At 54.8% G+C, this 44334-nt stretch carries 58 protein-coding genes, 1 tRNA gene, 1 pseudogene and 1 riboswitch (1 of these 61 running past the window's edge); of the genes and pseudogenes, 31 read left to right on the top strand and 29 right to left on the bottom strand.

All coding sequences use genetic code 11. The features are described from left to right. Positions 1-603, bottom strand: the 5' portion of a protein-coding gene (ribB, locus tag CRO33_RS10785) for a 3,4-dihydroxy-2-butanone-4-phosphate synthase (protein WP_034828370.1). Its footprint begins 54 nt before the window's first position; the window shows 603 of its 657 coding nt (coding positions 1-603); the start codon lies at positions 601-603; its stop codon lies off the left edge, out of view. Between the two features lie 111 nt (positions 604-714). Continuing rightward, a riboswitch (FMN riboswitch) is annotated at positions 715-864 on the bottom strand. A 171-nt stretch (positions 865-1035) separates the two neighbouring features. Here ribB and ubiK point away from each other — a divergent pair. Continuing rightward, positions 1036-1341 carry a ubiquinone biosynthesis accessory factor UbiK gene (gene ubiK, locus CRO33_RS10790; RefSeq protein ID WP_034828368.1) on the top strand — a complete coding sequence of 102 codons (306 nt, stop codon included), beginning with the start codon at positions 1036-1038 and terminating at the stop codon, positions 1339-1341. Between the two features lie 236 nt (positions 1342-1577). Here ubiK and hldE read toward each other — a convergent pair whose 3' ends face one another. From hldE to CRO33_RS10805, 3 genes are all read right to left on the bottom strand, one after another. Then, complete coding sequence (hldE, locus tag CRO33_RS10795; RefSeq protein WP_097118146.1) at positions 1578-3005, bottom strand: bifunctional D-glycero-beta-D-manno-heptose-7-phosphate kinase/D-glycero-beta-D-manno-heptose 1-phosphate adenylyltransferase HldE; 1428 nt, start codon at positions 3003-3005, stop codon at positions 1578-1580. 127 nt (positions 3006-3132) lie between these two features. After that, positions 3133-5991: a bifunctional [glutamate--ammonia ligase]-adenylyl-L-tyrosine phosphorylase/[glutamate--ammonia-ligase] adenylyltransferase gene (glnE, locus tag CRO33_RS10800; protein WP_097118147.1), complete on the bottom strand. Its 2859-nt coding sequence runs from the start codon at positions 5989-5991 to the stop codon at positions 3133-3135. Positions 5992-6022: 31 nt separating this feature from the next. Then, on the bottom strand, positions 6023-7333 hold the full coding sequence (locus CRO33_RS10805) for a CYTH domain-containing protein (RefSeq protein ID WP_097118148.1): 1311 nt from the start codon (positions 7331-7333) through the stop codon (positions 6023-6025). Positions 7334-7537: 204 nt separating this feature from the next. Between CRO33_RS10805 and CRO33_RS10810 the strand changes: the two genes are divergently transcribed. Beyond that, on the top strand, positions 7538-8161 hold the full coding sequence (locus tag CRO33_RS10810) for a TIGR04211 family SH3 domain-containing protein (protein WP_097118149.1): 624 nt from the start codon (positions 7538-7540) through the stop codon (positions 8159-8161). 141 nt (positions 8162-8302) lie between these two features. Then, the gene (locus CRO33_RS10815) at positions 8303-9535 is read left to right on the top strand and encodes a multifunctional CCA addition/repair protein (protein WP_097118150.1); all 1233 of its coding nucleotides are present in this window, start codon (positions 8303-8305) and stop codon (positions 9533-9535) included. 17 nt (positions 9536-9552) lie between these two features. On the opposite strand, the gene bacA is transcribed toward CRO33_RS10815, so the two are convergent. Together bacA and folB are read right to left on the bottom strand one after the other, a co-directional pair. Further along, complete coding sequence (bacA, locus tag CRO33_RS10820; RefSeq protein ID WP_058959467.1) at positions 9553-10371, bottom strand: undecaprenyl-diphosphate phosphatase; 819 nt, start codon at positions 10369-10371, stop codon at positions 9553-9555. A 191-nt stretch (positions 10372-10562) separates the two neighbouring features. Then, positions 10563-10922, bottom strand: a complete 360-nt coding sequence (gene folB / locus CRO33_RS10825; protein WP_034828354.1) for a bifunctional dihydroneopterin aldolase/7,8-dihydroneopterin epimerase — start codon at positions 10920-10922, stop codon at positions 10563-10565. Positions 10923-11029: 107 nt separating this feature from the next. Here folB and plsY point away from each other — a divergent pair, with 107 nt between their 5' ends. Beyond that, positions 11030-11629 (top strand): glycerol-3-phosphate 1-O-acyltransferase PlsY, encoded by a 600-nt coding sequence (gene plsY, locus CRO33_RS10830; protein ID WP_034828352.1) that lies wholly within the window; start codon positions 11030-11032, stop codon positions 11627-11629. A 30-nt stretch (positions 11630-11659) separates the two neighbouring features. Here the strand turns inward: plsY and tsaD are convergent, their stop codons facing one another. Beyond that, positions 11660-12673: a tRNA (adenosine(37)-N6)-threonylcarbamoyltransferase complex transferase subunit TsaD gene (gene tsaD / locus CRO33_RS10835; RefSeq protein ID WP_097118151.1), complete on the bottom strand. Its 1014-nt coding sequence runs from the start codon at positions 12671-12673 to the stop codon at positions 11660-11662. Positions 12674-12951: 278 nt separating this feature from the next. Between tsaD and rpsU the strand changes: the two genes are divergently transcribed. From rpsU to rpoD, 3 genes are all read left to right on the top strand, one after another. Beyond that, positions 12952-13167, top strand: coding sequence for a 30S ribosomal protein S21 (rpsU, locus tag CRO33_RS10840; protein WP_001144069.1), 216 nt, complete (start codon positions 12952-12954; stop codon positions 13165-13167). 118 nt (positions 13168-13285) lie between these two features. Then, a complete protein-coding gene (dnaG, locus tag CRO33_RS10845; protein ID WP_045814813.1) occupies positions 13286-15031 on the top strand; it encodes a DNA primase in 1746 nt (581 codons plus the stop codon). Between the two features lie 363 nt (positions 15032-15394). Next, positions 15395-17239, top strand: a complete 1845-nt coding sequence (gene rpoD, locus CRO33_RS10850) for an RNA polymerase sigma factor RpoD (protein WP_034828348.1) — start codon at positions 15395-15397, stop codon at positions 17237-17239. A 48-nt stretch (positions 17240-17287) separates the two neighbouring features. Here rpoD and CRO33_RS10855 read toward each other — a convergent pair whose 3' ends face one another. From CRO33_RS10855 to CRO33_RS10865, 3 genes are all read right to left on the bottom strand, one after another. Beyond that, the gene (locus CRO33_RS10855) at positions 17288-18046 is read right to left on the bottom strand and encodes a substrate-binding domain-containing protein (RefSeq protein WP_097118152.1); all 759 of its coding nucleotides are present in this window, start codon (positions 18044-18046) and stop codon (positions 17288-17290) included. Positions 18047-18134: 88 nt separating this feature from the next. After that, complete coding sequence (gene mug, locus CRO33_RS10860; RefSeq protein WP_038644649.1) at positions 18135-18650, bottom strand: G/U mismatch-specific DNA glycosylase; 516 nt, start codon at positions 18648-18650, stop codon at positions 18135-18137. Next, positions 18647-19234 carry a TetR/AcrR family transcriptional regulator gene (locus CRO33_RS10865; protein ID WP_097118153.1) on the bottom strand — a complete coding sequence of 196 codons (588 nt, stop codon included), beginning with the start codon at positions 19232-19234 and terminating at the stop codon, positions 18647-18649. Before CRO33_RS10865 ends, mug begins: the two co-directional genes overlap by 4 nt. Positions 19235-19370: 136 nt before the next feature. On the opposite strand from CRO33_RS10865, the gene CRO33_RS10870 reads away from it, so the two are divergent. From CRO33_RS10870 to CRO33_RS10880, 3 genes are all read left to right on the top strand, one after another. Continuing rightward, on the top strand, positions 19371-20153 hold the full coding sequence (locus tag CRO33_RS10870; RefSeq protein WP_097118154.1) for an SDR family NAD(P)-dependent oxidoreductase: 783 nt from the start codon (positions 19371-19373) through the stop codon (positions 20151-20153). A gap of 203 nt (positions 20154-20356) precedes the next feature. After that, a tRNA-Ile gene (locus CRO33_RS10875) sits at positions 20357-20432 on the top strand. 330 nt (positions 20433-20762) lie between these two features. Further along, positions 20763-21236, top strand: a complete 474-nt coding sequence (locus tag CRO33_RS10880; RefSeq protein ID WP_097118155.1) for a GNAT family N-acetyltransferase — start codon at positions 20763-20765, stop codon at positions 21234-21236. Positions 21237-21377: 141 nt separating this feature from the next. On the opposite strand, the gene CRO33_RS24955 is transcribed toward CRO33_RS10880, so the two are convergent. The 4 genes from CRO33_RS24955 to CRO33_RS10900 all read right to left on the bottom strand — a co-directional run bounded on the left by CRO33_RS24955 (position 21378) and on the right by CRO33_RS10900 (position 23632). Next, positions 21378-21740 carry a transposase gene (locus tag CRO33_RS24955; RefSeq protein ID WP_097118156.1) on the bottom strand — a complete coding sequence of 121 codons (363 nt, stop codon included), beginning with the start codon at positions 21738-21740 and terminating at the stop codon, positions 21378-21380. Continuing rightward, entirely contained in the window at positions 21707-22312 is a 606-nt protein-coding gene (locus CRO33_RS10890) for an IS110 family transposase (protein ID WP_097118157.1), read from the bottom strand. Before CRO33_RS10890 ends, CRO33_RS24955 begins: the two co-directional genes overlap by 34 nt. Before the next feature lie 424 nt (positions 22313-22736). Next, entirely contained in the window at positions 22737-22970 is a 234-nt protein-coding gene (locus tag CRO33_RS10895; protein WP_097118158.1) for a hypothetical protein, read from the bottom strand. Positions 22971-22987: 17 nt separating this feature from the next. After that, positions 22988-23632: a DNA methyltransferase gene (locus tag CRO33_RS10900; RefSeq protein ID WP_097118159.1), complete on the bottom strand. Its 645-nt coding sequence runs from the start codon at positions 23630-23632 to the stop codon at positions 22988-22990. 345 nt (positions 23633-23977) lie between these two features. Here CRO33_RS10900 and CRO33_RS24790 point away from each other — a divergent pair. Further along, positions 23978-24166: pseudogene (locus tag CRO33_RS24790) on the top strand (IS110-like element ISEc32 family transposase); the annotation flags it as partial. Between the two features lie 372 nt (positions 24167-24538). Here CRO33_RS24790 and CRO33_RS10910 read toward each other — a convergent pair. Beyond that, on the bottom strand, positions 24539-24793 hold the full coding sequence (locus CRO33_RS10910) for a hypothetical protein (protein WP_255253268.1): 255 nt from the start codon (positions 24791-24793) through the stop codon (positions 24539-24541). A gap of 297 nt (positions 24794-25090) precedes the next feature. Between CRO33_RS10910 and CRO33_RS10915 the strand changes: the two genes are divergently transcribed. From CRO33_RS10915 to CRO33_RS10925, 3 genes are all read left to right on the top strand, one after another. Then, the gene (locus tag CRO33_RS10915; protein WP_255253269.1) at positions 25091-25318 is read left to right on the top strand and encodes a hypothetical protein; all 228 of its coding nucleotides are present in this window, start codon (positions 25091-25093) and stop codon (positions 25316-25318) included. Between the two features lie 713 nt (positions 25319-26031). Next, positions 26032-26340, top strand: coding sequence for a hypothetical protein (locus tag CRO33_RS10920; protein WP_097118161.1), 309 nt, complete (start codon positions 26032-26034; stop codon positions 26338-26340). Positions 26341-26571: 231 nt separating this feature from the next. Next, positions 26572-26835 (top strand): biofilm development regulator YmgB/AriR family protein, encoded by a 264-nt coding sequence (locus tag CRO33_RS10925; protein WP_097118162.1) that lies wholly within the window; start codon positions 26572-26574, stop codon positions 26833-26835. Positions 26836-26856: 21 nt separating this feature from the next. Here the strand turns inward: CRO33_RS10925 and CRO33_RS10930 are convergent, their stop codons facing one another. From CRO33_RS10930 to CRO33_RS10940, 5 genes are all read right to left on the bottom strand, one after another. After that, positions 26857-27027, bottom strand: a complete 171-nt coding sequence (locus CRO33_RS10930; RefSeq protein ID WP_231568837.1) for a hypothetical protein — start codon at positions 27025-27027, stop codon at positions 26857-26859. A 117-nt stretch (positions 27028-27144) separates the two neighbouring features. Next, complete coding sequence (locus CRO33_RS24795) at positions 27145-27276, bottom strand: hypothetical protein (protein WP_255253270.1); 132 nt, start codon at positions 27274-27276, stop codon at positions 27145-27147. Between the two features lies 1 nt (position 27277). After that, positions 27278-27400, bottom strand: a complete 123-nt coding sequence (locus tag CRO33_RS24800; protein WP_254919502.1) for a hypothetical protein — start codon at positions 27398-27400, stop codon at positions 27278-27280. Positions 27401-27502: 102 nt separating this feature from the next. Then, positions 27503-27739, bottom strand: coding sequence for a hypothetical protein (locus tag CRO33_RS10935; RefSeq protein WP_097118163.1), 237 nt, complete (start codon positions 27737-27739; stop codon positions 27503-27505). Between the two features lie 201 nt (positions 27740-27940). Next, complete coding sequence (locus tag CRO33_RS10940) at positions 27941-28201, bottom strand: hypothetical protein (RefSeq protein WP_045816976.1); 261 nt, start codon at positions 28199-28201, stop codon at positions 27941-27943. Positions 28202-28420: 219 nt separating this feature from the next. Here CRO33_RS10940 and CRO33_RS10945 point away from each other — a divergent pair, with 219 nt between their 5' ends. The 3 genes from CRO33_RS10945 (at position 28421) to CRO33_RS10950 (ending at position 30536) form a co-directional block, all read left to right on the top strand. Continuing rightward, positions 28421-28963 (top strand): MerR family transcriptional regulator, encoded by a 543-nt coding sequence (locus CRO33_RS10945; protein WP_255253271.1) that lies wholly within the window; start codon positions 28421-28423, stop codon positions 28961-28963. Continuing rightward, entirely contained in the window at positions 28945-29184 is a 240-nt protein-coding gene (locus tag CRO33_RS24805; protein WP_255253272.1) for a hypothetical protein, read from the top strand. The genes CRO33_RS10945 and CRO33_RS24805 overlap by 19 nt, the downstream gene beginning before the upstream one ends. Positions 29185-29375: 191 nt before the next feature. Continuing rightward, positions 29376-30536, top strand: coding sequence for a diguanylate phosphodiesterase (locus CRO33_RS10950; protein WP_097118164.1), 1161 nt, complete (start codon positions 29376-29378; stop codon positions 30534-30536). Between the two features lie 39 nt (positions 30537-30575). On the opposite strand, the gene CRO33_RS10955 is transcribed toward CRO33_RS10950, so the two are convergent. Continuing rightward, complete coding sequence (locus CRO33_RS10955) at positions 30576-30878, bottom strand: hypothetical protein (RefSeq protein WP_052127596.1); 303 nt, start codon at positions 30876-30878, stop codon at positions 30576-30578. Positions 30879-31105: 227 nt separating this feature from the next. Here CRO33_RS10955 and CRO33_RS10960 point away from each other — a divergent pair, with 227 nt between their 5' ends. From CRO33_RS10960 to CRO33_RS10970, 3 genes are all read left to right on the top strand, one after another. Next, positions 31106-31411 (top strand): hypothetical protein, encoded by a 306-nt coding sequence (locus tag CRO33_RS10960; RefSeq protein WP_176505757.1) that lies wholly within the window; start codon positions 31106-31108, stop codon positions 31409-31411. A 144-nt stretch (positions 31412-31555) separates the two neighbouring features. Beyond that, the gene (locus CRO33_RS10965) at positions 31556-31816 is read left to right on the top strand and encodes a hypothetical protein (RefSeq protein WP_097118165.1); all 261 of its coding nucleotides are present in this window, start codon (positions 31556-31558) and stop codon (positions 31814-31816) included. An 81-nt stretch (positions 31817-31897) separates the two neighbouring features. Further along, positions 31898-32095 (top strand): hypothetical protein, encoded by a 198-nt coding sequence (locus CRO33_RS10970; RefSeq protein WP_097118166.1) that lies wholly within the window; start codon positions 31898-31900, stop codon positions 32093-32095. A 218-nt stretch (positions 32096-32313) separates the two neighbouring features. Here the strand turns inward: CRO33_RS10970 and CRO33_RS10975 are convergent, their stop codons facing one another. The 6 genes from CRO33_RS10975 to CRO33_RS11000 form a co-directional block, all read right to left on the bottom strand. After that, complete coding sequence (locus tag CRO33_RS10975) at positions 32314-32580, bottom strand: biofilm/acid-resistance regulator YmgB/AriR (protein WP_097118167.1); 267 nt, start codon at positions 32578-32580, stop codon at positions 32314-32316. 133 nt (positions 32581-32713) lie between these two features. Beyond that, a complete protein-coding gene (locus CRO33_RS10980; RefSeq protein WP_097118168.1) occupies positions 32714-32986 on the bottom strand; it encodes a hypothetical protein in 273 nt (90 codons plus the stop codon). Positions 32987-33089: 103 nt separating this feature from the next. After that, positions 33090-33332 carry a regulatory protein YcgZ gene (ycgZ, locus tag CRO33_RS10985; protein WP_039337534.1) on the bottom strand — a complete coding sequence of 81 codons (243 nt, stop codon included), beginning with the start codon at positions 33330-33332 and terminating at the stop codon, positions 33090-33092. 279 nt (positions 33333-33611) lie between these two features. After that, entirely contained in the window at positions 33612-33866 is a 255-nt protein-coding gene (locus CRO33_RS10990) for a hypothetical protein (RefSeq protein ID WP_097118169.1), read from the bottom strand. Between the two features lie 477 nt (positions 33867-34343). After that, a complete protein-coding gene (locus tag CRO33_RS10995; protein WP_097118170.1) occupies positions 34344-34526 on the bottom strand; it encodes a general stress protein in 183 nt (60 codons plus the stop codon). A gap of 264 nt (positions 34527-34790) precedes the next feature. Next, positions 34791-35438, bottom strand: a complete 648-nt coding sequence (locus CRO33_RS11000; protein ID WP_141399013.1) for a hypothetical protein — start codon at positions 35436-35438, stop codon at positions 34791-34793. A 161-nt stretch (positions 35439-35599) separates the two neighbouring features. On the opposite strand from CRO33_RS11000, the gene CRO33_RS11005 reads away from it, so the two are divergent. Next, positions 35600-35839, top strand: a complete 240-nt coding sequence (locus CRO33_RS11005; protein ID WP_097118172.1) for a hypothetical protein — start codon at positions 35600-35602, stop codon at positions 35837-35839. On the opposite strand, the gene CRO33_RS11010 is transcribed toward CRO33_RS11005, so the two are convergent. Then, positions 35829-36143 (bottom strand): hypothetical protein, encoded by a 315-nt coding sequence (locus CRO33_RS11010; RefSeq protein ID WP_097118173.1) that lies wholly within the window; start codon positions 36141-36143, stop codon positions 35829-35831. The genes CRO33_RS11005 and CRO33_RS11010 overlap by 11 nt on opposite strands. A gap of 1264 nt (positions 36144-37407) precedes the next feature. On the opposite strand from CRO33_RS11010, the gene CRO33_RS11015 reads away from it, so the two are divergent. The 3 genes from CRO33_RS11015 to CRO33_RS11025 all read left to right on the top strand — a co-directional run bounded on the left by CRO33_RS11015 (position 37408) and on the right by CRO33_RS11025 (position 39708). After that, a complete protein-coding gene (locus CRO33_RS11015; protein ID WP_097118174.1) occupies positions 37408-37914 on the top strand; it encodes a DinB family protein in 507 nt (168 codons plus the stop codon). A gap of 453 nt (positions 37915-38367) precedes the next feature. Continuing rightward, positions 38368-38544, top strand: a complete 177-nt coding sequence (locus tag CRO33_RS11020) for a DUF3606 domain-containing protein (protein ID WP_072050593.1) — start codon at positions 38368-38370, stop codon at positions 38542-38544. A 906-nt stretch (positions 38545-39450) separates the two neighbouring features. After that, the gene (locus CRO33_RS11025) at positions 39451-39708 is read left to right on the top strand and encodes a hypothetical protein (protein WP_097118175.1); all 258 of its coding nucleotides are present in this window, start codon (positions 39451-39453) and stop codon (positions 39706-39708) included. Positions 39709-40046: 338 nt separating this feature from the next. Here CRO33_RS11025 and CRO33_RS11030 read toward each other — a convergent pair whose 3' ends face one another. Next, the gene (locus CRO33_RS11030; protein ID WP_097118176.1) at positions 40047-40307 is read right to left on the bottom strand and encodes a helix-turn-helix transcriptional regulator; all 261 of its coding nucleotides are present in this window, start codon (positions 40305-40307) and stop codon (positions 40047-40049) included. Positions 40308-41086: 779 nt separating this feature from the next. Here CRO33_RS11030 and CRO33_RS11035 point away from each other — a divergent pair. The 7 genes from CRO33_RS11035 to CRO33_RS24410 all read left to right on the top strand — a co-directional run. Then, positions 41087-41323: a DUF2171 domain-containing protein gene (locus CRO33_RS11035; RefSeq protein ID WP_045816885.1), complete on the top strand. Its 237-nt coding sequence runs from the start codon at positions 41087-41089 to the stop codon at positions 41321-41323. 248 nt (positions 41324-41571) lie between these two features. After that, entirely contained in the window at positions 41572-41829 is a 258-nt protein-coding gene (locus CRO33_RS11040; RefSeq protein ID WP_097118177.1) for a hypothetical protein, read from the top strand. Between the two features lie 294 nt (positions 41830-42123). Then, positions 42124-42375, top strand: coding sequence for a regulatory protein YcgZ (gene ycgZ / locus CRO33_RS11050; RefSeq protein ID WP_097118179.1), 252 nt, complete (start codon positions 42124-42126; stop codon positions 42373-42375). A 143-nt stretch (positions 42376-42518) separates the two neighbouring features. After that, positions 42519-42791, top strand: a complete 273-nt coding sequence (locus CRO33_RS11055) for a hypothetical protein (protein ID WP_097118180.1) — start codon at positions 42519-42521, stop codon at positions 42789-42791. A gap of 98 nt (positions 42792-42889) precedes the next feature. Next, the gene (locus CRO33_RS11060) at positions 42890-43144 is read left to right on the top strand and encodes a biofilm development regulator YmgB/AriR family protein (protein ID WP_097118181.1); all 255 of its coding nucleotides are present in this window, start codon (positions 42890-42892) and stop codon (positions 43142-43144) included. Positions 43145-43698: 554 nt separating this feature from the next. Beyond that, positions 43699-44136, top strand: a complete 438-nt coding sequence (gene umuD, locus CRO33_RS11065) for a translesion error-prone DNA polymerase V autoproteolytic subunit (RefSeq protein WP_097118182.1) — start codon at positions 43699-43701, stop codon at positions 44134-44136. 117 nt (positions 44137-44253) lie between these two features. Beyond that, positions 44254-44334: transposase (locus tag CRO33_RS24410; protein WP_141399015.1), on the top strand; the 81-nt coding region annotated here is incomplete at its 3' end.

Here is a 44334-nt window from a genome sequence, read left to right on the forward strand (position 1 = left end):
CGTTACGACCGGCATATCGTGTTGTTTGGCAAACACAATCGCTTCTGGCGCATGCGCCATGCTGCCGTCGTCATTGGTCAATTCACACAGCACACCGGCGGGTTTGAAGCCTGCTAATGTCACCAAATCGATGGTGGCTTCAGTGTGACCACCACGCGTCAGCACACCGCCTTCGCGCGCGCGCAGCGGGAAAACATGGCCTGGACGGTTGAGATCGCTCGGCTTCGCGCCATCTGCCACAGCGGCACGAATGGTGGTGACGCGGTCAGCGGCAGAAACACCGGTGGTGACACCTTCCGCTGCTTCAATGGTGACGGTAAAGCCGGTGCCATAAGAGCTGGTGTTGGTTTCTACCATCATCGGCAGATCCAACTGCTGGCGGCGTTCTTCAGTAATGCACAAGCAGACAATGCCGCTGCCGTGGCGAATGGTTAATGCCATTTGCTCTACGGTCATGGTTTCGGCGGCAAAGATCATGTCACCTTCGTTTTCACGATTTTCATCGTCGAGCACCATCACACCGCGACCGTTGCGCAGCGCATCGATGGCGCGTTCTACACGCTGTTCCGGCGTGCCAAATTCAGAAAGAAGCGTCTGATTCATGGTAAAAAACCTTATAAAAAATATATGAGTTACCAGAACCAGGGCGTGCTTAGGAGTGCGCAAATAATACACATGGCAAAAACGTGACGCGGGCCTAAGCCCGGCTGATGTCGTTACCCTCTCCCATCCGGACTCTAACCGTCGGCCCCGGAATTACACCGGATCTGCTGACCTTTCACTTTGCAGTGAAAGCGCTCGCGGGCTTTCAGCCGAAGCTGATTTACCGCCGGTGGGGAATTTCGCCCCGCCCTGAGAATAAGCGAGGTCACTATAACGCCAATCATCTGGACGGGCAATCGACAAAAGCGCAAATGCTTTTGCATTTACTGCGATGCGGAATTCAGGTTTAACCTTTTCGTTTCAGGCATTACACTTAACCTTTGTTGAGTCGGAACACGTGCTGTTATCAGCCACCGCAACCAGGAAATCATCATGATCGACACGAAAAAAATTGAACAACTGGCTCGCCAGGTCCATGAAGCCATGCCAAAAGGGATTCGCGACTTTGGCGACGATGTCGAAAAGAAAATTCGTCAGGTGCTGCAGGCGCAGTTAACCCGCATGGATTTGGTGAATCGTGAAGAGTTTGATGTGCAGACGCAGGTACTGCTGCGCACGCGTGAGAAGCTGGCGGCACTGGAACAGCGCCTGGCGAAACTGGAAAGTGAGAGCCCTGCTGCACCGGCACCTGCGGTGGTGACACCGGACCCGGCGGGTAAGATCGACACTCCGCAGTAATTCGCTGACTCGGCGGCGTATATTGCTCGAAAACACTCGCTGAGCTTACATTGCTCGCAGACAACAACAGGCGGCCATTAGGCCGCCTGTTTAGTCAGAATACGCTTGCTTCTTCGCTCGCCGTTAATGATAGCGAATCATCTGGAATCTTAGTGCTCGCGTGAGTGGCTGCGAATAATTGAAAACCCCAGTGCTCGCTTTTGATGACAGCGAATCTTCTGGGATCTCAATGCTCATCATGAGTGGCTGCGAATCGTCTTGATGATGTTAGTGGTGGAGATACCGTCTTCAAAGTTCAGCACGCGCACGTCACCGCCGTTGGCCCAAACCTCTTTACTGCCCGCGATATCTTCCGGCTTATAATCGCCGCCCTTCACCAGCAGATCCGGTAACACACCCGCGATCAAACGCTGTGGCGTATCTTCTTCAAACAGCACCACCCAATCCACTGCTTCCAGCGCACCGAGCACGATCATGCGGTTTTCCTGCGGGTTAACCGGACGGGTTTCACCTTTCAGACGTTTGGTAGAAGCATCGCTGTTCACCGCCACAATCAGGCGATCGCCCAGCTTACGAGCGTTGGCCAGATAAGAAACGTGGCCCGCATGCAGGATGTCGAACACGCCGTTAGTCATCACCACTTTTTCACCGCGCTGACGCGCCAGCGCCACAGCCGCTTTTAGTTCAGCTTCGGTCATCACACCAAATCCGCTATCCGGACGGGCGTGAATCGCATTTTCCAGCTCAACGGTGCTCACGGTGGACGTACCGAGTTTACCGACCACCACGCCGGCTGCCGCATTGGCGAGGAAACAGGCTTCTTCCAGGCTATCGCCTGCTGCCAGCACGGCGGCCAGCACGCCAATCACCGTATCGCCTGCGCCGGTGACGTCATACACTTCCTGCGCTTGCGTTGGTAAATGCACTGGCGCTTTGCCTGGTTGCAGCAGCGTCATGCCGTTCTCAGAACGGGTGACCAGCAGCGCAGAGAGATCATAATCAGCGATCAGCTGCATGCCGCGGCTGACAATCTCTTCTACGGTTTTGCATTTACCCACTACGGCTTCGAATTCAGACAGGTTAGGCGTCAGCAGAGTCGCGCCACGATAGCGCTCGAAATCGGTGCCTTTCGGATCGATCAACACCGGCACGTTGGCTTCACGCGCCAGCTGAATCATGGTTTGCACGCTGCTCAACGCGCCTTTGGCGTAATCTGACAGCACTAACGCACCCGCTTGCGCCAGCGATTGGCGCATACGATCGTGAATAGGCTGCGGATCAACCTGCTCGAAACCTTCTTCAAAATCGAGGCGAATCAGCTGCTGATTACGCGAAAGCACGCGCAGTTTGGTAATGGTCGGATGGCTTTTCACCGCGACAAAATCACAATCGACTTTGACCTTTTCCAGCGTCTCACTCAGCACACGTGCCGCATCATCTTCACCGGTCAGGCCAATCAAACGCGAGCCAGCACCCAGTGCAGCAATGTTCATTGCCACGTTGGCCGCGCCGCCTGGACGCTCTTCGATGGTATCGACTTTCACCACCGGTACCGGGGCTTCAGGCGAGATACGGCTGGTTGGGCCATACCAGTAGCGATCTAACATGACATCGCCAACAACCAGCACAGCGGCTTTGCCAAAAGCGGGCAGTGTTACTTTCATTCCAAAGACTCCAGACTACGGTCAAAATTATGCGCGGATAATAACATACCCCGATGAGACTTCGAGCCACAGGTGCGTGGGCTGCGCGCCTTCCTGTAGGCCGGGTCACTAAGGGCGAAGCGTTATTTTACGCTTCCGCGCTATCAGATTCGGTGGCAGCCAGCCAGCGTTGCCAACTGCGATGCACGGCAGCCCGCTCAGTAGCAAAAGATTCCGGTGCGACGTGCCCCGGCAGCTCCTGCAATGCGAGATGGTGCAATGCATCACGCAGCGTGACATACGCGTGAGTCAGCGCCTGCGCTTCTTCTGCATCCATGATCTCCTGACGCGCCATCAGCTCAAAAATACGCACATTGTCTGACCAGCGCGTCAACGCAGGCTGCTCTGCCGCGTAGCCTAAGACAAGATATTGCGCGATGAATTCAATATCGGTGATGCCGCCTTCATCAGTTTTGATCTCCCAGCGTCCTTTGTGTTTGTTGCTGAGGTGGGCACGCATTTTCTCGCGCATTTCACGCACTTCTTTTTGCAGTGCAGGACGCTCACGCGGCAGGCAAAGAATGCCGCGACGGATGTCATTGAAGCGATCGCAGAGCGACGTCTCGCCAAAAACAATACGCGCACGCACCAGCGCCTGATGTTCCCAGGTCCAGGCTTCATTACGCTGATAATCATCGAAGGCGGCAAAGGTACTCACCAGCATGCCCGCCGCGCCAGAAGGACGCAGCCGCGCATCGACTTCATACAAAATGCCGGAGGAGGTGCGCGTGTTGAACAGATGCATCACGCGCTGCGCCAGCCGCAGGTAGAATTGGCGGCCATCAATCACGCGCTCGCCATCGGTTTCCGCATCGTCCGGGCAGTCGTGCAGGAACACCAAATCCAGATCCGAGCTGTAACCCAGCTCCCAGCCACCCAATTTGCCATAGCCAACCACAGCAAAACCGCGCTCGCTGTCGCTGGTGAGGTGCGAAGGACGACCATAGCGCTGCACCATCATTTGCCACGCTTGCTGCACCACCGATTCGATAATGGCTTCCGCCAGCCAGGTTAAGTGATCACTCACTTTCATCACCGGCAGCGTTTCAGCGATATCGGCAGCGGCAATGCGCAGATGCTGCGCCTGCTTGAACTGTCGCAGCGCTTCCAGCTGCTGTTCTTCATCATCGGTAGGAATGCGCAGCAGATACTGGCGCAATTCATCGCGATACGCATCGGTGGCTGTCGCCTGGTACAGCGTGGCGGGATCGAGCAGTTCATCCAGCAACAGCGGATAACGTGCCAGCTGGCTGGCGACCATCGGCGAGGCGGCACACAGGCGGATCAGATGACGAAGTGCGCCGTGGTATTCCGTCAGCAGCTCCAGATAAGTGCTGCGGGTTAACACACCGAGCAGTAGCGGCGTCAGGCGACCCAGTACCACATCTGCATCTTCGCGTGGACAGACTTCACTCAACAGGCGCGGCATCAGTTGATCAAGCGCTAAACGCCCACGCGGTCCGATGGTGCGACGACTGACATCCTGGCGGAAACTGTTGAGCGATTCATACAGCGCATGACGTTGCGCTTCGTTCAGCTGTGGCACGACAGGAATGAGATCGCTCTCCTCCAGCGTGTCTTGCCACAGGCCTGCGAATTCAGCCAGCTGCGGTTGATCGTCAACGTCTGGCGCATCATCACCAATCAGTTCATCAAAGATACTGCGCACGCCTGCCATCTGCTGTTCAAGTTGCAACATCAGCGCATCCCAGTCCGCCGCGCCCATCGCCCAGGCTAAACGCTGACGATCGAGTGGGTTTTCCGGCAGCGTTTGCGTCTGCTCATCGTTGATGCTTTGCAGCAGGTTTTCCAGACGACGCAGGAACAGATAGGCCCCGCGCAAATGTTCCACCTGCGCCGAATTCAGCAAAGCCAGTTCACCGATGGCCTGCAGCGTTGGCAGCAGGGAACGGAGCTGAAGTGAGCGCTCACGTCCACCACGAATGAGCTGGAACACCTGCACGATAAATTCGGTTTCGCGAATGCCGCCCGCCCCGAGTTTGATGTTGTCTTTCAGGCCACGACGCCGTACTTCACGGGCAATCATGCCTTTCATGTTACGCAGCGACTGAATCACACTGAAATCGATGTAGCGGCGATAGACGAACGGACGCAGCATCTGCTGCAGTTCCTGGCTCCAGTGGCCCTGGTCGTCGCCCATCAGGCGCGCTTTGACCATCGCGTAACGCTCCCAGTCGCGACCCTGCTCCTGATAATAGTCTTCCAGCGCAGCAAAGCTCAGCACCAGCGGGCCACTGTCACCAAACGGGCGCAGACGCATATCCACGCGATAGACGAAACCATCCACGGTAGGCTGATCCAGCACTTTGATCAGGCGCTGACCCATGCGGGTAAAGAATTGAGCGTTATCGAGTTCACGACGGCCGCCTTGCGTCACACCGTTTTCCGGCCAGGCAAAAATCAGGTCGATATCGGAAGAGAAGTTGAGTTCGCCGCCGCCCAGCTTGCCCATACCGAGGATCAGCATGGGCTGCGCTTCACCGGCTTCATTGCACGGCGTGCCAAAATCGCGGCTGCAATCCTGCCACACCCAATCACGAGCGGCAGCGATGAGGATCTCCGCCAGCGTGCTGAGTTGCGTCAGGCTCTGTTCGGTACTGGCGTGTTGCAGCGCCTGCATCCACGCTATGCGCACCAACATATGGCGGCGGAACAGGCGCAGTTCGCGCATCAGGGAAGTTTCATTTTCCACGCCCGCCAGCGCCTGATTTAGCCAGGCACTGTAGTGTTGCCACTCATCTGGTAGAGGCGGTTGCTGCTGGAGCTGTTGCCACCACTCCGGATGCTGCTGCAGGTTATCAACGATAAAGTCACTAAAGGTCAGCGCGCCCGCCTGCTCTGCCGTAAAGGCGGAAGGCGGCATATTCAGGCGCTCGGCCACGATAGCTAACTGCGCCTGCATCAGCGCCGGTAACGGTAACAACATCTTCCCTCCCTGATTCGATTGTGCGTCCGACTTAGCGTTTCACTCCGCTATTCAGCCAGAACGGCGATGGCCGAATGGCCAGATTAACCAGTTGAATCAACCCGCGCTCCTGCTGGATGCGAATCGCATGCTGCAGCTCCTGCCAGCCTGCCAGCCAGACATTCACCTCTTCCGCTGGATAAGCCCCTGCCAGCAGATGCACCGCTAAAAGCTGGCGATTCAGGCGCGTGGATTTGTCCTGAAATTCGTTAAACAGCTGCACGTCGACAAAGGTCTCACGCAGATCGGCAGCAATACGGCTGAGCATGATATCGCTGAAGCGTTTGAACGAACCTTGCAGCTTGCTTTTGCTCTTATCATCCAGCCAGTTCTGCCATTGTGATTCCACCAGCCAGTGAGTAAGTGCTAACTGGGCATCAACAGAGACCGTAGAAAAACAGGCGGTTTCCGCATCAATTTCTGCATCTGCTAACAGCTCATCGAGACGCGTCAGCTTCTGACGCAGATCGCTGCTCGCCTTGCGCGGCACCAGCGCACCAAATAGCGAGAACGCCTGTCGCAGGGTTTCCAGCGCATCCATCACCGCTTCTTTGGCATCGGCATTTCCACGCAGCCACACTTCTTCATGGTACTGCCACTGGTTAAGACCGGCGGTCATCGCGTTGATCATGCCCTGCTCTACCGTTGCTTTAGCGCCGATTTTTTGTAGCGCTAATGCACGCAGCGGACGGGCAGGATTGCCCTGAGCCAGCTGATAACCGCGCGCGGCTTTGCTCAAGCTGCCCAGGCGCAGGCCGCCTGCGGTGATCAAGGCTTCAGCGAACTTCAGCATGTCGGCGCGCTGGCCGCTTTTCAGCTCCAGCTCCACTTCGTACAGCGGCTCGCTCAATTCACCTGCGGCAACGTCTCCGCGATCAAACGCCACTTCAATTTCGCTCTCACCAAACTGCACCAGCCAGGCTTCACGCTGGAAATGGGTGCTGAACAGCGGTTGCAGGCGCTGCTGTAATGCCGCCACATCGGTGCCTTCTGGCCAGATTTCAGCCGGCAGCTGGGCGATATCCAGCGTTGGCTCGGTGAGGTCGACGTTATATTCCGGGCGCTGATGCAGACCGCCCACGGTTTTGCCGGCGGCCTTCAGCGTCATCTCATAACGCTGATCGACACCGCGGATGCGCAGGCCCATATCCCAACGACGTAGCTGATTGTCATCGGTCTCAAAATAGATGTTGGTCAGCTCGCGTGCGGCGAAGTGCTGATGTGGCCACGCGGCAAGGGTTTCACCGAGTTTTTCGGCGGCTTGTGGTGTGGCAATGAACTTTAATTCGATTTCGATGGTCATAATTTTTTATTCAATACGCTGCTGGCACTTACGAGTTTAATCTGGCGAAGAGTAATGCACCGGAAGCCCGCTGTCTCCGCTTTCTTGTGCTTTTACGACCCTTTTCGCACCAGATTGAGACCAGGATAGTTCTCATTCAGATTTTTGAGAAGCGTCTCCAGACTGTGCCGGTAATTTTACGCCATTAAGAAAAAACGACATCGAATGAAAAAAATCACACTTGCTGCCCTTTCTTTGCTGGCATTTAGCGCCATCGCCCCCGTTCATGCTGCTGACGAAAAGCGTTATATCTCCGATGAATTATCCACTTGGGTACGCAGCGGCCCGGGCGATCAATATCGCCTGATTGGCAAGCTGAATGCCGGAGAGGAAGTCACCCTGTTGCAGGTCAACAACGATTCCCAATATGGCCAGATTCGTGATGCCGAAGGGAAAACCAACTGGATCCCACTGTCCCAGTTGAGTGCCGAACCGAGCCTGCGCACTCGCGTGCCGCAGCTGGAGCAACAGGTCAAAGATCTCACCGCTAAGCTGGCGAATATCGACAACAGCTGGAATCAGCGTACTTCTGAAATGCAGAGTAAAGTGGCGAACAGCGACGGCACCATTAACGGCCTGAAAGCGGAAAATCAAAAGCTGAAAAATGAGCTGATTGTCGCGCAGAAAAAAGTCAGCGCCGCGAACGTCCAGTTGGATGACAAACAGCGCACCATCATCATGCAGTGGTTTATGTATGGCGGCGGCGTGTTAGGTGTTGGCTTACTGCTTGGTTTGGTGCTGCCGCACATGGTGCCGCGCCGCAAGAAAAACGATCGCTGGATGAACTAAAACCGCCACGCCGATTTGTTCTTTTCTTCAAGGGGATCGTAAGATGCCCCTTTTGGCGTGCCCGATATCTAGCCAAAGCATGCAACAATAACGCAACATGCGTGCACGGCGCGCAGAATACATTGCCTCTGGAGTGGTTGAGTGAAGACGTTTCTGGTCGGTGGCGCGGTGCGTGATGCCTTACTGCGTTTGCCGGTAAAAGATAGAGATTGGGTGGTGGTCGGTGCCACACCTGAAGCGATGCTGGCACAAGGTTATCAGCAGGTGGGCCGGGATTTTCCGGTTTTTTTGCACCCACGCAGTCGTGAAGAGTATGCACTGGCGCGTACCGAACGCAAAAATGGCAAAGGCTACACCGGTTTTGTCACACAATTCGCCCCAGACGTGACGCTGGAGCAGGATTTGCAGCGCCGTGATCTCACCATCAATGCCATTGCGCAGGCCGGCGACGGCAGCTTAATCGACCCTTATCGCGGACAGCAGGATTTGGCGAAACGCACCCTGCGCCATGTCTCATCCGCTTTTAACGAAGATCCACTGCGCGTGCTGCGCGTGGCGCGTTTCGCTGCCCGTTTTGCCCACCTCAATTTCCGTGTCGCGGATGAAACGCAGGCCTTAATGCGTGAGATGGCGGAGAGCGGCGAGTTAGCTGACCTCACGGCCGAACGCGTGTGGAAAGAGACCGAGAAGGCTCTGCTGACCCGCAATCCGCAGGTCTATTTTCAGGTATTGCGTGACTGCGACGCATTGCAGGTGCTGTTCCCGGAGCTGGATAACCTGTACGGCATTCCGGCGCCGATCAAATGGCATCCCGAAATTGATACCGGCGTGCACGCGTTAATGACGCTGACGATGTCTGCCGCACTGTCAGAGGAATTGGATGTGCGCTTTGCCACGCTGTTCCACGATGTCGGTAAAGCACTGACGCCGCCGGAAAAATGGCCGAGCCATCATGGCCACGGTTTAGCCGGTGTGCCGATTGTCGAAGCGCTGTGCCAGCGGCTGCGCGTGCCCAATCAGGTGCGCGATCTGGCACTGGTGGTCACGGAATTCCACGATATCGTCCACACCATTGAACGCCAGTCAGCGGAATCACTGGTTGCCCTGTTCGATCGCATTGATGCATGGCGCAAGCCCGATCGCGTAGAGAAGATGGCACTGACCAGCGAAGCCGATGCGCGTGGTCGCACTGGAATGGAAAGCATGGCCTATCCACAAGGCGATTATCTGCGTCAGGCGTTTGCGCTGGCTCAGGCGGTACCAACGAAGGATGTGGTTGCAGCAGGTTTCAAAGGACCAGCCGTGCGGGAAGAGTTGACGCGTCGTCGGGTGATGGCAGTGCAGGATGGGTTGATCAACGTGCGGCCAGCATAACCGGCCGCACGCCGCGCTTACATGAAGATGGCGTAAACCGCCGCCGCCACGATAAAGCGATAGATAGCGAACGAAACAAACGAGATACGCTTAATCAGTTCCAGGAACACTTTGATCGCCAGCAGAGCAACGATAAAGGCGGTCACGAAGCCGACGGCGAACATTGGGAAATCCTGCATGGTCAGGAAGCCCATGCTCTTGTAGAGATCCAATCCGGTGGCACCAATCATCATCGGCACCGCAAGGATGAATGAGAACTCTGATGCAGCATAACGGCTCACGCCCATCAGCATACCGCCAGAAATGGTGGCACCCGAGCGCGAGAAGCCCGGCCACAGCGCCAGACACTGGAAGCAACCAATCATAAACGCCTGGCGGTAAGTGATATCATCGATACCTACCGCTTTAGGCTGTTTAGGTTTGAAGTACTCAGCCACCAACAGCAACACGCCGCCGACGACCAGTGCGTACATCACGTTAATCGGATTAAACAGGCTTTTGATTTGATCGTGCAGCAGCAAGCCAATCACCACCGCCGGAACCATACCTAACAAAATGTGAATCAGGGTCAGTTTCCCGGTTCCAGTGCCTTCATGCGGCTCTTTACCGAAGTGAATACCAATCAGTCCGAACAGGCGACGCCAGAACATCACCACTACCGCTAAAATTGAACCCAGCTGAATGACGACTTCAAAGGTTTCAGCTTTATCGCCCTCGAAGCCCAACAGATGGCCAACGATGATCATATGGCCCGTAGAAGAGACCGGCAGGAATTCCGTGAGGCCTTCCACAACCCCCAGGATTGCAGCAACCCAAAGCTGGTGAATATCTGCCATCAAAATTTTTCCTCTATCCGTTTTAAACAGTAAAAAGGCGGCCGCAAGGTGCTACCGCCTAAAATTATGCCTGCGCCACGCTGAAGGAAACCTTAAGAAAATCGGCAACTTCGCGTCCGTTAGCGCAACGGCCTCAAGTGAGACACACCATAATTTGGTTTGGTTTCATTGTGATGGCAATCACGGATGATTTATTTAGGAATAGTCCCGCGCTCGATACGCACGCCAACGGTCGCTGCCTGGGCCACCGCGCCAGGTTTCCCGACCTTGATGCGCACACCGGGCGTTTTGAAACGATTCATCAACAGATCGGCAATTTCTTCCGCCACGCGTTCGACCAGGGCAAAGCGCTGGCCCTGCAGATGATTGAGGATAACCTCGGTGACATCGGCGTAGCTCAGACAGTCGTTCACATCGTCACTCACCGCAGCACGACGGTTGTCCCACGCCATTTCGACATCGAGCACCAGCTTCTGCTGCATGCCCTGTTCCCAGTCGTAAACGCCAATGGTGGTGAACACGGTGAGTTGTTCTATAAATACGATATCCATGATGTCAGTCTCTGTTTTTGGCTAAGCCGGATACCACTTCCGGCGGATTATGCGTATTATCCACGCTTATCGAGAACAAAACGACCCAAAAGGAACGGTACGAGGCTATGAGTGCTATCGCGCTTGGTATGATTATTTTCGCGTATCTTTGCGGCTCGATTTCCAGTGCGATCCTGGTTTGTAAACTCGCGCGTTTACCCGATCCGCGTACCGCCGGCTCCGGCAACCCTGGTGCGACCAACGTGTTGCGCATTGGTGGTAAAGCCGCTGCGGCTGCGGTACTGATCTTCGACGTGGCAAAAGGGATGATTCCGGTGTGGATCGCCTATCTGCTGCACGTCACGCCGATGTATCTCGGCTTAACCGCGATTGCCGCCTGTCTCGGCCATATCTATCCGGTGTTTTTCCGTTTTCGTGGTGGTAAAGGCGTGGCAACCGCATTCGGTGCGATCGCGCCCATTGGCTGGGATTTGACGGGATTGATGACCGGCACCTGGCTGCTGACGGTGCTGCTGAGCGGCTACTCCTCGCTGGGTGCGATTGTCAGTGCGCTGATTGCCCCGTTCTACGTGTGGTGGTTCAAACCGCAGTTTACCTTCCCGGTTTCGATGCTCTCCTGTTTGATTCTGTTGCGTCATCACGACAACATCCAGCGCCTGTGGCGCGGGCAGGAAAATAAGATCTGGAAGCGGAAAAAGAAGAAATAAAAAAACCGGCGCGATGCCGGTTTTTTCGTTTTAGATGGCGGGCAATTCGGCCAGTGGCCAACGTGGCCGGACACTGACGCCCAATCCACCGCGTGTGCCGCCTTTCAGCCGCACCATGCCAGCGTAGGCAATCATCGCGCCGTTATCAGTACAGAACTCCGGGCGTGCATAAAACACCTCGCCACCGCGCTTTTGCATCATCTCGGCCATACGCTCACGCAGCGTACGGTTGGCGCTGACACCACCGGCAATCACCAGGCGTTTAAAGCCGGTCTGCTCCAGCGCGCGTTTGCATTTGATCATCAGCGTATCCACCACTGCATCCTCAAACGCACGAGCGATATCGGCACGCGCCTGCTCATCTCCGTTATGTTCACGAATGGTGTTGGCGGCGAAGGTTTTCAGACCCGAGAAGCTGAAATCCAGCCCTGGGCGATCGGTCATCGGGCGCGGGAATTTGAAGCGACCCGGCGTGCCCTGCTGCGCCATGCGTGACAGCATCGGCCCGCCCGGATAATCCAGACCGAGCAGTTTGGCGGTTTTATCGAAAGCTTCGCCAGCCGCATCGTCAATCGATTCACCCAGCAAAGTGTATTCACCAATACCCGTGACGCTGATCAACTGCGTGTGACCACCCGAAACCAGCAATGCCACAAACGGGAATTCCGGTGGATTGTCTTCCAGCATCGGCGCCAGCAGATGGCCTTCCATATGATGCACAGGCACCGCAGGCACATTCCACGCAAACGCCAGTGCACGGCCGACAGTCGCCCCGACTAATAGCGCACCAACCAAACCTGGACCGGCGGTATAGGCCACGGCATCAATGTCTTTTGCGGCTAATCCGGCTTCTTTCAGCGCAGCCTGAATCAGCGGAACGGTTTTACGCACGTGGTCACGTGAGGCCAGTTCGGGCACCACACCACCGTAATCAGCGTGCAGTTTGACCTGGCTATATAATTGATTCGCCAACAGACCGGACGCATCGTCATAAATCGCGATGCCGGTTTCATCGCAGGACGTTTCAATACCCAGAACTCGCATAGCTTTTATCACCCTCTTCTTGCGGCGCGCAGTGTAGCACAGGCGAATCACACGCTGGACGACTTTGCCAGGAAAAAGTGTTTTTCTGTCGCACAAAGAGTGCGCTATACTCCACGGCCTGAAAAAACCGGCAGCCGCGATGGCATATGTCTCTGTTGGTTCTAAATTGTTCATGGTGCTTTACAACTCGGCTACGGCTGGAGTAAAATGCTGCACCATTTTAAAAGTGCTGGCGCCGCAGTCAGCAGCAAAACCGAATTTATCGAGGTAAGAGTTACATGCCGGTAATTAAAGTACGTGAAAACGAGCCTTTCGACGTAGCACTGCGTCGCTTCAAGCGTTCTTGCGAGAAAGCAGGTGTTCTGGCGGAAGTTCGTCGTCGTGAGTTTTATGAAAAACCAACGACTGAGCGTAAGCGCGCTAAAGCGTCTGCTGTTAAGCGTCACGCCAAGAAACTGGCTCGCGAAAACGCACGCCGCACTCGTCTGTACTAATTTCTTTCGGAAGTTCGCTTCCGCCGCGTGTTAAACGCAGACAGAGTCAAGTAAGAGGCCGTGCTTTCCGAAAGGAAGCGCGGCTTGTTGCCGTTTATGAGCTGAAAAACCGGGGCTTATGGCTGGACGAATTCCACGCGTATTTATCAATGACTTACTTGCCCGCACGGATATCGTGGATCTTATCGATGCCCGCGTTAAGCTGAAAAAGCAGGGTAAGAACTATCACGCGTGCTGTCCTTTTCATAACGAGAAAACCCCCTCTTTCACCGTAAGCGGTGAGAAGCAGTTTTATTACTGCTTCGGCTGTGGCGCCAAGGGTAACGCCATCGACTTCCTGATGAATCACGATCGTCTGGATTTCGTTGAAAGCGTTGAGGAGCTGGCCACGCAACACGGCTTAGAAGTGCCGTATGAAGCGGGCAACGGCCCCAGCCCGATGGAACGTCATCAGCGTCAAAGTCTGTATCAGCTGCTGGAAGGCCTCGACGGTTTCTATCAGCAAAGTCTGCGTAACCCGCAAGCGACATCTGCACAAAATTATCTCGCCACACGCGGTCTCAGCCAGCAAGTGATCGATCACTTCGCGATTGGTTATGCGCCAGCAGGCTGGGATAACGTGCTGAAACGTTTTGGTCAGCAGAAAGAGGACCGCGAATCCTTGATGGAAGCGGGCATGCTGGTCAGTAACGATTCCGGCCGCACTTATGATCGTTTCCGCGATCGCGTGATGTTCCCGATTCGCGATAAGCGTGGGCGCGTCATTGGCTTTGGTGGACGTGTACTGGGCAATGATACGCCGAAGTACCTTAACTCGCCGGAAACACCGATTTTCCATAAAGGCCGTCAGCTATATGGCCTGTATGAAGCGCAAAAGAATCATCCGCAGCCAGCGCGTTTACTGGTTGTAGAAGGCTATATGGACGTGGTGGCGCTGGCGCAATTTGGCATTGATTATGCCGTTGCCTCGCTGGGCACCTCGACCACCGCGGAACACATTCAGCTGCTGTTCCGCTCTACCGACACGGTGATTTGCTGTTACGACGGCGACCGCGCGGGGCGCGAAGCCGCATGGCGTGCATTGGAAACCGCATTGCCTTACATGAATGACGGTCGTCAGCTACGCTTTATGTTTTTGCCAGATGGCGAGGACCCGGACACGCTGGTGCGTAAAGAAGGCAAAGAGGCGTTTGAAGCGCGGATGGAGCAGGCTTTACCGCTCTCCACGTTTTTATTCGACAGCCTGATGCCGCAGGTCGATCTGAGCACGCGTGACGGTAAAACCAAGCTGGCCACGCTTGCGCTGCCGTTGATTAGCCAGATCCCCGGTGAAACTTTACGCATTTATATGCGTCAGAATCTGGGTAATAAACTCGGCATTCTGGACGATAACCAGTTAGACAAGCTGATGCCAAAGCAGGCAGAAAGCGGCACTGCGCCAACGGCTCCCCCGTTGAAGCGCACCACCATGCGCGTGTTGATTGCGTTACTGGTGCAGAATCCGCAATTTGCCGCCATCGTTCCTACGCTGGACGGGCTTGAGCAGTCAAAAATGGCGGGTTTGCCGCTGTTTGTGGAGTTAGTCAGTCGTTGTACGGAGAATCCTGGCCTGACGACCGGACAGCTACTAGAGTTATATCGCGGGACAGAATTTAGCCAGCCCCTTGAAACGCTGGCCACCTGGAACCACATGATAGTGGATGAAGAAGCAGAAGCCGTGTTCCAGGATTCACTGGCGAGTCTTTATGACTCAGCCCTTGAACAGCGCCTTGAAGCGCTTATCGCTCGCGACCGTACCGAAGGCCTGAGCGCCGCCGAACGCCGCGAGTTCTGGGCCTTAAGCCAGGCATTAGCGAAAAAATAAGATTATTACCGGGTCAGAACTGTGAAGGCTGTGAAAGCACACATTCTGACTTGGGTGTACGGTTTTCGCTTTTTTAAGCACACCGTACGAGGGCCGTCGGCGTCGAAGCCAGTTTCGTTACCGCCAGCGCGCAGCAACCGGAGCGTACTGAAGTACGTGAGGATTGTGAGCACTGCCGGGGCGAAAATGGCGAGTAAGCCAGGCCCGCTAAGAAAGAACTCAAGCGGCTTAAGTGCCGATATATGAAGGGTCGATACCCTGGCCGCGTTGAAGGCAGCGGCAAAAGAACAACGCCTTCACTGTTATAGTTGGCTCGCTGCCGACCGACACCAATCTAATTAACAGAAGTGTGGATACCGTCTTATGGAGCAAAACCCGCAGTCACAGCTTAAGCTGCTTGTCACCCGTGGTAAGGAGCAGGGCTATCTGACCTATGCTGAGGTCAATGACCATCTGCCGGAAGATATCGTCGACTCCGATCAGATCGAAGACATCATCCAGATGATTAACGACATGGGTATTCAGGTTGTTGAAGAAGCACCTGATGCCGATGATCTGATGCTGAATGAGAACAGTACTGATACTGACGAAGATGCCGCAGAAGCTGCCGCGCAGGTACTCTCTAGCGTTGAATCTGAAATTGGCCGTACTACTGACCCTGTGCGTATGTATATGCGCGAAATGGGTACCGTTGAGCTGCTGACGCGCGAAGGCGAAATCGACATCGCTAAGCGTATCGAAGACGGTATCAACCAGGTTCAGTGCTCAGTTGCCGAATACCCGGAAGCCATCACCTATCTGCTCGATCAGTACGATCGTGTGGAAGCGGGCGAATCTCGCCTGTCTGACCTGATCACCGGCTTTGTTGACCCGAACGCGGAAGAAGATATCGCGCCAACTGCCACTCATGTGGGTTCTGAACTGTCTGAAGAAGACCGTAACGACGACGATGAAGAAGACGAAGATGGCGACGACGACAGCTCTGACGATGATAACTCCATCGATCCAGAACTGGCGCGTGAGAAGTTCAACGATCTGCGCACCCAGTACGAAACTACCCGTACCGTGATCAAAGCTAAAGGCCGCAGCCACGCTGATGCCGTTGCAGAAATCAATAACCTGTCTGAAGTGTTCAAACAGTTCCGCCTGGTACCGAAGCAATTCGACTACCTGGTGAACAGTATGCGCGTCATGATGGAGCGCGTGCGTACGCAAGAGCGCCTGATCATGAAGCTGTGTATTGAAATCTGCAAAATGCCGAAGAAGAACTTCATCACCCTGTTCACCGGCAATGAAACCAGCCCAAGCTGGTTCAAAGCGGCGCTGGCCATGAATAAACCCTGGTCAGAGAAACTGCTTGAAGTTGAAGATGATGTGACGCGTTCACTGCAGAAATTGCAGCAGATTGAAGAAGAGACCGGCCTGACCATCGAGCAGGTTAAAGACATCAACCGTCGCATGTCGATCGGCGAAGCCAAAGCGCGTCGTGCGAAGAAAGAGATGGTTGAAGCGAACTTGCGTCTGGTTATTTCTATCGCGAAGAAATACACCAACCGTGGCCTGCAGTTCCTCGATCTGATTCAGGAAGGTAACATCGGCCTGATGAAAGCGGTTGATAAGTTTGAATACCGTCGTGGTTATAAGTTCTCAACTTATGCGACCTGGTGGATTCGTCAGGCTATCACCCGTTCTATCGCCGACCAGGCACGTACCATCCGTATTCCGGTGCATATGATTGAGACCATCAACAAGCTCAACCGTATTTCGCGCCAGATGCTGCAAGAGATGGGCCGTGAGCCAACGCCGGAAGAGCTGGCTGAGCGTATGCTGATGCCAGAAGATAAGATTCGCAAAGTGCTGAAAATTGCTAAAGAGCCGATCTCTATGGAGACGCCGATTGGTGATGATGAAGATTCACATCTGGGCGATTTTATCGAAGACACCACGCTGGAGCTGCCGCTGGATTCTGCTACCTCAGAAAGCCTGCGTTCAGCCACCCACGACGTGCTGGCGGGTCTGACTGCACGTGAAGCGAAAGTCCTGCGTATGCGTTTCGGTATCGATATGAACACTGACCACACGCTGGAAGAGGTTGGCAAACAGTTTGACGTTACCCGTGAGCGTATTCGTCAGATCGAAGCCAAGGCGCTGCGTAAGCTGCGTCACCCAAGCCGCTCCGAAGTGCTGCGTAGCTTCCTTGACGATTAATCCTCGTTAAGACGAAAAACCCCGGCTTGCCGGGGTTTTTTATTGCCTTCAAAACGGCGTCAGCCCTTTTTCCTGCATCATTTTGCGCGCTTTGTCGCTCTGCAAATACTTCACAAACTGCGCCGCTGCCTGCTTCTGCTGGGTGCTACGCGTAATCACCGCGCCGTATAGCGTATCCTGCTGCACCGCTGGCGGAATCAGCCCGACAATGGTAATCCCCTTCACCGCCTGCAGCTCACTGTTCTGCTGGAAGCCTAGCTCCGCTTTCCCTTGTGCCACCGCTTCACCCACCGGTGTGGCGGGGATCACTGACACTTTGCTGGCGGTCTTCGGCCCCAACTCCAGCTTGCTCAGCATCTTGCCTTGAATATATTTGCCGCTGGCACTGTCTGAAATCGCGATGCTGGAGGCTTCCGTGAGGACCTGTTTGAATTTCGCCACCGTACTGATATCCGGCGGCGTCATGCCCTGCTTCACCGCCATCGCGATATAAGAGTGCGCCAGCACCTGATGGCTGCTGCTATCCACAAATTTGGCCTGCTCCAGCGGTTTGATGGCGTAATCGACCATCACCAGCACATCGGCATTATCCTGACGTTTCAGACGATTAGGGATCGCCTGCGGCGTATCGCCCATCGAGGGCGCCGCTTCCAGCTGCAGGGTATTGCCAGTTTGCTGCTGATAATCCTGCTTCAGGCTCTCAATCACCGGATACATGCCACCGGAGCTAAATACTTTCAGCGTCTCTGCCTGTGCCGTCTGTTGCGCCATCACCAGCAGCGCCGCTAACGCGATTGTGCGTTTCATCTTCCCTCTCTTTATTTGCCATAAAGATTTGGGTTTAGTCAGAAACCGCAAATTGAACAACTTTAGGGCCGCGTTAAGCGGAGCACGCTCACGCGTTATTCTGTAACCAATCATGAAGTTGGCGATAAGCTGCCGCCATCTCCTCTATCGTCGCGCGGTTCAATCCGCTGGGATTGGGCAGCACCCACAAACGCGTTTCGCCCAAGGTTTGCGGCTGCTCACCCCACTCCACTTTGCGCTGTCGGAACGCTTTCTGGAACGCATCTTTACCCAGCACCGCCAGCGCACGCGGCTGATAGCGTAAGATCTTCTCCTGCAAACGCGCCCCGCCATCGCGCAGCTCATCACCCGCCAACTCGTTAGCCTGAATGGTCGGACGCTCAACCAGCATGGTGATGCCACAACCGGTTTCCAGCAGCCGCTGCTCCTGTTCCGGTTTCAGCAATTCGCGGGTAAAACCGGCCTGATGGATTACCTTCCAGAAGCGATTCCCCGGATGAGCAAAGTGGAAGCCGGTGTGCGCCGATGACTTGCCCGGATTGATGCCACAAAACAGCACCTGCAAATCCGGTGCAATAATGTCCTGAATATCGTGCTCGCTCATGCACTCTCCAATCCTGCGCGCTGTTTCACCGAGCGACGGCTAACCGCCAGCATATTGCGCGCTTCCTCATCATCCGGACAGGCGCGCGCCAGCGCCACCGCACCGACCATTTCGGCCAGCATACTGGCGGCGACATCATCAGCCTGAGGATGGTGCATTTCATTGAGTGCCTGCGCCAGCCGTTGCCGCACCGCATCACGACGTTGCGAGAACAGCGTGCGTGTTTCAATCGGCAGATGGGCAATCTCACTCACCAGGGCAGGCATCGGGCAGCCTTCTCCCGGCGTGTTGCGATGATGCTCAGAAAGATAGTTGTCGATCAGTTGGGCCAATCGCTCGGCTGGATCTTCGAGTTGGGTGATGGCGGCAAAGCGCTGTGCCGAATCGGCAAACATCTCGGCAATCACCGCTTCAACCAGCGCTTCCCGCGAATCAAAGTGCGCGTAAAAGCCGCCGTGAGTTAATCCCGCGCGCTTCATCAGCGCCGCTACGCCAATGCCTTCAGTGCCGCATTCACGCATCACCACTGCTGCCTCATCCAGTATGCGCTGCCGCGTGCGCGCCTTGTGGCTCAGCTTTTCCATCTCTCACCATCCTGCTCATCGTTAATGGCAATCAGTGTAATTATTACGATCATCATATTCCAGCTTGACGAAAAATATGATGATCGTCATATTAAGTTCCATCAGATATGACAACCATCATTTACAGGAACCGACCATGACACAGCAACTGGCTTTGATTACCGGCGCATCCAGCGGCATTGGTGTAACTTACGCGAAACAGCTGGCCGCGCGCGGCAGCAATTTGATTCTGGTGGCGCGTGATGAATCGCGTCTTAACCAACTGGCGCAGTCGCTACGTGACGCGCACGGCGTGGAAGTGAGAGTGCTGGCGGCCGATCTGACGCGCACTGAAGATTTGCAACGCGTGGCGCAAACCCTTGCGGACAACGAGCGGATTACGATGCTGGTGAACAATGCCGGGATGGCAGTTGAAGGCGAGTTCGTCGCGGGTGATATCTCGCAAATACAAACCATGCTGACATTAAACATTGTGGCGCTGACGCAGTTGGCACATGCAGCCGCGCAAGCATTCCACCGTCGTGGTACGGGAACGATTGTGAATATCGCTTCAGTGTTGGCGCTGGTGAATGAAATGGCGAATGGTGCGTACAACGCCAGTAAGGCCTTTGTGCTCTCTCTGACGCGCAATATGCAGCGTGAGCTGGCGGAGAGCGGCGTGCGTATTCAGGCGGTATTGCCGGGCTTAACCCGTACCGAGATCTTCGAGCGCTCAGGGAAATCGGTTGATGACCTTCCGCCAGAAAGCGTGATGGAGGTTGAGGATTTAGTCGCAGCCGCGCTGCACGGAATGGATAGTGGCGAGCTGATCACCATTCCTTCAGTGGAAGATCTGGGACTATGGCAGAGCATGGAGAGCGCGCGCTTCGCCATCCTGCCGTATATCTCGTTGAATAAACCGGCTTCGCGCTATTTGTGAGTTTTGAGTGGTGATTGAGATGAGGTGGAAGGATGCCCTTGTCTCAAAAACCTGCTGAGGTTGTGGGCTGATTGAGCGATTTTAGGTGGTGGATAGGGATTTTTGCTTGGAGATCAAGGAGTCAGAGATTGTTCTAATTTTCACCAACCGATTGGCGAACGCTGGATCACCCCTCCGAGATACTTTATAATCCCCGCTCCGCTGGCCCCTTAGCTCAGTGGTTAGAGCAGGCGACTCATAATCGCTTGGTCGCTGGTTCAAACCCAGCAGGGGCCACCAAATTATCAACGACTTACCTCAGAAGCTACAGTTAAGCCGGTTTTCCAGGATACTCATAGGATACCGGTCATAAGTAGTTCAAAGTAGTAATCCCCTCACCCCACATTTAGCTAATCTCGTCACTCTAAGCTGTTTCAGCCCTAAAGCTACGTAGTAATCAGGTCACCTGTAGTATAAAGCTGCTCAGCAGTGCAACGTCTGCTTTGAGCGAAAAACAGACGTAATGTCTCATTGAAAAAGGGCGCAGGATTATATTTTCGAAGAAGTCCTAAATGGTGCAATTTTCCATCAAGTGTTAAGGTCAGGCTTCCCGGAAATTCATAAACAGGAATGAACGTGAACATTTCAGAGATACATGAGTGGCATAAGAATAACTACTTGGTGAGTACAGACCGGAAGAAACTGGATGTGCAGGCTATCCATCTCTATCTTACGAGGTCAACATGGGCAAAAGGGATTGATCTGGATCTCGTCAGTGCATCAGTAGAAAACAGCCTTAATTTCGGTGTTTATCACGATGAAACCCAAATTGGTTTCGCGCGATTAATAACAGATTACGCTACGTTCGCTTACCTTTGTGATGTATATATCCTTGAGGAATACCAAGGAGAAGGGCTGGGAAGGTGGGTGATGCAGTGCATACATCATCATCCAGTTTTTGAGCGGCTTCGCAGGATCATGTTGTTTACAACCACAGCACCTTGGCTCTATGAAAAATTTGGGTACGAACCTGTTAATCGGGAAAACTATGCATGGAGCATCACACGGCCTGATATTTATACCCATGTAAAAAAGACTGGCTGACATGTGGTCATATTCATCTCTGAGCTGGCGTATACACTCCTGAGTTTGCAATGTCCGCTTGGCACAAAACGGACCATTACCTCGTTCAGATTTAGTCCGGAGGCGTATCATATTTTTCACATTGGGCCATAAACTAATCCTTCAGCTATATGCCCAATCCTTTTGATCACGGAACATAGCATTCAGAATCGTAATAAATTTTCTGATACAGGCTGTTATAGCCACTTTTTTGGGTTTTCCATGTGCAACAAGCGACGTGTAGAAACTTTTAATCTGGGGGTTATATCTTACCGCTGAAAGCATTGCCATATAGAGTGTTGCGCGCAGACCGGACCTGCAGCCCCAGATAGCCCTTTTACCGCGGAGCTGCCCGCTATCCCTGTCATAGGGGCATACGCCAACCAGGGCTGAAATCTGCCTGCGATTAAGATGTCCCAGCTCCGGAAGCTGACTCAGGATCGCAGCCTGAGTTACCGGCCCGATACCTTTAACTGTTTCAAGCATTTTCGTTTTGGAGAGAATGCAGCATTCTGATTCAGCTGGTCTTTTATTTCCTTATCAAGGGCATCGATCTGCACATTCAGGCACGCAATATGCTCCGCGATGTCCTTCTCAATCCAGGCGCCGCTTTTTTCCTGCAGCCTGGTGATTTCCATGACACGATTCTGCACCAGCTGACGCCGCCGCGTCAGGAGCATCGCCATATCCTGAAGTACTTTATCCCTGACAGGTCTGAACTCCGGTTTCATACGACGACCATATTCGCAGATTATCCTGGCATCAATGGGGTCGCTTTTTGCCACCTTGCCCATCGCCCGGGCAAAATTCTTTATCTGTAGGGGATTAATGACGGCAACAGGCAGACCCGCTGAAATCAGCATTGATTCAGCCAGAGAGTGATACCGGCTTGTGGCCTCCATGATAACGCCAGATATGTGAAGTCCTTCGAATTCCTTCAGCAGTTGCACGATGCCTGAGGCGGAGTTCTCCAGATGTATCAGTCGCTCTCTGGTGTCGATCCAGACATCTAAAGCGACCTTTGAAACGTCAATACCAACGGTTGTTTTATCGCTCATTTCAGTTCTCCCTGCCTTGCAGATACGGGCTTTAAGTGCGCCAGGCAATTGTTCGGGCTAATGCTGAAAAAGATGCTGCGCGGGATGGCTCCCCCTCGGGCTTTCAGCCCATGGAGACGATCGTGCTGCAGCATCTTGGGAACCAGATGAGTTTAGAATCATCTACACCCCTCTATAAACATACAAGGAGACGAGCTTGTGCATCTTGAACACGCAGCGGCCGGGCTAAAGTGAAGTCACGGCACCGGCCGCAGACCGCACGGATTTTTATTCTCCCGCCGCAGGCGGCATCAATGAGGCGCGCAGCAACATCCATATTGTCTTGTCCACATCCCGGGTGCATATCCGCCCCGGAACCCTGTGGATAAAACTGGCCCTGCCGTGCGCCGGCAGGGATGCAGAGTGGCGCTCATTTTCTAATCAGTCACGCCCTCAGATGTTTCTTTATCACGGCCGCGCGCCGGTACAGTTCAACCAGGTCATTACCGATCCCCTCAATCAGCAGGCCGGCCATGCGCTGCTCGCGGCTGGCGCCCTGCCAGAGCTGGCGTGCAATCATGTCGCGCAGGCGCAGATGAAATTCGTACAGCGACTCTTCCAGGTCGGCCACGTCATCGGCCAGCGCGTCGTTATCAGGGTGCATAGTGTGATCGTTCATCGTGTTCTCTCCGTTCATCAGGCCGCACGGGCGTCGCGGTGGGCATACAGGCGGCGCAGGCCAGCGGCGTGGTACTGTTCCATCAGCTCGATACCAATCCAGCGGCGTCCGCAAGCCTGGGCGGCCACGCAGGTCGAACCGGAACCAGCAAACGGGTCCAGAACAAAGGCGCCGGGCTGCGTGAAGGTCTCAATCAGCGGGCGCAGGGCGCTGACCGGCTTTTCGGTCGGGTGATGGCGGTTGCCGGTGTACTCCCACGGCATCACGTCCGGCAGCGGCTTTGCCGGCAGCGCCGGGCGCCCTTTGGCCAGCACGTAGGCGCTTTCATGCTGGTAGCCGACGAAGGCCGATTTTGAGGCGTAAGGCTTGGTGAAGACGATGTGGCCCACCACGCGGAACCCCGCCGCCTTCCATGCCTGCATAAAAATGTCTATCCGGTTCCAGCCGTAGAAGCTCACCGCCAGGCTGTTGTCTTTCAGCATCCGGAACATTTCGTTGCTTGCCGGCTGCACCCACTCGCTGTTCACGTCGTTGGCAATCGAGCGACCGGAACGGTCCTTAAAGCCGACGAGATATGGCGGGTCCGTCAGAATGAAATCAATGCTCTTATCCGGAAAGCCGCCCATAACCTGTACGCTGTCGCCGTGCATGAATCGAGACATAGTGATGCTCCTGTGTATGAAGGGGGCACCGGTAGTGGTGCCGTGACCTCCACACAGACGGGCGAACAGCGGAGCAAACAGGGGCGGATGCGCAAGCCGCACGCGCCGCCGGAGCGGACTGAATGTCCCGCGCACGGCGGGGAACGGGTGAGCACTCCGGCGACAGCTTCCCTTATATGTCGGTAAATATCTAAACTGACTTTGCAGGTCTGGCGAGGTCCGTGCAGCAGGTGAAGCTTCCGGGGCGCAAGAGCCCGTAAACAAGCGAGTGCGCACGGACTGAGCCACTCATCATTAGCCCGGACAGTTGTCTGAACCTAAATTCGTATCGTAATGAGGGGCACCATGAGTCAGCCGGATTTGCAGTGCATTGGTATTGATGTGGCTAAGGCCACGCTGGACGTGGCCTCTACAGAGGAGATTATTCCTTTCACCGTCAGTAATGACACTGCAGGTTTTGAGGTAATTACTAAAAAAATCAGCGGACTAAATATTTCTTTGATTCTGATGGAGGCTACCGGAGGCATGGAGGCGGAGCGCAGCGACAACCTTTTTCATTCCTGCAGTGATGCCGCCATGACCGGCGACATCAGAGGATCGGCAGCTGCATACCGGGCAGCGCTATGCCCCTTTCTTCTCGAGCAAGACAGCATCGATGGCATCTCGAGATGCCACCAGTTAAATCCCTCGTTTGCATCATGATGGTCTTCGGCATACTCCATGGCCGCCGCAATCTCATCCGGCGTCATATCCGGGTTAATGCCGAGAAAGTCCTCTGCCAGCCAGAAGATGCCGCAGCACAGCTCGTCATCGCCGACTGCGGCCAGCCGCGCCCTGATTCCCGTACGGTCATTGCTCTCATTACCTGCCCGGCGGGTTGTACCGCCGCCTCCGGTTTTCTGATGATCAGGCAGGGTCTGTTTCAACACGTGCGGCAGGGATGGTGTCGGCACAGTGGCGCAGCAAATACCAGCTGAGACTCGTATCCGCATCGAGCGAGGCGTCGGCCAGCGCGATTGTGGCCAGCACCTCGTCGGGCGTCAGCTCTGGTGCCACGTCTTCGAAATCATCAGCTACCCACAGGCGCACCACGCAGGGTGTATCGGGTTCAAAGCGCAGCAGCTGTTGGGCCAGCTGGCCAGTGGTGAGAAGTTGATTCACGATTACTCCGGTCTACAGGTTGCACGGCATCAGCGCCGTGACGTCACGGCAGCCGGGCTATGGCGCAGGACGCAGGGTCGAAGGACGAAACCGCACGCGCCGCCTGAGCGGACTGAATGTCCCGCGAAGGGCGGGGAACGGGTGAGTCGTGAGGCAAAGCCTGCCTTGCGGACGAAGCGGCCCGGCTAAGATGAAGTCACGGCGTAGCCCGACAGACGGAGGAAGGTTGCATGCATTTTTTGTATGTTTTAATCCGAATATGACTGCGCTCATGAAAATCGGGCGGCAGCCGAAGATATGATGTACACAACAGACAACTGCGAGTCACTACTCATGGCCAGAGCCCTGCCCCCGACCTATCTTCCCGTTTCCCCTTCCTGCCTGGCAGAAAAGCTCCGTGAAATTGCGGACATGCTGGAAGTCCGCAGCCCGTTTATCCGCGCGGCAGAACGGCACTGCGCCACGGGAAGCCGCGGCGAGCCTTTAACGATTATCCGCATCGAGATTCAGGAGCAACCTGAGTAAGTCAGATATTTACGGTTAAAGTAAGGCGGATGACTGGCTCTGGCAACTCTATGCGCAGGGCCATATCAGTGCGGCCCCTTCCCGGGGCTTAAATTATTTTATGCACCGGGCACTTAAATATAAACTCGTACGACTCGCCTCTACCGATTAACTGAATGTCAGGTGACATCGGATATACAGGACGCCAGGTCCGGGAAGCGCCGCTTCGAACAAAAAGATTTATATTTAAGCACAGCGCCAGTGTGAAAGTGGCAGCATATTTTCGCTTCGGCAATCAGTCAGTCATTGGAGACGGAAAAAATAAATGAGAGAGTTAATGAACATATTCTCTGCAGGAAGCTCGTTATTGAGAAAAACCATTGCGTAGATCCTCTGGCTTTACTGCACCTGAACAGGATTTAGCAGTCTGCCTACGGGTGCGCCCTTTCGGAATCGGATGCGCATTACATGCACCGTGCTTCTGACAGTACGAGTTACCTGCTCTGACCCGGGAGCAGGCCAGAGTGAGAGATATTTTCTCAGGATGGAATTTACAACATCAATATATCAGAAAAATATCAGCCACTTATAATAAAATGAAAAGATTCAATTTATTTATCCTTATTAATCGATAGCCGATAACTATGCACCTCATTTAAATCCTTCCCCGCCATTTGCTATAATAACAACATGGTTAAAATTATTCTCATTCATTTCTTAAGCGAGGTGTAAACGTGTTGTACAGCGAGGACATGACCGGTCACGCAATTATTGGTGAAGCAGCAGTCAATCTTGCCGTGCGTGAAGAGGAAATATCCGTTGATGCTCTCTTGACGGAGCTGAACATTATGCTCAAAGCAGAGAAAACCAGCAGCCGCAGCCGGCGCATCAGCGATGCCATCAGCTGGCTGCGCGACTTCCGGACCGTCGGTTCACGCGGGGGCGCCGGTAAGAAATGGATGCTGTCTGATGCAGACAGCCACAGTGCCGGCGGCGAGTCCACCATTCGCCTGCAGGCTGATGATGAAGATGAAATGAGATAACCACAACCTTCAGGAGCGGGCGCTCAGCGTCCGCCTTCACCTGACTTCGTAAGATGACTGCCTGCGCGCGCCATCATTAACGAAGCGCACCCCAGCGCTTTTTAACCTATAATTTCTCTGTTATCGGGTACGTTCTGCAGATGCAGAGCTCCCGGCCACACATTAATAATCCGCAACACCACTTTTACCGCCGTCATCCGCTCAGGATGCTCCGGCAGGGACCTTCACAGCATGAAAAATACCAACTCAGTGACCACAATCCGCACCCGCCTGCAGAGCAGCGGCGACGCGCTGGCGGCTGAAAGTCAGGAGCTTGAAGAGGCAATACAGGCGATCCTGGCCTCAGGCGGACAGCTGTCTAATAAAACGCTCATCATCCACGTCATTCGCGACCTTGAGCAGGAGCGTGACGCGCAGAGACAGGCGGTGCTGCGCAGCGTGCTGGAGCTTATCGTCAGTCACACGCCGGATGACGCCGGCGGGCAGGCCTTTTAACGCCTGCGCGACAGGGCTAATTCAGTTAAGTTTGGCGGCAAAAATCCGGATGGCCCGGCTGCAGGCCTCGCGCATGGCCATATCGGTACCGGACTCCTTCAGACGCCACAGCGTGCCGATAAGTTCGTGCGGGCTGACTGTCCCGCCCCTGTGCAGTACCTGCCTGATGGCCAGCCCGATGGCTTCGTGCATCAGTTCCTGTATTTCATTTTCGGTTTTCAGATGCGCTCCGCTTATTGGGGATATACACAGTGTATCGCGATAAGCGGCGCGCAGATATAAGCACCAAAAAAAACCGCCCGGAGGCGGTTAAATCAGCGGGGTGGCGCCCCGGTCGGGCGGAATGTCTCTGTCGCCGCCCGGCACCTCGTCTTCATGACCGGGCGCCGGCTCGTGGTCCGGCAGCGGGGTCGCATCGTCAGGCATCGGCTGGTCAGACATGCTATTTTCCGCCCTTCTGCTTCATGGTATCGCTGTCCCTGGTGTCTTTTTTGTTGCCCGCAGGCAGCTTGCTGTGGTCGGCGTCTTTGCCATCCTTCACATTTTTATCGTTACGGTCAGCCATGGTTACCTCCGTCACCCGGTATCGGGTAACGTTAAGTTTAGCCGCGTGACGGTACCGGAAGGTGAACAAATAACCGGTCTGTGACTTAAGCGTAAAAACCGCTCATTGCGCGGGCGGTGAAAGCGAGGCGTCCCGCGCTTCAGTCATGCTGTCGTCCACGCACAGGCGGCAGATGCAGGCCCGCATCTTCAGCTGCTGTGACGCGATCTGATACGCGTGCCGGTAGTTCACGGCCGAGCCCAGGAACTGACGCTCCGGGTGGTCCTCAAGGCACACGCAGCCCTTCACGTGCAGCTGGTCCTGCTGCTCCATTCTGAGCAGATAATAAAACTGCCACATAAGCGGCCTCCTTCCATGATAAAAGGAGCAATGTATGCCTGAATATATAACGGTGGAATTAATTTCTGATGCGATTTAAGCACGGGATATGCGGAGAGTGTCGTCCCTGACAGGTTCTCCGGCCGGTACACGCCTGAGCGCGACCGCTGAGGTCATCTTCATCGTCGTCTTCCGGCCAGAGCCGGACTACGTCCTTTGGCGTCAGTTCTTCTCGTCGTTCAGGCCCGCAAGGGTCTGCAGGTACGGCACGTGCCGGACGGCCTGCTCCGGCTCGTGGAAGCTCTTCAGCCAGCTTCTGGCTTCGGATATTTCAGTGAGCCGGTTATCGCTGCCGCCGGCCTCCGCCATGTGTCCGAGCTCGGCAATAAGCGATTGCACGCTTATTTCCTTTTCGCCCAGCGCCAGGCTCAGTGCCGCCTCGCCAATAATGACGTGCCCTTTCCCGTCGTGTTGAATAGACAAATTTACTACCTCCGTTTCACGTTGATGACAGCCTCACGTCACACTGTAGTCGCGGATGGTGAAAGCGCCCGGAGTTTATTCTGAAATTAGCCGTATCCGTAATAATTTATATCAGGTAGTGTGGTGATGAGACTCTCCGCGCGACGAGTTCCTCTCAAGCCCGCGCAGTTAAACCTCCGGCCCTGCCAGACAGGCTTTCTCCCCTGACGGACGCAATTTATGCCGTTCCATACAACTGATACCGTCTGCGGTATCGTGGGCGTGCTGCCTGAAACCCTGCGACGCTGGCGGCGGGCAGGCCTTATATCCCCGCCCTCAAAAGAAGGGTACTCGGACGCCCAGCTGGCGTGTGCGCTGCGCGTGCTGGATCTGACCGCCGGAGGCAATACGCTGTTTGACATTCACGCGACGCTGCGCTGGCCGGGGCTGGCGCTCAGGGGCGGCTGGACATTCCGCGAGGAGGATATGCTGCAGCTGCTCCACCGCCACACCGATGACGATGTGCGCCGGGAAATGCGCATGATGGCCACGGACTACTGTACCGACGACTTCGTTAACCGCTGCCTGCGGCCGCTCAATCTGTGGCTGCGCAGCGATGCTAGTGAAGGCGCCACGGAACGACAGGGGCGCTTCCATGCGGCCGTACTGGCGCAGTGGAGCCTGATGGCTTCGGCGTCAGCGCGGCGTGCGGCCATCCCCCTGTTTCTGGAGGCGTCAGCGTCACGGACAGCACTGAAATCTGAATGGAAGCCATCCGGCTGACGGGCCAGGGGTCCAGGGTGGGGGTTAATAATGCATGCAGCGGCATCCCTGCGAGCGCCCTGAGGCGCCACGACTATCACCTGATGTGGTGCGGTAACGGCATCAGTGCAGCGATGCGCGACCACTTCCGCCTGAGCCTGGAGCGCGGTGAGGCCATTATGCTGACCGGCGCCGACCGGCGGCTGGTCAGCAACGCTGATGCGCTGACAGCCGTCGCATAAGGTCGTCACCGTTCTTTCTGAGGTTTCACTGGTAGCATTCTGATACCTGCCCGCTGATACCTCTGCGCGGTGCAGCCTGCGCTGACCCGTAAAGCTCCGGTACGAGCCAGACCCGGCTACCGGTCCGGTTTGAGAAAGCGCGACCGGCTGCTATGGTGCCCGTGACAATCTGCGGCAATACGGAGCCTGAAATGCTTACAACCATAATTTACCGGAGCCACCTGGCCGATGACGTGCCCGTCAGCATTCTGCCGGACATGGTGAAGAAGGCCAGCCTGCTCAACGCCCGCCATCAGGTGACGGGCATCCTGCTGTTTAACGGCACGCACTTCTTCCAGATCCTGGAGGGCCCGGAACAGGGCGTGCTGGACATCTACGGCCGCATCTGCGCCGACCGGCGTCACCACAACGTGGTCGAGCTGATGCGCGACTACTCGCCGTCGCGGCGCTTCGGCAACCACGGCATGGAGCTGTTCGATCTGCGCCATCACCCCCGCGGCAGCGTGCTGCAGGCGGTGCTTGACCGCGGCACCTCTAAGTACCGCCTGACCTATGACGATCGCGGCCTGCAGTTTCTGCGAACCTTCGTGGAGGCCCGGGAGAAAGAAAACTACTTTGAGGTTCTGCCCGCCGACTACTGGGACTTTGTGCCGGATGAGAACGGGTCACCGGCCCCCGCCGCGGGCGTGACCTTCCGCCCGGTGGTCGACCCGCTCGGCCGTGAGGTCACGGCCCTTGAGGCCATACCCGATGATGCGCCGGAGGGGCTCTCCGGCGATGCGATGTACGTACATAATCTCGCTGCGGTCACCGGGGCGCTGCACAGAGCCGGCAGGTCATGCCCTGACGACATGATGCTCTACCTCAGCATTCTGCCCGGGACGCTGGTATCCGTTCCGGATGCCGTTGGTCGGATTGTCCGCGCCATCGACAGCGCTGAACTGGTGCCGCAGCAAATCATACTGGGCGTCAGCGAGACGGAGGTGATTTCTCAGCTGGAAGCATTTTCCGCAGCGGTGCGGCAGCTGAAGCAGGCCGGCATCAGCCTCTCTGTCGATAACTTCGGTGACGGCTCCGCCGGGCTGTCTCTGCTGGCGCACGTCCAGCCGGACCGCGTACGCATCGGGGCCGCGATCGTGCGCAATATTCACCGCAGCGGACCCCGCCAGGCGGTGGTGCACGCGGTGCTGCGCTGCTGTTCTGCGCTGGAGATTAACGTCATCGCGGCGGGCATCGAGCAGCCGGAAGAGTGGATGTGGCTGGAGGCGGCAGGGGTCACTGATTTCCAGGGCGCGCTGTTCACCGCAGAGGGGGCGGCCGTGGCCTGGCCGGAAACCCGCGAGGCCGTCTGAGGCGCAGGAACAGAACAGGGGCCCCCGGGCCCCGTATGATTAACAGGACGCGGCACGGTGAGGCGGAAGCTGCGTGGCCATAACGGCCGCGGGCACATCAGCCTTTTCCTGCCGCAGGGTTCTGCCGCGGTTGGCCTTTTCAAGCCAGGTGCGGAAATGCGTCATCATGGCCGCCGCATGCTGCGCGTCCGGCGTGCGGTAAATCAGCAGCCGGCTTTTGGTCTGGTTTGAGAAGTCGAGGGCATAAATCTCGATGACGGCCTCGCGCTGCTCGCTTTCAATTGCTGTGAAATGCATGTCAGGCCAGCGGTTCACCTTCAGCATAAACTCACTTAAAATCATTTTTTTTCCTCTTATTGTTTTAAAATCGGTACTCTTTTCACTGGTCCGCCCAGTGTAGAATGGGTTGCGGACTCTGCAAGCCGTCAGCGAGTTATTAAGCGTAAAGGTTTCGTAATCTCCCTGTTTTCAGCACCGGAGATAACTGCAGCATGCGCCAGCAGGAGATATCCGGCAATCTGCCGGTGGGCTATCAGTGCAACAGGCAATAACACACAGGAGAGGCAACCATGCTCAGCGAAAACAGGCTCCGTCACATCGCCGGCGATCCGGACAGCCATGACGCGGAGGCCGTCGCGATGGCGCAGGAGATCCTGCAGCTGCGCCGCACGCTGGGCGCGCCCTGGGCCGTGGTACAGCCGCTGGGCGAGCTGTATGTGGAGGACGGGAACGCGGCCATGATCTGGCCGGCGAGTCTGGCAGAGCGCGGCGACGTCTGCCTGTACCGCCTGGAGAAGCCTTCTCCGGTGGCGGAAACCGCCCCGCCCGCAGCAAAGCAGCGCGGCCGCAGAAAGAAATTACCGGCGCCGGAGTAAGGTATTTTCAGGACAGCATACCTCTGCCGGACAGCGCTGACGCTGCAGCGCAAAAGTTTTCTACAGGTTCTTCTCCCCCGTTAATGTCCGGACCCGCTGCGATATGATAAGCTCTGCGCCCGAAACCTGCCGCCGGAAAACCCCATGAAAAATGACTTTGAAGAAAAAATGGCTGACATCATGATTGGCGAGGCCGTCACCGCGCTGCTGGAAGAGGACATCGCCATCAGCTGGGCCGTCCTGACGGACCGCCTGCGGGCGGCGATTGAGCATGAAACGGATGAAGACCGCGTTCGCGCAGGACTGCGCGCCATTGAAGAGGTGCGGCGGGAAATGCAGATTCGCGCCGCTGAAAAGACCGGGGTGCACGGCACTGAAGGTATGTCAGCGCAGAAGCTTCACTGAAGTCACCCGGGGCGCTGCCGTATCCCCGGGGTCGCCTTTCTGATATACTGTATACTTATCCACCTTACGGACGGAGGTCATATGAACGATGACACCACCGCCGAAGATATCTACGCCGTTATCGGAACGGTCGTGGCGCGCCTTCTTAAGCCGGACCAGTACCTCACCCTTCACGAAATCACCAGCGCCCTGCACAGCATGGGCGAAGCGGCAGGCACTGCCGGGATGCGCGAAAGCTGCGAACGCGCCGTCAGGCTGCTGGCTCAGCAGATGCACTGACCTTCAGATTACTCCCGTTCTGACGATCACTCCTCGCGCAATGACGGTGAGGTGCCACACTGATAAGTGTGAAATTGTTTAAACCGGGAGATGCCTGTGAAAGTCTGGATTGCCGTTACCCTCGCCGCCGCCGTGAGCTGCTCCGTATGGGCCTCAAAAGGGAGATTTGACTCTCCGGCTGCTGTGGCATCTGCGCATACTGCGCAGCAGAATTAATATCAGAAGCCTTCGTCGTCAGGCGTTTTGCCCACCACGATTTCCAGGGCGCTGCGCAGCACGTCAAGCTCGACCACGTCTGAAGTGCTCTCCAGCTCGGCGATAAGATAAAGAATGATCGCTTTGCTGGTGACCTTTTTGCCGTGAATAACGATGTCGCGGATGACGGCGTCTAGCACGGCGGTCTCGGCGGCCAGCGCGTCGCCGCCGCTGCGGAAGTGCTGGATGATATCGGCTTCGGTGGTGGTGTGATGTTCGTTAAGCTGCATAGTGTTATCCGTCAGGCCCTGCGGGCAAAAGTGGCCAGGCTCAGTGCCTGAAATAAAAACGGCCACCCTCCGGTAGCCGCATCCTGCGGGCGTCCTGCCACTTTCCGTCTGAAACGGAAATCTGTGCTGAGGTTCAGTGCTTGCGACCATTGTCAGGTGCGGGCTCAGCATTAAAAGCCAGAATTGCTGCATCACGGCTGCTGCTTACTTGAGGAAGAGTAGCTTCAACTTCATGAATAGCCATCATAATTGCTTCCAGTCGTTCGGCGTTCTGCTCGATCTTTGTCATGGACTTAAGCACGCCAATCAGCCTGACGGCGCCAATGTCATCGCCGCTGTCAAGCATAGTTATGACAGCATCACCCAAAACTATATCGACCAGTCTTTCTGATTTACTTCTTTGCATACCCGCGCCTTATGGTGCCTGTCATCCGGACAAAGTGCCGGTCGCCCAGTCCGGACGGCCCTTGTATGCATGCTGCGGGGCGTTTTTACATGGAAACTGAAACTTAACGCTCGAACAACATACCGATAAGCGTCTGGTAATGACGCTCTTCTTCCAGGCTGGATGCCACTTCAAGGCGACGTAACAGCTTGGTGCAGATGGCCTTACGGTTAAGGTTCTTGCCTGCGCGCAGGATTTCAACGACAATCTGCCCCAGCGTTTCCTGCTGGGTCGGCGCCGATGCCTTGCTGAAGTAATGCGCAATGTCGCTGGCGGAATCCGGGAATCTCGTATTGCTCTGACGCATGGTGAACCTCTCAGTGGTTAAAATGTAGTCGGCTCTGTCTGACCGTAAAGTTATACAACTAAATCAAACTTGTACAGCAATTGTGTTGTTGTACAGCTTATATTTTTGTGCAAAAAGTGCTAGATGTTACTAAACAGTAACTTAGGTGAGTATCAGCGCGCGAATGATGAGCGGGTTAACGAAAGGGTTGTACAACAGTCAGAACAGCATGCTCAGCTCAGGGGCCGGGGTACAGGGAAGAAGCCTGCCCGGTATCATCCGAACAGGCGGGAGATGCCTTCAGTGCGTTGAGCCGCGGCCTGAGGCGGTAATCCATCTCAGCTCGTCCCGGTTGCCCGGTAATGACTCAAACCTGCGGAGCCAGCGTTTCGCCCCTCTTATCTGCACGCAGCGCGCTGGATTTTCCTCTACGTCGGCCATCTCAGCCAGCTCGCGGATAAGCGAGCCAACGGTAATGTCCGCATTATTCATCGCCAGATGAACTGCCGCTTCGCCAATAATCATTTGGTTCTGGTCATGGTCATTATCAGGCATGCTTTGCTCTCCCTCCGCTTTATTACGGTATTTCAGTGTAGTCACTTAACGGACTGAAAACCGGTTCCGTTTAAATACTTTCCGCGCATTATCCCGTCAGTCAGAATTACGCTCAGCCGCACAGCAATAAAAAACACCCTGAATTCAGATGCATGACAGATTATCAGAGGTAAATATCGGAAAATACTGAATAAAACTTATGTGTAGTCTGAAATCGTTTTCATCCTGAGATGCAGCCTGAGCATGTGAATGTTTCGGGATTTAATCTCAGAAGAGGACTTAACATGGCCTGATAAATATGGATGATAAGCTAGCAGGTTACTGGCTATTAATATGCGCCATATATCAGAAAAATCAGGGGGGGTAAGCTCGGTTGATTATTCTACTTCAACCTCAGATATAATTTGGAAATGCAAATTTCCTAATTAAGCGCGCCGGGATTAAATTTACTTCCGGCGCGCGTCCGTGTGGTTTTATTTAAACTTCAGGTTTTGGGCTCCGCCGGCTGATAAGTCCGCCTTTACGACCGGCCTCGCGCGCGCGATCGGGACAGTTTTTGAAGTTACCGCCGCTGACGGCGCCGCCTTTGCTGCCCGCTTCAGAGGCGCGTGCCGGGTCGGCCGCGAAGTTTCCGGCTCCCCCGCGTCTTGCTGTTGTCATGATGTCTTCCTCAGTTAAAAGATGTCCTGTATTTCATGAAGTTATATTGTGGCACGTCTGTACAGGGCTGCCCGCCTTCAGGAAACTTTTTTTCAGGACCATGATGGCGGACACGCAATACTGGGTGGCTGAACCTGAAATGCGGGCCCGCTGGACCCTCACGCTTGCGACTTCAGCGATATGCGCCAGGCTGTGTGTGCGGAACGGCGCGTGACATCCCTCCGGTGGAGAGTTGTTCTGCAGGCGTGCCGTGCCGCATTCATATTACTTCTGCGCAGCGTTCAGGGGGTGCGTGCTGATGACAACCCGTCGCCGCAGATGGCTTTCAGGCTCCGCGCCCCAGCAGAAGGCGGCCCAGTGACCGCAGAACGCCAGCCAGCTGCGCACCGGGTGCAGACAGCCCGATTCACCTGTGCCGTCCCACACGTATACGTAGTGCTCCGGGTCGCGCAGCGCCCAGGCCACCATCCCCTCCCACATCACTTTTGCCGCGTTGGTCTGCGCGCTGTCGGTAATGATGATCGACCAGCGATGCAGAAAATGGCAGAAAAAACGCCGCGCCAGGCCGTGCACCGCCCCCTCATGCTGAGGCTGGCGGGTGCGCCATACCATAACCTGTATGCAGGCGCGCTCCGGCGAGGTGAAGTCTTCGGTTTCCTCCAGCCGCACCGCATAAACGGTCTCCGGATCACGCTCCTGCGTGACCAGCCTGAACTGTCGCTCTGCTCTGTTCTGCCAGAGGGTGTAGCCAAACGGCGTCACAAACCCGGGCAGCGTAAAAGGCTCTGCGTCGCGGGCAAGAAAGGCGCGGGTATCGGCCCGGTTGGTGTCTTCCGGATTCAGCACCTGGCTGAAGCTGGTGTCGGGCAGGGTAATGGGCATGCTGTCGTCCGCCGTTACTTTTCTATTCACTTAGCCTCCCTGATAACCGGAGCGTTAATTTATACCGCTGAATTGTCTGCAATAATGGGTGGTGCTGTTTAAAAGATAGAGCACCGCAGGATTACTGCTGTACACGCGCCTGTGCATCGGTTACTTTGCGCCCGACCTCATTCACTACGCACGGGTATTTGATGCGACAGGACGGACTACCACCGGAAAAAGAAGCCGGATTGACCGGCTATTTCAGCCAGGTCACTCACCCCTGCCAGATTGAGCTGCTGGGCCGCATCACCGTTGAAATTCTGCGTCAGGAGCGGCGGCTGACGCGCACCGCCTTGTGCCTGAAACTAATAGGGTGCCTCGACGGTGCCGACGATGAGGCCGAGAGAGAACACCTGAAGGTTCTTCTCAGAATGCTGTTTAATCGCTGAGCCTGAGGGGTAACACCGGGAGTTCACCGGTCACGAAACGTTCGTCCAGGGAAGAGAGCGGCAAACGGAATGCCGTGCAGTCATGGCGCATAACAACGGTTCGCAGATGCCGGTTACAGATAAACCAGACCTCGTCGCGGTCGTTGGAAAGAATGAAATACGCGTCAGACGTTTCCGAAGGATTAAAGCATCCCAGCGCCCTGTAGGCCGTCGTGAGGCTGAACCCGCTCAGCAGCGGCCGCGGCCGCGGCCCGCCGGGCAGTTCTTCCACCCTGAGATACAGCCCCTGTTCCATCCAGAGCATGGCCACCTCCGTAGCGCCTCTTCATTCTTCAGTAAAAGTTACGGTGCCGGGTGCCTCCCGGTGATTCAGAAAGGCTACCACCTGAATCGCGCTTTTGTTCCTGCTGTACCTGTGTAGCCTGGCCCCGTCGCATAGAGGGATTCACCGTGTTCAGAGCATATCAGCCAGTCGGCTTTGTTTTCTGACATCACAAAAAATAGTGAAGCAGGACGTTATCTACTGCTGCACCCATTGAATCAAAAAACATGAATTTATTTTTCATAAAACTACCGGATACATTTGGGAGAATGTGATTCTGGTTAACAATGCTCGCCAATTGACTGACAAAGAGAAGGAATTAACTGAAATGATTATGCTGAGAAAAAGCCCGATGGCGGCCAGGTTGTTCTGATTAGTCAGGTCAATAGGGGGGAAGCGGAAAAACCAGCCCATTTCGGACCAGTAAGCACTTGTTCTGAAGCCAGATAATATCACCTCGGCACTACCAGTGTTCCGCACTGGCCCCTGCTTCCGGACAGCTGCGAAGCGAAAAATCAGGACAAATCGCCAGGTCTGGAAAAAAATCCCGGGACGGTACCCGGGAAAAAGATTCAGTTTCCATTACACCCAAATCCGGAGGAGTTCCGGACCGGGAATAACTATAGACAGAATAGAAGGCGTGTCAAAATTTTTCGATAAATCATGTTCTTGGCAAATGCGCATGGAATATTTTCTTTCAACATGCAGCAGGCTTACCCGGCCTTATGAATGTATGCAATACATTCTTTTTTAAAACTTCGAACCCTGTACGCAATATCCTGAACGAATAGCACCGAGAGCCAACCACAATAAGTAGCCCCGCCCGGCAGACTTTGTGCGCAGATTTCATGACTCACCGTCACAAGGAGCTGTTTTATTCACATCCGTACAATCAGGCAGTACGTTACTCGTGGTCGGACCTTAGCTGTGAATACCTGACCCTGGCAGATTTTTTTCACCGGGCTGTCGAGATCCCCTCAGGCGACTACACTCTGATGCGCCTCACCGCCCTAACTCACCTGCAGGCACTTACCGGAGGCATCACCCTTCCCCGCCGCCGGTATGGAAGGTATATCCGGTGCATTGCATTAAGGTGTGAATGTGAATTCTCAGCCTGTAACCCTTCTGCCGCAGAAAAGACTGGCAGCGATAAGCTCCGGATTGTCAGTCTCAGTCCACACCGGATTAATTAAATGCGTACTTAACGATACCGCTATGCCGGACGTGCTGACGCTCTGGAAAAATTATGCAAAGAGTTACCGCCCTGACGTTACTGAGATATAAGCACTGGATGGATGCCGGGATGCTCAGCGCCATTGCCGAAACGGACGCGCGCCGTTTCCGCGCTGAACACCGGGAAATGCTCAGGCTCATGTACCACATGCACGCCACTGACATGCTCATTCGTGCCAACCTAAAGGGGGAAGCGCCATCCCGGCCGAATATCAGACCGCGCAGGCCGCCTGAGCAGGCAGTCCTGGTGCCGTGCATGCTGGCCTGCTCCGGCTGGTTCATTGAATATGCGGCCGGCATGACGGCGGAAGCCTGGGATCGCCCCATCATTTATCAGCGCAGAGACGAAAAGATGGCGCAGACAAGCCCCCTCAGCCTTATCGAGCAGGTGATACTGCATGGTACGCGACACCGCGGCGCGGTGAGCTGGCTTATCAAAGCGTGTGGCATTCAGCCCCCTCAGGACGTGGTGTCACATTTTCTGCGTAAACAGCTGACGTCTTTCGACACAAGGGGCTGAAGGAATGGCGATAATCCCAAAGTTTTGCCGCAAATCCGGCCGTATCGACAAAATCGGGCGAAATAAGGCATGAGGCCTGCTAATCAATTGCTGATGAAATTTCAGCAGAAAAGTTATCGGACTTACATCCGGGGGTTTCCGGATGAGAACATTCCGAAGGAAAGCGGCCTAATCTTAAATAACAATCTTTGTAAATTATAGGGTTACGGATTAGGCAATGCGATGTTAGATTGGTGTGCGACATTAGCAGTGCTTAACCCCACCTCTGCGAGAGAGCGTTGTTCCGCGGTGAACAAAACAGGCCCACTGATACTCATTAAGTGGGCTTTTTTTTGATAAAAATTTTTGCTCATTACGGTCAGTCATTTCAATTTTAATCCCCTCAGTTTCAGTGCCATTCTTCGTCTGCGTCACACAGCAAATAAGCCGTTTTGTCCTTAATCCGGGGTTTTGATGAGTTATATTTTTCACCGCCGCGAGCCGGAAGATAAAAAGATCATTGTGATAAATGAACAATGGCAGATTACATACTGGATGCTCACTTTACAGACTACGCAGGATAAGCTGGTGAAAGCACTTAAAACGGTGGGCACAGACCCGGAAACCGTTAAGCGCTATCTCCTACACTGAGCTTTCTGACTTACCCACCTCCCGGTGGGTTTTTTATTTATATCGGGCTGCCTGTGAGTGCAGCGTGACTGTACCCGGACAGTTCCGATGACACGCTCTTCGTATTAAGTCAGGCTGGCTGTAAGGGCATTAGTCGGAAGTTGGATCAGAAACAGAGAACTCTGAAATAACAGTTTAACCACAACGCTACTTCCTCTTTGTGCTCAACCCTGCAGGCCAGAATGGTGGGCACCCTCAACTCAGGTTTCAGTCGACTCTGTAATTTCTTGCGGCCATCCTGCCGCTTTTTCACTCACGGCCTTATGTTCACAACGAAAGCCTTTTTATTCCCGCCTGGCATGTCATACGTCGCAATCAGCATTCTTCCGAAAGCAAATGCATTTCTAAGGATTCAAAGTACACCGCCAGGACAACCATACCTGCAGACATGGCAGCTAACTGTAATTAATTACGTTTCGATAAAAGCAATCTCAATCGTCAGCCTGATTCAGGTCTTTTCGGGCAGGCTGGCAGCCGTCGTATCAATGGGTGGAACCGGGACACTATGTCAGCTATTTTTGCGGAAAAAATACCCCTAACGACTGTGATGATGAAAGAAGCCACAGGTGCAGCAATGAGTGAATACGTCCGCGTCGCATATCATGCGTGAACATACCTCCTGTCCCTGAGTTCGGGCGGCGCTGTTATTTTATTCGGGCTAAGAAGAATCACCCCTGCTGCTGAAAGCGCTCTGCCTGAGTGCCGTCATAGCGGGAATGTCCGGCACGCTGCTCCCACGCATACTTCGCACATGACAGTTCATACAGGGTTTTCCGGACGGTCATCGGGACAGTGAAACACCATAGTTGGGGCACAATAGAAAGTGCAGTAATTGCACTTTTTCAGGTTCTTTCAAAAGGAGAGCACATGACAGGATGGCATCTTAGGCTGTGGCGCAGGAGTATGCTCTGGAGCCGGGAGCGCGCGGCGGCAGAGCTAGGCGTGAGCCTGCGTACGTATAAAAGCTATGAAAATGCAGAAGTGATTAAACGCGCGGTGGCCCTGGCAACGGTGACGCTTTCGCTTACCGGTATGATGCCCGCACTCAGAACTCAGCAGCTGAGCGCAGAACGTCTGCTACAGCTCCTTGGCGAGATGACGGAAAGCGTCAGTACGGAAATCTGACCGGGCCAGCGTGAACTGACCGTGAACGAAGAACAGGAAACAGCGAATAAAAAAATCCCGGGCGGCTGGCCCGGGAGCAACAGGAGTGAGCACTTCCGGTCTGAGGCCGGTGATGTTGGATCCTGAGAGCATGTCAGCTATTGCAATACGTCACACTGGTGTTGGCACGAGGAATAACACACGCGATAAGAATAGCGCCCGACGCGTTTTTATTTGCCAGGAAGCGTCTGATTTAACAGGGCGAGGTGCCGGTACGGTTACAGTTTATTAATCGCCCTGGTGAAATCGGGGTGAGAAATTCCGTACCGGCACTGGAAAATTTAGCATACTCACCGCGTTCAGGTATCGCGGTCTACGGGTAGCGAAACGCCTTCCCGCCACAGCTGCCACATGGCCTGCCTGATGCTCCAGAATCCGGGCGAGTAAAACACGCGCCCAAGTTTCTCTGCGATGGCCGGCGTCACCGGCTTACTATCGCACAGCAGTGACCAGACATCCCGCTGTGCCAGACCGGATTTCAGACAAAGTGATTTTACCGTCATGTCATGTTCAGCGAGCAGGTAGGCCAGAAAACGGCCGGGCGAGGTGCGGCCATCCATAGAGCCCAGGGGTCCGTGAGGGTGATAGCCCGAGCATAAGAGGACATCGGCAGCTGCACAAGATCTGTACCACAGATTGTGAGAAATCCGCTGCAAAACTCACACCGGGGGACAGAGGTGAGATTAAGGTGTGGCGAAAGTGGGATAGCAGGCTGCAGAAACAGAAAGGCCCGGAATAAATCCGGGCCATCTGGAACCAGTGTGGCGTCATCCTGACACCGAGCTTGCCGTGTCATTATAGCGGGCTTTAACAGAGTAATATGTCAGGACAGAGAAAAGTTTGTCTTCCGGTAAGATTTTAGAATGTCTTATACGCTTACCCGGGCAGATTTGTACCGCGTTATTCAGGCAAGGCCTGCCGTCTCAATGGTTCTTCCTGACCGGGAAGATGCCGGTTGAAACTCTGTTACTGGCATGGAGGTAAAGGGGATGAGTACGGGATATGTTTTTGAAAAAGCCCGGGGCGGACCCGGGAATAATTCAACGATTCACCTAACCATTACTGGATCTAAAGACACAGTGCAATAATCATGGTCTGTACGTACCGGCTGTCAAATAAATCCGCAAAATAAATCCGACATTTCATCCCTTAATGACCGTTACTCTGCGCTTTTACACCCCGCGTTTTCCATGCAAAAAAGTCCCTTCAGATGCCCGGCCGGATGTTTCAATTTGTTAGTTTTAAAAATAATGCAGATAAATAACCTACAGTTTGTAGTGTGTATCCGTCAGGTTGGCGGGTAAAACTCACTAAGAGCAGACCAAACTAAGGATTAACTATGGTTGATAAATCAGAAGTTCTGGACCATGCCCAGGTAGTGGACGTTAACGGTGAGCATGTGGGTATCGTTGACCATTTTGAAGGCGATGACAAAATCAAACTGGCAAAAAGTGACCCGGAAGCCGGTGGCCAGCACCACATCATTCCTTTCAGCTGGGTGAAGGAAGTGGATGACAATAAAGTGATTCTTTCCAAATCCAAGGATGAAGTCGAGAGCGAGTGGCAGGCCGTCTAAGCAAACCGCCGCGGCAGAACGCCGCGGCAAACTTTTAACGCTTTATAGTTATTACTGCAAAATCCCCTGGTACTGAACACATCATTTTTTCTCACGCATTTATATTCTGATGTACTCCCGTAAAATCCGCCATCTGAAACCAATATTTTATTTTTTGTCCATATGACAGATTTTTCTTCTGGTGAATGCACCAGTTGCGTCTACAGTGAATCCTGAGGTTGTTATTTTCCCGAAAAGGAGGATTTGCTGTGTTTTATCACGACGATGAGAAAGGCCATATCATTATCGGAGAGGCAGCGGTCAGCCTGGCGGTCGCCGGCCAGGACATTTCGGTGGAGTCCCTTATAAAGGAGCTCTCCGTAATGGCTGAAGGTGACGTCAGCGACGCGAAGCTTGCGGAAATCTTTGACGCCAGACGCTGGCTCCAGGGTTTTCGAAAGTACAGCAGTCGTGAGCAGGCCGAGCTGCACTGGATGACGATGACGGGCCAGGAAAACGACAGATAACACAACCAGGAACGTAGACCGGCTCCGGCCGTGACACGACGATGAAAGACCAGCCTCGTATCGGGCGCGCTCTGCGCGTGCCGGCCGGAGAAACTGTCAGGGACGACACCTCCGCACCACTTCAGCTACGCATCCCGTCCTATACCCCTCTGTTTTATAAGCATAAGCATTTTTTGCAAAAAAAAAGCATCACATCCTGCAACATATATCTGTACAGCTTTTATTTTTTTGTATAACTTTCCGCGCATTAGCACCCGAACACATTTTAACCGTCCCTTTTACGAGAGAATAATCATGCGCCAGAACAGCCTTAAACCTGAAACTGCGGGAGACATTGCCCGTTACTTTACCGAAGCAAAGCATCCCTCGCAGCAGGAAACGCTGGGGCAGATTGTGGTTGAAATTCTTCGCAGCGGCGCCGCCCTGAACCGGCCGGCCATCTGCGCGAAACTGGTTCGCCGGCTGGAGCTGGCGGGCGGAGCGGAAGAAGAGCAGCACTACCGTACGCTAATCGGCCTGCTTTTTGGCCGCGAGCAGGCGGTCTGAAGCCCATCTGCTGCAGTGACCGCAGGTTTCATTTCATTGTGGATATCAAATCCGGTGCGGCCTGACCGGATTGAACATCAGCCAGCCGCGTAAGCGGCGGCCGGTACAGGAAGGTGCCCCTCTACTGACACCCGGAAAGCGGTATGTACAGAAATAAAAGCGAAAAAATAATGGATATTGCTATTGGTGAGGCTGTGGCCGGATTGCTCAGCGAGAACGCGCCGGTGTCCGGTACAACGCTGGCGGTCAGGCTGATGGAGATGGCGGCCGGCGAGACCCGCCCGGAAAGGGCTGAAGCACTCCGGATGGCGCTGGATGAAGTTATTGCCGCATTGCCGGCGACGCGCCTGCTGCTGAATCCCGAACTGCTGTTCCTGACCGAAGACAGGCCGCCTCCGGGCACCCGTCAGCACTGAATACCAGCATTCTCCGTCAGGCCGCGGAGGCAGGATGGAGCCTGCAGAAACGGGTCGTCACTGGCGACCTCAACCTTGTTTATCCCGGACGATGGGTTATGCAACAGAACACAACAGAACAAGACATCCTGCGGGCGCTCAGTGAACGTGGCGACCAGCTGGCCCCTGAAACAGAAGTTATCTGCGCCGTACTCGAAGGCCTCAGAGCCCTGGGTGGACGCGTGCTGCGAAAAGACATCATCCTAGCCCTTATAGCGGAGCTGGAGATTACTTCAGACGTAGTCAGGCTTGACGTCCTGCGCGGTGCGCTTGAGATCGTGGTGGGCTATCCGCACGACATTGATGATGAATAGTTAACCCTGCCGCATTTAACGCCCGAAACGCTTCAACCGTCTGACAACAGCCTGCTCTGCAGGCTTTTTTTCGTCTGGTGCCAGAGTGCTCAGGCGAACGTGAGCAGAATGAACGGGGTGAATGCGAAGCGCACTGCTTCGTACCAGGCCGGGCCCGAACGATCCCCCTTCATCACCGAGGCTTAAATCAGTGGATTCAGCCGCTGTGGGAGGCTGGCGATGAACTTAAACCGGCAGTGCGGCAGAATGAAGCCCGGCGGCGGAACGCCGGGCTGTCTGTGTACAGTCAGGAGGCGCCTCCCCGCGGCACCTGACCCGATATCATCATAAGCCCTGTAAAGGGATCCTGCCTGAAATAATATTTTTGCTGCCGCCTCAGCCAGATAAACGCTATTCCCTGACAGCGCGTCAGGCTTTCTCTTGCCAGATAAATGCCGCTCAATAATACTGTACATAAACACAGTATTATTAAGAGGAGGATTTATGCGTTATTTACATACAGCACACACCCTTAACCCCGCAAAGTCTGCTAGGAGTTTCCAGTAAAACCGGCAGTGTACAGCTCTGGCCTGACGCTGCTCTGGCTCCCCGTTTTCACACCGCGCGTGCGCGTGCCACTCTATGCCGAGCCGTGTGCGGCAGGGTTCCCCTCCCCCGCCGCAGATTATGTCGAAAAAGAGCTGGACCTGAACGAGCTCTGCATCCGCCGGCGCGCCTCCACGTTCTTCGTGCGCGCCAGCGGCAGCAGCATGGAGGGCCTTGGGCTTTATGACGGCGACGTCATGGTGGTTGACCGGGCCGAGGAGGCGTCGCACGGTGACATTGTTATCGCTGAGGTGGAAGGTGAATTTACGGTTAAACGCCTGCAGCTGCAGCCCCGGCTCGCGCTGCTACCGATGAATCCGGCCTACCAGGTGATTTATCCGGAAGAGTTGCAGCTGCTCGGCGTGGTCACCTGGTGGTTCAACAGCACGCGTGCGCGTCGGAGGTAACGATGCCAATGTTTGGCCTGGCAGACGTGAACTCGTTTTACGCCAGCTGTGAGGTGAATCGCCACGGATTTAACAGACACCTCAGAGTCATTTAAGATGACTTAAAGAGAGGTGCCCATGAGCGGTAAGCGTTATCCTGAAGAGTTTAAAATTGAAGCAGTCAAACAGGTTGTTGATCGTGGTCATTCTGTTTCCAGT

This window comes from Pantoea sp. GL120224-02 (genome assembly GCF_900215395.1).
In the GTDB taxonomy this organism is placed as follows: Bacteria; Pseudomonadota; Gammaproteobacteria; order Enterobacterales; family Enterobacteriaceae; genus Pantoea; species Pantoea communis.

Excerpts from the sequence above, each read along its gene's own strand:
- ubiK (WP_034828368.1), top strand. The coding sequence starts at position 1,036 with ATGATCGACACGAAAAAAATTGAACAACTGGCTCGCCAGGTCCATGAA.
- hldE (WP_097118146.1), bottom strand. The coding sequence starts at position 3,005 with ATGAAAGTAACACTGCCCGCTTTTGGCAAAGCCGCTGTGCTGGTTGTT.
- glnE (WP_097118147.1), bottom strand. The coding sequence starts at position 5,991 with ATGTTGTTACCGTTACCGGCGCTGATGCAGGCGCAGTTAGCTATCGTG.
- CRO33_RS10805 (WP_097118148.1), bottom strand. The coding sequence starts at position 7,333 with ATGACCATCGAAATCGAATTAAAGTTCATTGCCACACCACAAGCCGCC.
- CRO33_RS10810 (WP_097118149.1), top strand. The coding sequence starts at position 7,538 with ATGAAAAAAATCACACTTGCTGCCCTTTCTTTGCTGGCATTTAGCGCC.
- bacA (WP_058959467.1), bottom strand. The coding sequence starts at position 10,371 with ATGGCAGATATTCACCAGCTTTGGGTTGCTGCAATCCTGGGGGTTGTG.
- folB (WP_034828354.1), bottom strand. The coding sequence starts at position 10,922 with ATGGATATCGTATTTATAGAACAACTCACCGTGTTCACCACCATTGGC.
- plsY (WP_034828352.1), top strand. The coding sequence starts at position 11,030 with ATGAGTGCTATCGCGCTTGGTATGATTATTTTCGCGTATCTTTGCGGC.
- tsaD (WP_097118151.1), bottom strand. The coding sequence starts at position 12,673 with ATGCGAGTTCTGGGTATTGAAACGTCCTGCGATGAAACCGGCATCGCG.
- rpsU (WP_001144069.1), top strand. The coding sequence starts at position 12,952 with ATGCCGGTAATTAAAGTACGTGAAAACGAGCCTTTCGACGTAGCACTG.
- dnaG (WP_045814813.1), top strand. The coding sequence starts at position 13,286 with ATGGCTGGACGAATTCCACGCGTATTTATCAATGACTTACTTGCCCGC.
- rpoD (WP_034828348.1), top strand. The coding sequence starts at position 15,395 with ATGGAGCAAAACCCGCAGTCACAGCTTAAGCTGCTTGTCACCCGTGGT.
- CRO33_RS10855 (WP_097118152.1), bottom strand. The coding sequence starts at position 18,046 with ATGAAACGCACAATCGCGTTAGCGGCGCTGCTGGTGATGGCGCAACAG.
- mug (WP_038644649.1), bottom strand. The coding sequence starts at position 18,650 with ATGAGCGAGCACGATATTCAGGACATTATTGCACCGGATTTGCAGGTG.
- CRO33_RS10865 (WP_097118153.1), bottom strand. The coding sequence starts at position 19,234 with ATGGAAAAGCTGAGCCACAAGGCGCGCACGCGGCAGCGCATACTGGAT.
- CRO33_RS10870 (WP_097118154.1), top strand. The coding sequence starts at position 19,371 with ATGACACAGCAACTGGCTTTGATTACCGGCGCATCCAGCGGCATTGGT.
- CRO33_RS10880 (WP_097118155.1), top strand. The coding sequence starts at position 20,763 with ATGAACGTGAACATTTCAGAGATACATGAGTGGCATAAGAATAACTAC.
- CRO33_RS24955 (WP_097118156.1), bottom strand. The coding sequence starts at position 21,740 with ATGCTTGAAACAGTTAAAGGTATCGGGCCGGTAACTCAGGCTGCGATC.
- CRO33_RS10890 (WP_097118157.1), bottom strand. The coding sequence starts at position 22,312 with ATGAGCGATAAAACAACCGTTGGTATTGACGTTTCAAAGGTCGCTTTA.
- CRO33_RS10895 (WP_097118158.1), bottom strand. The coding sequence starts at position 22,970 with ATGAACGATCACACTATGCACCCTGATAACGACGCGCTGGCCGATGAC.
- CRO33_RS10900 (WP_097118159.1), bottom strand. The coding sequence starts at position 23,632 with ATGTCTCGATTCATGCACGGCGACAGCGTACAGGTTATGGGCGGCTTT.
- CRO33_RS10915 (WP_255253269.1), top strand. The coding sequence starts at position 25,091 with ATGATGTACACAACAGACAACTGCGAGTCACTACTCATGGCCAGAGCC.
- CRO33_RS10925 (WP_097118162.1), top strand. The coding sequence starts at position 26,572 with ATGAAAAATACCAACTCAGTGACCACAATCCGCACCCGCCTGCAGAGC.
- CRO33_RS10930 (WP_231568837.1), bottom strand. The coding sequence starts at position 27,027 with ATGCACGAAGCCATCGGGCTGGCCATCAGGCAGGTACTGCACAGGGGC.
- CRO33_RS24795 (WP_255253270.1), bottom strand. The coding sequence starts at position 27,276 with ATGTCTGACCAGCCGATGCCTGACGATGCGACCCCGCTGCCGGACCAC.
- CRO33_RS24800 (WP_254919502.1), bottom strand. The coding sequence starts at position 27,400 with ATGGCTGACCGTAACGATAAAAATGTGAAGGATGGCAAAGACGCCGAC.
- CRO33_RS10935 (WP_097118163.1), bottom strand. The coding sequence starts at position 27,739 with ATGTGGCAGTTTTATTATCTGCTCAGAATGGAGCAGCAGGACCAGCTG.
- CRO33_RS10945 (WP_255253271.1), top strand. The coding sequence starts at position 28,421 with ATGCCGTTCCATACAACTGATACCGTCTGCGGTATCGTGGGCGTGCTG.
- CRO33_RS24805 (WP_255253272.1), top strand. The coding sequence starts at position 28,945 with ATGGAAGCCATCCGGCTGACGGGCCAGGGGTCCAGGGTGGGGGTTAAT.
- CRO33_RS10950 (WP_097118164.1), top strand. The coding sequence starts at position 29,376 with ATGCTTACAACCATAATTTACCGGAGCCACCTGGCCGATGACGTGCCC.
- CRO33_RS10955 (WP_052127596.1), bottom strand. The coding sequence starts at position 30,878 with ATGATTTTAAGTGAGTTTATGCTGAAGGTGAACCGCTGGCCTGACATG.
- CRO33_RS10960 (WP_176505757.1), top strand. The coding sequence starts at position 31,106 with ATGCTCAGCGAAAACAGGCTCCGTCACATCGCCGGCGATCCGGACAGC.
- CRO33_RS10965 (WP_097118165.1), top strand. The coding sequence starts at position 31,556 with ATGAAAAATGACTTTGAAGAAAAAATGGCTGACATCATGATTGGCGAG.
- CRO33_RS10970 (WP_097118166.1), top strand. The coding sequence starts at position 31,898 with ATGAACGATGACACCACCGCCGAAGATATCTACGCCGTTATCGGAACG.
- CRO33_RS10975 (WP_097118167.1), bottom strand. The coding sequence starts at position 32,580 with ATGCAGCTTAACGAACATCACACCACCACCGAAGCCGATATCATCCAG.
- CRO33_RS10980 (WP_097118168.1), bottom strand. The coding sequence starts at position 32,986 with ATGCAAAGAAGTAAATCAGAAAGACTGGTCGATATAGTTTTGGGTGAT.
- ycgZ (WP_039337534.1), bottom strand. The coding sequence starts at position 33,332 with ATGCGTCAGAGCAATACGAGATTCCCGGATTCCGCCAGCGACATTGCG.
- CRO33_RS10990 (WP_097118169.1), bottom strand. The coding sequence starts at position 33,866 with ATGCCTGATAATGACCATGACCAGAACCAAATGATTATTGGCGAAGCG.
- CRO33_RS10995 (WP_097118170.1), bottom strand. The coding sequence starts at position 34,526 with ATGACAACAGCAAGACGCGGGGGAGCCGGAAACTTCGCGGCCGACCCG.
- CRO33_RS11005 (WP_097118172.1), top strand. The coding sequence starts at position 35,600 with ATGCGACAGGACGGACTACCACCGGAAAAAGAAGCCGGATTGACCGGC.
- CRO33_RS11010 (WP_097118173.1), bottom strand. The coding sequence starts at position 36,143 with ATGCTCTGGATGGAACAGGGGCTGTATCTCAGGGTGGAAGAACTGCCC.
- CRO33_RS11015 (WP_097118174.1), top strand. The coding sequence starts at position 37,408 with ATGCAAAGAGTTACCGCCCTGACGTTACTGAGATATAAGCACTGGATG.
- CRO33_RS11020 (WP_072050593.1), top strand. The coding sequence starts at position 38,368 with ATGAGTTATATTTTTCACCGCCGCGAGCCGGAAGATAAAAAGATCATT.
- CRO33_RS11025 (WP_097118175.1), top strand. The coding sequence starts at position 39,451 with ATGACAGGATGGCATCTTAGGCTGTGGCGCAGGAGTATGCTCTGGAGC.
- CRO33_RS11030 (WP_097118176.1), bottom strand. The coding sequence starts at position 40,307 with ATGGATGGCCGCACCTCGCCCGGCCGTTTTCTGGCCTACCTGCTCGCT.
- CRO33_RS11035 (WP_045816885.1), top strand. The coding sequence starts at position 41,087 with ATGGTTGATAAATCAGAAGTTCTGGACCATGCCCAGGTAGTGGACGTT.
- ycgZ (WP_097118179.1), top strand. The coding sequence starts at position 42,124 with ATGCGCCAGAACAGCCTTAAACCTGAAACTGCGGGAGACATTGCCCGT.
- CRO33_RS11055 (WP_097118180.1), top strand. The coding sequence starts at position 42,519 with ATGTACAGAAATAAAAGCGAAAAAATAATGGATATTGCTATTGGTGAG.
- CRO33_RS11060 (WP_097118181.1), top strand. The coding sequence starts at position 42,890 with ATGCAACAGAACACAACAGAACAAGACATCCTGCGGGCGCTCAGTGAA.